The 47,568-nt window shown below is 68.6% G+C and carries 42 protein-coding genes; 18 read left to right on the forward strand and 24 right to left on the reverse strand.

Annotated elements, in window-relative coordinates:
• Positions 1-476: 476 nt before the first annotated feature.
• The 4 genes from JWQ81_RS38545 (at position 477) to JWQ81_RS38560 (ending at position 4,806) form a co-directional block, all read left to right on the forward strand.
• Positions 477-1,685 (forward strand): low temperature requirement protein A, encoded by a 1,209-nt coding sequence (locus tag JWQ81_RS38545; protein WP_297549650.1) that lies wholly within the window; start codon positions 477-479, stop codon positions 1,683-1,685.
• A gap of 118 nt (positions 1,686-1,803) precedes the next feature.
• Positions 1,804-3,099, forward strand: coding sequence for an acyl-CoA dehydrogenase family protein (locus tag JWQ81_RS38550; protein ID WP_297549726.1), 1,296 nt, complete (start codon positions 1,804-1,806; stop codon positions 3,097-3,099).
• Positions 3,100-3,123: 24 nt separating this feature from the next.
• Entirely contained in the window at positions 3,124-4,338 is a 1,215-nt protein-coding gene (locus JWQ81_RS38555) for an acyl-CoA dehydrogenase family protein (protein WP_297549651.1), read from the forward strand.
• 75 nt (positions 4,339-4,413) lie between these two features.
• Positions 4,414-4,806 carry a hypothetical protein gene (locus JWQ81_RS38560; RefSeq protein ID WP_297549653.1) on the forward strand — a complete coding sequence of 131 codons (393 nt, stop codon included), beginning with the start codon at positions 4,414-4,416 and terminating at the stop codon, positions 4,804-4,806.
• Positions 4,807-4,815: 9 nt separating this feature from the next.
• On the opposite strand, the gene JWQ81_RS38565 is transcribed toward JWQ81_RS38560, so the two are convergent.
• The 7 genes from JWQ81_RS38565 to JWQ81_RS38595 form a co-directional block, all read right to left on the reverse strand.
• Positions 4,816-5,883, reverse strand: a complete 1,068-nt coding sequence (locus JWQ81_RS38565; RefSeq protein WP_297549655.1) for an alpha/beta fold hydrolase — start codon at positions 5,881-5,883, stop codon at positions 4,816-4,818.
• 126 nt (positions 5,884-6,009) lie between these two features.
• Positions 6,010-6,867 (reverse strand): SDR family oxidoreductase, encoded by an 858-nt coding sequence (locus tag JWQ81_RS38570; RefSeq protein ID WP_297549657.1) that lies wholly within the window; start codon positions 6,865-6,867, stop codon positions 6,010-6,012.
• An 81-nt stretch (positions 6,868-6,948) separates the two neighbouring features.
• Positions 6,949-7,473, reverse strand: coding sequence for a GNAT family N-acetyltransferase (locus JWQ81_RS38575; protein ID WP_297549659.1), 525 nt, complete (start codon positions 7,471-7,473; stop codon positions 6,949-6,951).
• Between the two features lie 532 nt (positions 7,474-8,005).
• Positions 8,006-9,442: a carboxylesterase family protein gene (locus JWQ81_RS38580; protein WP_297549661.1), complete on the reverse strand. Its 1,437-nt coding sequence runs from the start codon at positions 9,440-9,442 to the stop codon at positions 8,006-8,008.
• Positions 9,439-10,836 (reverse strand): FAD-linked oxidase C-terminal domain-containing protein, encoded by a 1,398-nt coding sequence (locus JWQ81_RS38585; RefSeq protein ID WP_297549663.1) that lies wholly within the window; start codon positions 10,834-10,836, stop codon positions 9,439-9,441. The genes JWQ81_RS38580 and JWQ81_RS38585 overlap by 4 nt, the downstream gene beginning before the upstream one ends.
• Before the next feature lie 193 nt (positions 10,837-11,029).
• Complete coding sequence (locus tag JWQ81_RS38590; protein WP_297549665.1) at positions 11,030-11,878, reverse strand: LLM class F420-dependent oxidoreductase; 849 nt, start codon at positions 11,876-11,878, stop codon at positions 11,030-11,032.
• A 299-nt stretch (positions 11,879-12,177) separates the two neighbouring features.
• The gene (locus JWQ81_RS38595; protein ID WP_297549667.1) at positions 12,178-15,459 is read right to left on the reverse strand and encodes a GH92 family glycosyl hydrolase; all 3,282 of its coding nucleotides are present in this window, start codon (positions 15,457-15,459) and stop codon (positions 12,178-12,180) included.
• Positions 15,460-15,833: 374 nt separating this feature from the next.
• Here JWQ81_RS38595 and JWQ81_RS38600 point away from each other — a divergent pair, with 374 nt between their 5' ends.
• Positions 15,834-16,253: a cold shock domain-containing protein gene (locus tag JWQ81_RS38600; protein ID WP_366942374.1), complete on the forward strand. Its 420-nt coding sequence runs from the start codon at positions 15,834-15,836 to the stop codon at positions 16,251-16,253.
• Between the two features lie 51 nt (positions 16,254-16,304).
• The gene (locus JWQ81_RS38605; protein WP_297549669.1) at positions 16,305-17,159 is read left to right on the forward strand and encodes a fumarylacetoacetate hydrolase family protein; all 855 of its coding nucleotides are present in this window, start codon (positions 16,305-16,307) and stop codon (positions 17,157-17,159) included.
• Between the two features lie 10 nt (positions 17,160-17,169).
• On the opposite strand, the gene JWQ81_RS38610 is transcribed toward JWQ81_RS38605, so the two are convergent.
• Positions 17,170-17,454, reverse strand: coding sequence for an Lrp/AsnC ligand binding domain-containing protein (locus tag JWQ81_RS38610; protein ID WP_297549671.1), 285 nt, complete (start codon positions 17,452-17,454; stop codon positions 17,170-17,172).
• Between JWQ81_RS38610 and JWQ81_RS38615 the strand changes: the two genes are divergently transcribed.
• The 3 genes from JWQ81_RS38615 (at position 17,411) to JWQ81_RS38625 (ending at position 18,817) form a co-directional block, all read left to right on the forward strand.
• The gene (locus JWQ81_RS38615; RefSeq protein WP_297549673.1) at positions 17,411-17,932 is read left to right on the forward strand and encodes a hypothetical protein; all 522 of its coding nucleotides are present in this window, start codon (positions 17,411-17,413) and stop codon (positions 17,930-17,932) included. The two genes, JWQ81_RS38610 and JWQ81_RS38615, sit on opposite strands and share 44 nt — an antisense overlap.
• Positions 17,933-18,194: 262 nt before the next feature.
• On the forward strand, positions 18,195-18,398 hold the full coding sequence (locus tag JWQ81_RS38620) for a cold-shock protein (RefSeq protein WP_297549675.1): 204 nt from the start codon (positions 18,195-18,197) through the stop codon (positions 18,396-18,398).
• Positions 18,399-18,529: 131 nt separating this feature from the next.
• Positions 18,530-18,817, forward strand: a complete 288-nt coding sequence (locus JWQ81_RS38625; protein ID WP_297549677.1) for a PASTA domain-containing protein — start codon at positions 18,530-18,532, stop codon at positions 18,815-18,817.
• Here JWQ81_RS38625 and JWQ81_RS38630 read toward each other — a convergent pair.
• Positions 18,807-19,154 carry a metalloregulator ArsR/SmtB family transcription factor gene (locus tag JWQ81_RS38630; protein ID WP_297549679.1) on the reverse strand — a complete coding sequence of 116 codons (348 nt, stop codon included), beginning with the start codon at positions 19,152-19,154 and terminating at the stop codon, positions 18,807-18,809. The genes JWQ81_RS38625 and JWQ81_RS38630 overlap by 11 nt on opposite strands.
• A 142-nt stretch (positions 19,155-19,296) precedes the next feature.
• Positions 19,297-19,995 (reverse strand): DJ-1/PfpI family protein, encoded by a 699-nt coding sequence (locus tag JWQ81_RS38635; protein WP_297549681.1) that lies wholly within the window; start codon positions 19,993-19,995, stop codon positions 19,297-19,299.
• 98 nt (positions 19,996-20,093) lie between these two features.
• Here JWQ81_RS38635 and JWQ81_RS38640 point away from each other — a divergent pair, with 98 nt between their 5' ends.
• The 3 genes from JWQ81_RS38640 to JWQ81_RS38650 all read left to right on the forward strand — a co-directional run bounded on the left by JWQ81_RS38640 (position 20,094) and on the right by JWQ81_RS38650 (position 23,142).
• Entirely contained in the window at positions 20,094-21,071 is a 978-nt protein-coding gene (locus JWQ81_RS38640) for a DJ-1/PfpI family protein (RefSeq protein ID WP_297549683.1), read from the forward strand.
• A gap of 75 nt (positions 21,072-21,146) precedes the next feature.
• Complete coding sequence (locus JWQ81_RS38645) at positions 21,147-22,694, forward strand: YibE/F family protein (protein WP_297549685.1); 1,548 nt, start codon at positions 21,147-21,149, stop codon at positions 22,692-22,694.
• Between the two features lie 109 nt (positions 22,695-22,803).
• Positions 22,804-23,142, forward strand: a complete 339-nt coding sequence (locus tag JWQ81_RS38650; RefSeq protein ID WP_297549687.1) for a hypothetical protein — start codon at positions 22,804-22,806, stop codon at positions 23,140-23,142.
• Here JWQ81_RS38650 and JWQ81_RS38655 read toward each other — a convergent pair.
• Positions 23,114-23,785, reverse strand: a complete 672-nt coding sequence (locus tag JWQ81_RS38655) for a hypothetical protein (RefSeq protein ID WP_297549689.1) — start codon at positions 23,783-23,785, stop codon at positions 23,114-23,116. The two genes, JWQ81_RS38650 and JWQ81_RS38655, sit on opposite strands and share 29 nt — an antisense overlap.
• 79 nt (positions 23,786-23,864) lie before the next feature.
• Positions 23,865-24,464, reverse strand: a complete 600-nt coding sequence (locus JWQ81_RS38660) for an MBL fold metallo-hydrolase (protein ID WP_297549691.1) — start codon at positions 24,462-24,464, stop codon at positions 23,865-23,867.
• 182 nt (positions 24,465-24,646) lie between these two features.
• On the opposite strand from JWQ81_RS38660, the gene JWQ81_RS38665 reads away from it, so the two are divergent.
• Both JWQ81_RS38665 and JWQ81_RS38670 read left to right on the forward strand, forming a co-directional pair.
• Entirely contained in the window at positions 24,647-25,519 is an 873-nt protein-coding gene (locus tag JWQ81_RS38665; protein WP_297549693.1) for a peptidylprolyl isomerase, read from the forward strand.
• Between the two features lie 12 nt (positions 25,520-25,531).
• Entirely contained in the window at positions 25,532-26,323 is a 792-nt protein-coding gene (locus JWQ81_RS38670; protein ID WP_297549695.1) for an aminotransferase class IV, read from the forward strand.
• Positions 26,324-26,695: 372 nt separating this feature from the next.
• Here the strand turns inward: JWQ81_RS38670 and JWQ81_RS38675 are convergent, their stop codons facing one another.
• The 9 genes from JWQ81_RS38675 to ruvC all read right to left on the reverse strand — a co-directional run bounded on the left by JWQ81_RS38675 (position 26,696) and on the right by ruvC (position 36,634).
• Complete coding sequence (locus JWQ81_RS38675; protein WP_297549697.1) at positions 26,696-27,475, reverse strand: enoyl-CoA hydratase-related protein; 780 nt, start codon at positions 27,473-27,475, stop codon at positions 26,696-26,698.
• A gap of 30 nt (positions 27,476-27,505) precedes the next feature.
• Entirely contained in the window at positions 27,506-29,866 is a 2,361-nt protein-coding gene (locus JWQ81_RS38680) for a bifunctional (p)ppGpp synthetase/guanosine-3',5'-bis(diphosphate) 3'-pyrophosphohydrolase (RefSeq protein ID WP_297549698.1), read from the reverse strand.
• Positions 29,867-29,960: 94 nt separating this feature from the next.
• On the reverse strand, positions 29,961-30,479 hold the full coding sequence (locus JWQ81_RS38685; RefSeq protein ID WP_297549700.1) for an adenine phosphoribosyltransferase: 519 nt from the start codon (positions 30,477-30,479) through the stop codon (positions 29,961-29,963).
• Positions 30,480-30,482: 3 nt separating this feature from the next.
• Positions 30,483-31,736, reverse strand: coding sequence for a protein translocase subunit SecF (gene secF, locus JWQ81_RS38690; RefSeq protein WP_297549702.1), 1,254 nt, complete (start codon positions 31,734-31,736; stop codon positions 30,483-30,485).
• Position 31,737: 1 nt separating this feature from the next.
• On the reverse strand, positions 31,738-33,543 hold the full coding sequence (secD, locus tag JWQ81_RS38695; protein ID WP_297549704.1) for a protein translocase subunit SecD: 1,806 nt from the start codon (positions 33,541-33,543) through the stop codon (positions 31,738-31,740).
• A 244-nt stretch (positions 33,544-33,787) separates the two neighbouring features.
• Positions 33,788-34,207, reverse strand: coding sequence for a preprotein translocase subunit YajC (yajC, locus tag JWQ81_RS38700; protein WP_297549706.1), 420 nt, complete (start codon positions 34,205-34,207; stop codon positions 33,788-33,790).
• 116 nt (positions 34,208-34,323) lie between these two features.
• On the reverse strand, positions 34,324-35,406 hold the full coding sequence (gene ruvB, locus JWQ81_RS38705) for a Holliday junction branch migration DNA helicase RuvB (protein ID WP_297549708.1): 1,083 nt from the start codon (positions 35,404-35,406) through the stop codon (positions 34,324-34,326).
• Positions 35,407-35,414: 8 nt separating this feature from the next.
• On the reverse strand, positions 35,415-36,014 hold the full coding sequence (gene ruvA, locus JWQ81_RS38710; protein ID WP_297549710.1) for a Holliday junction branch migration protein RuvA: 600 nt from the start codon (positions 36,012-36,014) through the stop codon (positions 35,415-35,417).
• A complete protein-coding gene (gene ruvC, locus JWQ81_RS38715; RefSeq protein ID WP_297549712.1) occupies positions 36,011-36,634 on the reverse strand; it encodes a crossover junction endodeoxyribonuclease RuvC in 624 nt (207 codons plus the stop codon). The genes ruvA and ruvC overlap by 4 nt, the downstream gene beginning before the upstream one ends.
• 95 nt (positions 36,635-36,729) lie before the next feature.
• Between ruvC and JWQ81_RS38720 the strand changes: the two genes are divergently transcribed.
• Positions 36,730-37,194 carry a cupin domain-containing protein gene (locus tag JWQ81_RS38720; protein WP_297549714.1) on the forward strand — a complete coding sequence of 155 codons (465 nt, stop codon included), beginning with the start codon at positions 36,730-36,732 and terminating at the stop codon, positions 37,192-37,194.
• Here JWQ81_RS38720 and JWQ81_RS38725 read toward each other — a convergent pair whose 3' ends face one another.
• The 3 genes from JWQ81_RS38725 to pdxT all read right to left on the reverse strand — a co-directional run bounded on the left by JWQ81_RS38725 (position 37,195) and on the right by pdxT (position 39,222).
• Complete coding sequence (locus tag JWQ81_RS38725) at positions 37,195-37,716, reverse strand: DUF4262 domain-containing protein (RefSeq protein ID WP_297549716.1); 522 nt, start codon at positions 37,714-37,716, stop codon at positions 37,195-37,197.
• A gap of 149 nt (positions 37,717-37,865) precedes the next feature.
• Positions 37,866-38,624 carry a YebC/PmpR family DNA-binding transcriptional regulator gene (locus JWQ81_RS38730; protein WP_297549718.1) on the reverse strand — a complete coding sequence of 253 codons (759 nt, stop codon included), beginning with the start codon at positions 38,622-38,624 and terminating at the stop codon, positions 37,866-37,868.
• Positions 38,625-38,667: 43 nt separating this feature from the next.
• Positions 38,668-39,222 (reverse strand): pyridoxal 5'-phosphate synthase glutaminase subunit PdxT, encoded by a 555-nt coding sequence (gene pdxT, locus JWQ81_RS38735; RefSeq protein ID WP_297549730.1) that lies wholly within the window; start codon positions 39,220-39,222, stop codon positions 38,668-38,670.
• Positions 39,223-40,124: 902 nt separating this feature from the next.
• Here pdxT and JWQ81_RS38740 point away from each other — a divergent pair.
• From JWQ81_RS38740 to JWQ81_RS38750, 3 genes are all read left to right on the forward strand, one after another.
• Positions 40,125-45,623, forward strand: a complete 5,499-nt coding sequence (locus JWQ81_RS38740) for a biotin carboxylase N-terminal domain-containing protein (protein ID WP_297549720.1) — start codon at positions 40,125-40,127, stop codon at positions 45,621-45,623.
• Between the two features lie 112 nt (positions 45,624-45,735).
• Entirely contained in the window at positions 45,736-46,767 is a 1,032-nt protein-coding gene (locus JWQ81_RS38745; RefSeq protein WP_297549722.1) for a DNA polymerase IV, read from the forward strand.
• A gap of 27 nt (positions 46,768-46,794) precedes the next feature.
• A complete protein-coding gene (locus JWQ81_RS38750) occupies positions 46,795-47,481 on the forward strand; it encodes a hypothetical protein (protein ID WP_297549724.1) in 687 nt (228 codons plus the stop codon).
• Positions 47,482-47,568: the final 87 nt, after the last annotated feature.

The raw sequence follows: 47,568 nt of genomic DNA on the forward strand, positions 1-47,568 counted from the left end.
ATGGTGCATGGTCACCGGGTTCGGACCGGTGACCATGCAGGCTGGCCGGGCAAGTGTTCACGATGTTCTGAGACATAAACTGTTCACGATGTCCTGGGCTGGGACACCGGCTAGAACCGGCCGGAACGCTCACGAGCCCGAGACGTCAGGGCGGCGGAGGTGGAGAGTTCGGCTCTACCTCAGCAAGGACCGCGGCGAGCTAGTGCTCGTAAAGGGGGCCCGGAGGGCCTGTCGCGTCGTGCGGTGTGACTGGTGGGGCTGAAGTGGCGGCCGTGGGGCTGAAGTGACAGGTGTGACGCTGCGACCTGTTGTGAAGGCTAGTTATCCGCGTAGGACGCACCCAGCTAGGCCTTCACCACGCCTTCAACCTGCCGAAACGACCCCAGGAGCCCCAACAGTCACACTCACCTCCACGTCAAAGCCCTGGCATCCGAATTTTCCTCCCCGCGAGCCCCGCTGACGTGCGAACCTGACGCGTGCCCCAGAACCACGGACTCCATCTGGTAACCGAGGACGAAGCGCACAAGGTCACCTCGATCGAGCTGTTCTTCGACCTTGTCTTCGTCTACGCCATCACCCAGACGACCCAGCTGATGGCCAACCACCTCGACCTGCTCGGCATCGGGCAGGGCCTCGCCATGCTCGCGGCGCTGTGGTGGTGCTGGTGCAGCTACGCCTGGCTCGGCAACACGCTGCACGCCGACCGCGGCGTCGCGCGGCTCGCCATGTTCGCCGCGATGGCGGTGATGTTCCTCCTCGCGCAGACCATCCCCGAGGCGTTCACCGACTTCCCCGGCGGCCTGTACGCGCCGGCGCTGTTCGTCGGCTGCTACTTCGCCGTGCGTCTGCTGCATCTGGTGGCGTACCTCCAAGTCGCCCGCACCGACCCGGCCCTGCGCGGGGTCCTGCTCCGGATTTTGCCCGGGGTCCTGATCTCCGTGGCGATCCTCGCGGTGGCGGCGTTCACGCACGGGCTTGTCCAATTAGGACTCTGGGTGCTCGCGCTGGTGGTCGACTACGGCCGCGTCTACTTCTCCGGCGCCGCCGGCTGGAGCATCCCGTCACCGGCGCATTTCGCGGAACGGTTCGGCGGGATCATGATCATCGCGCTCGGTGAGTCGATCGTCGCGATCGGCATCGGGATCGGCTCGCTGCCGTTGTCCTGGTTGGTCGTGCTCGCCGCACTGTGCGGACTGGCGCTCGTGGCCGCCATGTGGTGGATGTACTTCGACGTCGTCGCCCGCGTCTCGGAGGCCAAGCTCACCCGGACGACCGGCATCGAACGGGCCAAGATCGCCACCGATTCGTATACGTTCCTGCATCTCCCCCTGATCGCCGGAATCGTGCTGGTCGCGCTCGGGCTCAAGAAGGCGCTGCTCTACGTCGCGGACACCGAGCACTACCGGCAGACCGACCCGCTGCACGGCGCCGGGCTGTGGGCGTTGACCTCCGGACTGGCTGTCTACCTTGTCACGTTGAGCGCGCTGCGCCGCCGCAACCTGGGGAGCTGGAACACCCAACGGCTGGTGGTCGCGGTCGTCCTGCTCGCGGTGACACCAGCGCTGGGTCACGTGCCCGCGGCGGCTCTGCTGTCGATAATCGCGGCCGCCGGCCTCGCGCTTGTCACATTCGAACGATTTCGCTTCGCGGGTTGGCGCCGGCAGGTGCATAACGACCACCCGTAAGGGGGTCACCCTGGCGCTCGCCGCCAACTCGGGTTAACCTACTCACGAGTAGGTACACGAGGCCGGTTCCCGGCTGAGGGGAGAGGCGACGGTGGCTGCGCCAAGGAAACGAGACGCGATGGGCTTCGGCCTGGCAGCGCTCACCCGGCTGGCCGGGAGCAAGGCGGTCGAGCGGACCGGCCTTCGCGGGCCGATCCAGAACCTGGTGACCGCGGGCACGAGGAACGGCTTCCGCGCGGCGGGCGCCGCCGGGCGCGCGTTCAAGTCGACGCAGACGCTCGGCAAGCCGGTCCGGCTCGCTCCGGCCGAGGACACCGGGCTGTTCGACCTGAACCCCAGCGAGGACCAGCAGCTGATCGTCGAGACGGTCACCGAGTTCGCCGCGGAGCAGCTGCGGCCCGCTGCGGCGGACGCCGACGCGAAGCTGCTCGCCCCGGAAGGCCTGCTCAGCAGGTCCGCCGAGCTCGGCATCACGCTGATCGGCATCCCCGAGGAGCTGGGCGGTGTCGGCGAAGGCCGTTCCGTCGTGACCAACGCGCTCGTCGCGGAAGCGCTCGCGCACGGCGACCTCGGGCTCGCTGTCGCCGTGCTGGCGCCGTCCGCGGTCAGCACGTCGCTGGTGCTGTGGGGCGACGAGCAGCAGCAGGCCGACTATCTGCCCGCGTTCGTCGGCGAAAACGTCCCGGCCGCGGCCTTCGCGCTGCAGGAGCGGGTGCCGCTGTTCGACCCGTTCAAGCCGGCCACGCGTGCCCGCCGGACGCCGAAGGGCTACCAGCTCGACGGCGTCAAGTCGCTGGTCCCCCGCGCCGCGCAGGCGGAACTGTTTGTCGTGTCGGCCCTTCTGGAAGGCCACGGCCCGGCTCTGTTCATCGTCGAGTCCTCGAACGCGGGCGTGACGGTCGAAGCGGAACCCGCGATGGGACTTCGCGGCGCCGCGACCGGGAAACTGCACATGGACAAGGTGTCGCTGTCCGCCGGCGCACTGCTCGGCGGCGCCAAAAGCGAGGTGTTCGCCGAGGCCGTGCGTTTGTCGCGGCTCGGCTGGGCCGCGCTGGCGGCCGGAACGGCCAGGGCCGTGCTCGACTACGTCGTCCCGTATGTCAACGAACGCACGGCGTTCGGCGAGCCGGTGAGCCACCGCCAGGCCGTCGCGTTCTCCGTGGCCGACATCGCGATCGAGCTCGAAGGGCTGCGCCTGGTGACCCTGCGCGCCGCCTCGCGCGCCGAGCAGGGCAAGTCGTACGCCCGCGAGGTCGCGCTGGCGCGAAAACTGGCTGTGGACAAGGGAATGCAGATCGGCAACGCCGGGGTGCAGCTGCTCGGCGGACACGGGTTCGTCAAGGAGCATCCGGTCGAACGCTGGTACCGCGACCTCCGTGCCATCGGCGTGATGGAAGGCGCCGTCCTCCTCTGAGGCTTTTTCCCGGAAGGCAGAACCATGATCAATCTTGAGGCTCCGAAGAAGGCCGGCGCGCTGATCAACCAGGCGTACCAGGCCGCGGCCGAGGTTTTCCGGCCCATTTCACGGAAGTACGACAGCGCCGAGCACACCTACCCCGCCGAGTTGGACATGTTCGCGGCGTTGCTCGACGGGCTGAACTCGTCCGGCGAGGGCGGCGCAGGCGCGGCCGGTGTGCGTCGCAGCAACGACAAGGAAGACAAGAAGCCGAGCAACCGCAACGGTGCCAACCTCAACGTCGTGCTCGGCACCATCGAGATGTGCTGGGGCGATGTCGGTCTGCTGCTGTCGATGCCACGGCAGGGGCTCGGCAACGCGGCGATCGGTTCGGTCGCCACGGACGAGCAGATCAAGCGGTTCGGCAAGACGTGGGCCGCGATGGCGATCACCGAACCCGGCTGCGGCTCGGACTCGGCCGCGATCACGACGACCGCGAAGCTCGACGGCGACCACTACGTGATCAACGGCGAGAAGATCTTCGTGACCTCGGGCCAGCGCGCCGACTCGGTCGTGGTGTGGGCGACGCTCGCCAAGTCCATGGGCAAGGCGGCGATCAAGTCGTTCTTCGTCGAGAAGGGCACGCCGGGCTTCGAGGTCGTCCGGGTCGAGCACAAGCTCGGCATCCGCGCGTCGGACACCGCCGTGCTGCGCTTCGAGAACTGCCGCGTGCCGAAGGAAAACCTGCTCGGCACCCCGGACGTCGACGTCAACAAGAGCTTCGCCGGGGTCATGCAGACCTTCGACAACACACGCCCGCTCGTCGCCGCCATGGGCGTCGGCGTCGCGCGCGCCGCCCTGGAGGAGACGAAGCGGATCCTCACCGAAGCCGGTGTCACGATCGACTACGACAAGCCGCCGAACACCCAGCACGCGGCCGCGGCGGCGTTCATCCAGCTCGAAGCCGACTACGAGTCCGCCTACCTGCTGACGCTGGAATCGGCGTGGATGGCCGACAACCGCAAGCCGAACTCACTGCAGGCGTCCATGGCCAAGGCGAAGGCCGGTCGCTCGGTCGTCGACATCACCCTGCGCTGCGTCGAACTCGCCGGTGTCGTCGGCTACACCGAGGAGACCCTCCTCGAAAAGTGGGCCCGCGACGCGAAGATCCTGGACATCTTCGAAGGCACCCAACAAATCCAACAACTCATCGTCGCCCGCCGCATCCTCGGGAAGACGTCCGCCGAGCTCAAGTAACCGAGATCGGGAGGGGTCCCGACGGCGAAGACCTAGGGTCGGCCGCTGAAAAGTGGTCGACCCTAGGAGTTCAGCATGAGTGTTCCGGCACCCCGTGTCGCCATGCCCGGCAGGTTCAAGGGCGCCATGGTGATCATGGTCGTCCAGATCGTGGTCAACGCCTTCGGCGGGTTGATGTTGATCTCCGACATCAACGATCGGAACCAGTACGGGCAGCAAATCCCAGGAGTGGCTTACGTCGCGACGGCAGTCGACCTGTTCTTCGCGGTCGCCCTGCTCACGTGCGTACTGCGGCTCCGCTCCGGCGGGTCGTGGGTCCGCCCACTGGCCAAGGTCCTCGAAAGCGCCGTGATGCTGAGTGCCATCATCAACCTGGCCGCCGGGCAGTACCTGAGTATCGGCGGGCTCGCGCTGGCCATCGTCGTGGTCGTGCTCCTCTCCGGTCCGGAAAACCGGTACCGCGGCTGAAGCCTGACGTCACCCGGCGGCGAACTGCTCCGCCTGGAACTCGTCGATGAACCGCCAGGTCGTCCCGCGGGCCCGACGGCCGGTGAGGACGCCGAGGTGCCCGCCCGGCGCGGTTTCGAAGCGCACGGACGCGGCGTTCTCCAGCAGCTCCACCACGCGTTCGACCGACGCCCGGGGCGCGATGGTGTCGTTCTCGCCCGCGACGACGAGCATCGGGACCTTGACGTCGGACAGCGAGATGACCCGCCCGTTGAGGTCGACCGTGCCCTCGGCGAGGTCGTTGGTGCGGAACAGGCGGTGGTACAGCTGCCCGAAGGTGCGACCTGGGTACGCGATCATGTTGTCCATGAAGTGGTCGACGGCCTCGATCTGCGCGAGATAGTCCCGGTCATCAAGATTCTTCAGGATCGCGAGCGGCTTGGTGATCTCCTTGCTGATCCCGGTCGCCCGGAACACGCGGCTGACCAAATAGGACGGTGCCCCGCCGAGCGCGCGGTAGACCGGGGTCAGCAGGTGGCCGCCGGTCAGGTCCACCAGCGGGCGGAACGGCGCGATGATCGGGATCGCGGTGAAGTCCACCGGCGAACCGATCGCGACGATCGACTCGATCGGCAGCGTCGGCTGGTCCGCCTGGACCAGCATCGAGAAGATCCCGCCGAGCGACCACGACACCAGGTGCACGCCCTGACCGCCGGCGTCCTCACTGACCTTCCGAATCGCCCTGGGCAGCACCTCGTCGATCCAGTGCTCGATACCGAGCCGCCGGTCGGAGAACGCCACGTTGCCGTAGTCGACGAGGTAGGTGTTCCGGCCGTCCTCGACCAGGTGCTCGATCAGGCTGCAGCCGCGACGCAGGTCGAAGCAGATCGCGGGCGCGGCGAGCGGCGGCACCAGCAGCACCGGCGGGCCCGAGCCGACGCCGGTCCCGGTGCTCGTCGTCATCCGGTAGACCGACCGGTTGGGGCCCTGGTCGATCAACACTCGCGGCATCGGCCGCAGGTCGGCGACGCCGCCGTGCAGCACCTTGCCCGCCACGTTCGAAGCGGCGGCGGCGAGCCTTGCGGCCGGTGAAACCATCAGATTGCCTCCAGAAGGTGAACTTCAGTGAGCAATCTTGCCGTGCCCGCGCTCACCACTCAACAGGCGACCGGTGCAAGCGCCCAGCAAGCAGTCCACATCGGACTGTGCGTTAGGCCGTCCGAGTCAACTGCCGTCGACCGCGGGGGCACTTCCGGCGGCTCGTGCTTCGTAGTCGGCGCGAGCGCTGGAATGGGCAGCTGAAGCCAAAAGCTGGTCCCCGCCGAGTGATCGGGCGACCCATTCGCCGGTCCGGCGCGGCAGCAGCCGGGTGATCCTGCCCATGAGATCGAGCGATTTGGGCACGAAGACGTCGAAACGCGGCTTTCGCAGGGCATCGACGATGGCCGCCGCGACGTCCTCCGGCTGCACTGACTTGATCATCTTGGCCTCGGCGAGTCCGCTGGCGAGCTCGGTACGCACGATCGCGGGCATGACGCACGAGACGTCGACGCCGGTGCCGCGCAGCTCGAGATGCACCGCTTCGGACAGCCCGACGACCGCGTGTTTGGTGGCGCAATACGTCGCCGCGCCGGGAAACCCGGCCTTGCCCGCCATCGACGCGACGTTGACGATGTGCCCGGTCCCGCGCGGCCGCATCCGCTTGATCGCCTCGCGGGTGCCGTGGATGACGGCGTGGACGTTGATCTCGAGCTGACGCCGTGTCGACGCGTCGTCCTCCTCGTCTAGCGGCGAAAGCGGCATGATCCCCGCGTTGTTGATCAGCACATCGATCGGCCCGAGCCGTGCTTCGACGTCGTCGAGGAACGCGGTGAAGGCCGTAGTGTCGGTGACGTCGAGAGGCAGGGCAAGCGTGTCGCCACCCAGCTCACCAGCGGTTTTCTCGGCGCGGACATGGTCGAGGTCGCCGATCGCGACACGTGCGCCCAGCCGCGTCAGCGCCGCGGCGGTCACTGCCCCGATCCCCTGCGCCCCGCCGGTGACCACGATGACCTTGCCTCGCAGCGAACGCGGCTGTGCCATGGCTGGTTCCTCTCCGTCGACGCTGACCTCGAGTCTTGTTGACACATGGCCAACTAACTCATGGTGCAACGAAACGGCCGGTTAGTCCAGCCGGAGCTCGAAGACCTGTCCGATCCAGGGCGCGTTCCTGACCTCGACTTCGAACTGGACCGTGCGAGTGAACCCCTGGCTCTCGTAGTAGCGCACGAGGTTGCCGTCACCGCCCGCCCAGCAGTCGACCCGCACCAGCCCGACACCGCTCTGCCGAGCCTCGTCGAACACGTTCGCGATCAGCCGGCCGCCGACGCCGAGCCCGCCGAACCTGCGCGAAATGAGCAGCAGACCGAGGTAGATCTCCGGCTCCCCCGACGACGGCACGTGTCGCGGGCACGTCCCCTGGGTGATGGACACGCCGGCCGGTACGCCGTCGACCTCGGCCACCTGCAGGCGATTGCTGCCTGCCATCTCGCGGACCCGCTCGACCTGCAGCGGGATGCCGGACCACGGTTCGGTGCCCCACTGACCGGCACTGCCGCGCGCGGTCAGCCAAGCGACGGCGTCGTCGAACATCTGCAACAGGGCAGGGAAGTCGTCGGGAGTACCCGGACGAAGCGCAATCTCGTTCACGGGAGAGTGACGATAGCGGGTCCATCCACCCCAGGACTCCCACTTTTGCGCTTGTGCGGGGTCCTTGCGCACGCCGATAACCCGCGCCTGCACTTTTGTGGCTCTTCGGTATGTGTGGGTGCTGGTTGCTGTGAACTGGCTGCGTTTTACCGCAGCAACGGCCTGGTCGTGTCGGTGTACGGCGAATGCCGGTGTCCGGAGCTGGGTGTGGGACTCGCCGCTCTGACTGTGGAACTCACCCTCGCTGAACGTGGGACTCGCACAGAGCGTCGGTGAGTCCCACACTCCAGCCCGGCGAGTCCCACGTTCACGCCGACGAGTCCCACAGTCACCACCAGCCGACCACACCCGCTGACCTCAAAAACCTCACCAGCCACACCGACACCACCCAGCCACCCCAACCGACCTTCAGAATCCCTTCCCCACACCACCCGCCCCGCCGCGGTAAAACGGAGCCAGTCCACAGCACCCAGCACCCACCGAGGCGTCGCGGACCCACACATACGACACAAGAGCCACAAAAGTGCCCGTCCTAGTCGGGACGGACCTCCGAGGCGGAGTTGACGTGCAGGACGGCACGCCCACTGTCGTACTCCGGCCAGCCGGGGTCACCGGTCGCCGCGAAGCGGACCCACGATTGGTTCAGCAGCTCCGCGACGCCCTTCGGCGCGGATTCCCCGACGAGCCCGCTGGCGACGTCGAGGTTGTTGAACACGAACGGCAGGTCGAGACCGTGACACGCACCGAGCCGCCCGTCGAACAGCGGTCCGCGCCAGTCGAATTCGTAGCAATACGTCCGGCCTTGATGCGCTTCGGCGAGCCGACGTGCTGGGGCCCGGAACACCAACTCGGTCAGGGCTGGGACGGCGACTTCGCCCGCCGAACGGCCGTTCTGCCCGAGGCCATGGCGTTCGAGGGTCGGCACCGGGTCCGGATGGGACTTGGACATCATCGCGACGAGCTGCTCGTCGGTGAGGACGTCGATCGCCCCGGTCGGAACCAGGTACAGCGCCATCTCGTCGCGACAGGACCCGACAACCAGATCGACTCCTTCGCCCGCACCACTCTCGATCGCTCGCCCGGGGTGTTCGGGCAGCATATCGTCACCGAAGAGTGGCATGAACGTGGAAAGGCCGAAGCCCGGGTCGAATCCGTCCGCGTCGCGCAGGTCCGGGCTGCCACCGGGAACAGTGAGCGCCTCCTGCGCGGCGAGCAGGTCCTCGGCCGGGATCGAACGAAACGCTTCGGCCGTCGCGGGAACGTCGAGCGCCTTCGCCAGGTGGTCAGCAAGCTTTCGGGCCTGTTCGAGGGGACGCACCATCTCGGCGTGGCCGCTTTGCACGATCCCGCGCCGGAACAAACCCTCGGCCAGCGGCGACGCCAGCAGACATGCGACGCTCATGGCGCCGGCGGACTGCCCGAAAACGGTGACGTTGCCCGGGTCGCCACCGAACGCCGCGACGTTGTCACGCACCCACCCCAGCGCCGCGATCTGGTCACGCAGCCCGAGGTTCGTCGCACCGCCCTCCAGCGGCAGGAAGCCCTCGATCCCCACGCGGTAGTTGAGGGTCACCAAGACCGCGCCTTCTCGGGTGAACGCGGAACCGTCGTAAACCGCGGCCGACCCCGTTCCGGCGAGGAACCCGCCACCGTGGATGAACACCAGGACGGGCAGCCCGGCCGCGGCGGTGTCCGGCGTGTAGACGTCGACCGTGAGATAGTCCGGACCCTTGCGCCACCCGGGACCGACGAGCGGCCCGAGGTCGAAGCCCGCCACGTTCCGGTTGGTCTGCGGCGCGTTCGGACCGGGTTCCGTGCCGTCACGGACGCCGTCCCAGGCCGGTGCTGGAACAGGCGGGGCGAACCGGAGTTCCCCGACAGGCGCTGCGGCGTAAGGGATCGACAGGAACCGAGTGACACCCTCGACGACTTCGCCGCGGACCTCCCCGGACGTGGTGGAGACGATCACGCGATGGTCCTTTCGGCGGTAATTCGGTGAGGGATGACCTTGCCGGGGTTGAAGATCCCGTGCGGATCGAGCGCGTTCTTGACGGCGTGATGCAGGCCGAGGACAGCCGGCCCCAGTTCGCGGCGCAGGCCTTCCTGCTTGAGCAGCCCGACGCCGTGCTCGCCGGTGACCGTGCCGCCGAGGTCCAGCGCGTCGGACACGATCTGCTCGAACGCCGCCTGCGCGCGTGTCCTGGCGGCCTCGTCGCCGGCCGGCGTGATCAGCATCGGATGCAGGTTGCCGTCGCCGATATGGGCGACGTTCGCGATCAGGATGTCGTTCCGGGCCGCCGTCCGGCCGATTCGCGCGAGCATTTCGGGGACCTGGTGGGTCGGCACGCACACGTCCTCGGTCAGCACCGGACCCAGCCGTTCGAGCGCCGGGTACGCGAGCCTCCTCGCGGCAAAAAGCGCGTCCGCTTCCTCCTGGTCCGTCGACACCGCGGCCCAGGTGGCCCCCGCTTTTTCGAAACAGGCGAGCATCGCGGCCGCCTCTTCGTCACCGGCGGCCCCCGGCGAGTCGCAGCGTCCGAGCAGCACGACCTCGGCCTCGGCCGAGAGGCCCATGTTCTTCCAGTCGTCGACCGCGGCGAGGCAGTGCCGGTCGACGAGCTCGAGCGCGGACGGCACGATCCCGGCCGCGGCGATCTCCGCGGCGGCGACACCGGCGTCGACGATCGAGGAGAAGTAGCCCGCAACTGTGCGCTCCGGGGCCCGCCGCGCCTTCAGCCGCACGGTCACTTCGGTGATGACGCCCAGCGTGCCCTCGGAACCGACCATGAGCCCGGCGAGGTCGTACCCCGCCACGCCTTTCGCCGTCCGGCGGCCGAGCCGCACGAGGTCGCCGAGCCCGGTGACGATCTGCATGCCCAGTACGTAGTCGCGGGTGACACCATACTTTACGCAGCACACCCCGCCCGCGTTCGTCGCGACGTTCCCGCCGATCGTCGACCAGGGGGAACTGGCCGGGTCCGGCGGGTACCACAGGCCCCGCTCGGCACAGGCCGCCCGGAGGTCGTCGTTCACCACCCCGGGTTCGACCACGGCCAGCCGTTCCACCGGGTCGATCTCGCGGATCTTCGCGAAGTGGTCCATGGCGAGCACGACACAGCCTTCGACGGCGTTGGCACCACCGGACAGCCCTGTCCCCGCTCCCCTGGTGACCACCGGGACGCCGTGGGCCAGGCAGTACCGGACGACGACCTGGACCTCTTCGGCCGTCCGCGGCCGCACGACCACCTCCGGGACCGCGTACGGCGCCCATTCCGCCTCGTCGTGGGCGAAGCTCCGAAGGATGTCGGGATCGTGGACCACCCGGTCCGGTGGCAGCAGCCCCGCGAGATCGTCGACCAGCATGCCTCCAGGTTAGTGCCGAATGCAGCGGTGATGCCGGAAAGTAAACCCTGGCCAGTAGTGTTCCGGCGACGAAAGATGCCCCTTCGGTCGTGCGTGGGTCCCTGCCGCCGCGACTTTTGTCTGCCCTTGTGGGGTGTCTTAGTTCTCAGAGATCGCAACTCGCCGTCGAGTTGCGATCACCCGCCGACGAGGCCTAGAACAGCGCTTTCGCTAGGTCCCGGTAACCCGGCATCGGGTCGACGCCCTCGGGGACGAGTACCTGGATCCCGACGTGGTCGCCACCGGCGTCGAGGTGCTCGCTGAGCCCACGCACGATGACTTCGGGTTCGCCGTGCAGCGCGAGCGCGTCGATCAGCTTGTCGCTGCCGCCATTCTCGATGTCTTCGTCGCCGAAGCCGAGCCGCCGCAGATTGCTGACGTAGTTGGCCAAACCGAGGTACGGCGTTGCGATCGGCGGCCGGCCGATTTCCCTGGCCCGCACCGGATCGGGCTCGACGACGACCATGTGCTCCACGGCCAGCACGCTGTCCGCGCCGAGGATCTCCCTGGCCTGCCTGGTGTGTTCGGGCACCGTCAGATACGGGTGGGCACCGGCCGAGCGGTCGCGGGACAGCGCCAGCATGCGCTTGCCGAGCGCGCCCACCAGCAGCCGTTCCGCCGGTACGCCCGCCGCATCCAGCTCGTCGAGGTACCGCGACAGTTTGTCGTACGGCTTCTCGAAGGCCTTGATGGACTCGGGGTGGCCGATCCCGACCCCGAGCACGAAACGGTCAGCGTACTTGTCCGCGATCCGGTGGTACGACCGCGCAATCTTGGCGGGGTCGTTGGTCCACACGTTGACGATCGACGTCGCCACGGTGACCGCGCTCGTCGCGTCGAGGATCTCCTCCACCAGACGCAGCTCCGCGATCGACGTCACGCCGCCGCCGAGCCAGACCGTGCCGTACCCGAGCGCCTCGGCCTCGACGCCGAAGTCCTTCCTGTCCTTGTCGCCGTGAACCGGGTTCAACCAGGCTCCGAACCGCCCCAACTCCATGCCCATCGGTCACTCCATCCGCCGTCGACGACCTCGCTACATAACCGTAGCATCGATGTATAGCAAATGTAGCGAGGCTGGGTGGCGAAACCCCCTCAGGGCCACCCCCGTGGCGTTCAACGCCAATGCCTGGAACTTTGGAGGGCTGGCTGGTGCGGCAAGGTCCTGTTTACGGCAGCAAGGACCGGGGCGAAGGGGTGCTGGCAGCGGAGGCACCTCAACCGACCAACCACCCGACACCCCTCAGTTCCAGGCATTGGTGGCGTTCAGCGCCACAAGGGGTCCCCGAGCCAGATCGCGAAGCGTCAGGCGAGGGTCATCGCGTAGACCTGCACGCGCGGGTCGTTGGGCAGGGTTACCGAGTAGACGGTCTTCCCCGCGTCGAGTGGGACGGACTGGCCGAACAGCCGGACGGGCGGGCCGTCGACGCCGGAGCCCGCCTTGATGCGGTGCGGCATATCCAGCACGACAGTGCTACCAGCGGGTGTGGACCCTGCCCAGTCCCCGACGGTCACCGGAACGTTCGCCGTGCTGCCGTCGGCGTACCGCACGGTGACCACCGTGCTGACGGGTCCGTTGTGGGCGGCGCCGACGAGCCGGATCGAGGCGTACTTTCCGCCTGGCAGCAGCATTTGCTGCCCGCGCGCCTCGACGAAGTTCGCCGCGGTCCCGGTCGGATCGGGGGCGGCGTACGAGACGCCGCCCCAGGTGACCGGGCCGGCCGGCGGCAGCAGGTCGGCGTCGTAGCTCCAACCCGAACCGTCGAAGTTGCCCTGATCCGGCTGCGCGACCGTGGCGGCCCCGTCATGGTTCACTTCGCTCGCGAGGTCCACCGCGCACTGCCCGTTCGCGGTCGTCGCGCACGTCGGCGCGGTGCGGACCTCGACTGTCGCCGACTGCGTGACGGTGTTCGCCCCGGCGCCGGAAACCGTGACCTGCAAGGGATATTTTCCGATCGGCGTGTTCGGCGGGACGGTGGCCTCCACGCTCACGGCCTGCTGTTTCGGCAGCCGCCCTGACCAAGTCACCAGCGGCCACTGCGGTTTCGTCCGCACCGACCACCCCGCGGGCACCTTCGCCGACACGACGGCCACCGACAGATCGGGCGACTGTCCCAGCACGTCCAGCGTCAAATCCGCCTTCTGTGCCGACGCGCTCGTCGGCAACACCGCCGACGAAGTCTCGAACGACGCGTCGACGTGACGGCGCGAGTCACCGGCGGCCTGGTCGACCGACGGCGGCGCCGCGGCGCGCCCGGTACCCCACGAAGACGGCTTGTCCCCGACCTTCTGTGCCAACGTTCCGCCGTGCGCAACCGCGCTCCAGTCCAGCGACGTCCCGCGGACGTCACGACCGTTCAGCGAAACGCTTTGCACGTAACGGTTGGTGTCACTCGCACCCGGCGCCGTGATGGCCAGCGTGCCGCCCTGCTTCGCGCCGAACTGTCCGATTCGGACGGTCGCCGACGGGAACTGCGGGCTGGACACCGCGAGAAAGTTGCTCCCGCTCATCGTCGGGTACAGCCCAAGTGAGGAGAACACGTACCAGGCGGACATCGTGCCGAGGTCGTCGTTGCCGGTCATCCCGTCCGGCCCGGTGGTGAACAGCGTCATCGCCGCACGCACCACCGTCGCGGTCTTCGCCGGCGCGCCCGCCCACAGGTACATGTACGGCGCGAGCAGGTCGGGCTCGTTGTTCGGGTTGTACGTCGGCTTCGCGTAGTAGTCGTACGGCTGGACGATCCAGTCGGTCCGCGCCGTGCCCGCCGGGTCTGTGAGCAGTTTGCCGTAGGCGAAAAACGAGTCGAGCCGCTTCTCCGCGGCGGCCTTGCCGCCCATGAGGCCGACGAGTCCGGCCGGGTCCTGCGGCACGAGCCACTGGTACTGGTACGCCCCGCCTTCGTGGAACTGCTCCCCCGCCGCGACCGGGTCGTACGCGGTCACGAACGTGCCATCGGTGGTGCGCGGCCGGAACTGGCCGATCGAGGAGTCCCACAGGTTCTTGTACCACTGGCCGCGGTCACCGAACATCTTCGCGTCGGCGGCGTGCCCGAGTCCCTGGGCCATCAGGGAAAGCGCGGCGTCGGCGGCGGAGTACTCGAGGGTGGCCGACGCCGGATGCACGCAGTCGTTGTCGCCGCCCTTGTCCGCGCAGTCCTTGCCGAGGGTGAGCCCGGCCGGGATGTACCCGCTCGCCTGGTATTGGTCGACACCCGTACGTCCGTTGTACGGCGAATCCGGCGGCGGGGTACTCGTCGCATCCTTCTTCATCAGTCCGTACGCCTCTTCCTCATGCCCGGCCAGCATTCCCTTCGACCAGGCTTCGACGAGAAAGGGCACGACCGGGTCCCCGGTCATGATGTTGGTTTCGCTGTTCGCGAGCGCCCAGCGCGGCAGCCACCCGCCATCGCGGCCGATGGACAGGACCGACAGCGCGACATCGCGTGCCACCTGTGGTTCCAGCATCTCGAGCAACTGGTTCTGCGGCCGGTAGGTGTCCCACAGCGACAGGTTCTGGTACGGCGTGTATCCGTCCGCCGCGTGCGCTTTCTTGTCGAACCCGGTGTACTGGCCGTCGACGTCGCCGGCGAGGTTCGGGTGCAGCTGCGCGTGGTAGAGCGCCGAATAGAACGCGGTCTGCCGGTCAGCCGTCCCACCGCCGACCCCGATCGCGGACAACTTGTCCACCCACGAGTCGTGCAGCTGCGTACGTGTCTTGTCGAAGTCGTACGAGGTTCCGGTTTCCTGCGCCAGGTTCTTCCGCGCGCCGTCGAGGCCGGTGTACGACAGGCCGACCTTGACCACGGCCTGGTGGTCGGTGGTCGCGTCGAAAGTCACCCAGGCGCCGTTGCCGCCGGTCCCGGCGGCGTCACTGCCGCCAGGGGTCGTCGTCGAGCCACGCCACGTGCCGTGCGCGGTGAACGGCCGGTCGAACGTGGCCGAAAAATACACCGTGTGCTGGTCCTTCCCCGCGCAGAACCCGCCGGCGGTGACACGGCCTTCGATGGTCCGGTCGCCGACCACGTGGATCTCGGAGCCCTGCACCGACTGGTTGGCCTTGCCGGTGTTGAACAGGACATTCGCCTGGGTCGTCGACGGGAAGGTGTAGCGCTGCCAGCCGGTACGCGGGGTCGCGGTCAGCTCCGCGTTGATGCCGTACCGCGAGAGCCCCACCTGGTAGTAGCCGGGCTTGGCTTGTTCGTCGCTGTGGGAGTACGCGGACTTGTAGCTATTGGTGTCGACGGAGTCGACGGCCCCGGTCGTCGGCATCATCGGCAGCTCGCCCTCGACGCCGCAGCCGACGCCGGACAGGTGGGTCTGGCTGAAGCCGTAGATCGAGCCCTGTTGGTAGTCGTAACCGCCCTGACCGCCGGTGTCCGGGCTGACCTGGACCATGCCGAACGGCGCGCTCGCCCCGGGGAAGGTGTTGCCCGAGTTCTGCGTTCCGATGAACGGGTTGACCAGACTTGTCGGATCGGCCGGTGCCGCGGCAGTCGCCGCCGTTGCGGGCAGCACGGCGGTGACCAGGCCGGCGAGCAGCAGTCCGGCGGTCACCCCCGCGGGGAGACGTCTCAGAGTCGACCGCATGGAATGCCTACCTCCAGCTTGTGACAACGTTGTCATCGCCCAGCGAAGCCGCCCCCAGTGATCCGGCGGGAAGCGTCGGGCAAGGCCCTCTCACCGGGGATCAGATCAAGCCGTCGCCCCGGGTGTCAATGGGCACCGCGCGCTCGGGCTGGCCGATACCGGCGTTTACCGTCAGTGCCATGCTGAGGACGTCAGTGACATGCCGAGGACTCTGGCCGTGGAGAACTATCGGTCCCTGCGTCACGTTACGGCCACCCCGCCGGCCAGTAGCGTCGGTAGCGCGACCCCTGTTGTCCCGATCAGCGGCGGCCGGTAACGTCGCGCCGATGCCCGCGGTGGGCAAGGTGTCTGGGTAGGTTGAGGATGGGATTCACGTGGTGACTACAGGTCGGGTTATCCGGTTCGACGAATTTCGCGGTTATGGTTTCGTTTCCCAGGACGAGGGCGGCGACGACGTTTTCCTGCACGTGAACGACCTCGATTTCGACAAGAGGCTCGTCACGCCCGGAACCGCGCTGGAATTCGTCGTGGAAGAAGGCGATCGCGGACTCAAGGCGACCGAGGTGCGCATTATCGGGTCCGCGGAGAAAGCGGTTTTGCCCGCACCGGCCGCCCGGCAGGACTTCCACCGCGAAGAGGACGGGGTCGGCGATGTCCTCACGACCAGGGAACTGCTGAGCGAATTCACCGAAACACTGCTTCCCGCGGCACCGACCTTGACCGCGGAACAGATTCTCAGTGTGCGGCGATGTGTGGTGACCGTCGCCCGCAGCCATGGTTGGATCGAGGACTGATTTTCCCGGCTTGGCTGAGATTCGCGAGCATGACGAGGGCAGGAGTTCGGCATGAGGTTGGCCACTGTGGACGGGCGCGCGGCGCTGGTCGTGGGCGCCGGTTACGTCGTCGATCTGGCGAGGGCCAGCCGGGGGCGGTTCGGGCACGAAACCCAGGCCGCGTACGAACGCTGGGACGAACTGACCGAGTTCGCAGCCACCGTCAACCCCGCGGGCGAGTGGGTGCGCAGCGCCGAACCCGGGGACTTCGGCAACCCCGTCCCGGCGCCCCGCCAGGTCTTCGCCATCGGCCTGAACTATGCCGACCATGCCGCCGAATCCTCGTTCGCCCTTCCTGAGCAGCCCGTGGTCTTCACGAAGTTCCCGACGTGCCTCACCGGCCCCACCGGGGACGTCGAGCTGCCGCCCGGCAAGGTCGACTGGGAGGTCGAGCTGGTCGTCGTGATCGGGCGGCGGGCCCACCACGTCGCCGAAGACCACGGCTGGAACTACGTAGCCGGGCTTTCCGTCGGGCAGGACCTTTCCGAGCGGGTGCTGCAACAGACCGGGCCTGCCCCGCAGTTCAGCCTCGCGAAGTCGTACCCGGGCTTCGGCCCGATCGGCCCGGTCGTGGTCAGCCCGGACGAGCTGCCCGGTCGCGACGACCTCGAGCTCGGCTGCTCGGTCAACGGCGAGCAGATGCAGCAGGGTCGTACCGCCCAGATGATTTTCCCGGTGCCCGAGCTCATCGCGCGGCTTTCCGCGGTGACCCCGCTGCTGCCCGGAGACGTGATCTTCACCGGGACACCGTCCGGCGTCGGGCTCGGCCGCACCCCGCAGCGGTACCTCGTCCCCGGCGACGAACTGGTCAGCCACGTCGAAGGCATCGGGAGCATGCGGCACCACCTCGTCGCCCCAGCGTCCTGAAAACCGGCGATCAGCGCGACCCGTTGCCGGGGCGTTTGACGGCGTGGCCGACGAGCATGGTGTCGGTGCCGAGGATCGACAGTCCGGCGAGGTCCTCGGTGAGAAACCGGTAGAGATGCTCGGCGTCGCGCAGCCAGACCGCGAGCTGCAGGTTCGACGTTCCGGTAGTGGCGAACGCGCCGTGGACGGCGGGATGGGCGGCGAGCTGCCGCCCGGCCTCGTCGAGCCGGTCGGGCGGCAGCTGGAGCGAGATGTTGGCGTCGACGACGAGACCGAGCCGCTGCGGCAAGAGCATCGATGATCCGCTCGTCGACGTCGTCGAGCGGCCGCTGCGCCGCCACCGGCTCGACGGGAGGCGTGAGTTCGGCGCGTTCGACGTCGGTGAGCGCGTCGAGCCGCCAGTCCGACGCGGTGGAAAAGACGTGCAGCACGGTCTGCGCATTGACCGCGGTGACCGCCGAGGTGGCAGGCAGCTGGTGGAAAACCAGGCGGTTGCGGGGACCACTGCCCAGCAGGATCGCCGAGATCTCGTCCCCACCGGCCGAAACGTCGACGAACGCGATGTCGTCCCGCGCCGCGAGTGCCGCGACGATCGCGTCGAGTTTCCCGCGCAGCACCCGGATGCGCAGCTGCATGACGCCGACCAGGTCGGCCTGCGGCCGCGTCGCGAGGACCAGGAGATCGGACGTCACAGGTGCACTCACAGCTATCAGTTTCGCTCATCACCCGGAGCCGGACAGACCCACCACAGCGTGACCATCCCGGAAGCGTGAGATGAACGTCACTCAGCGTGCCGAACGGCTTCCGCGACCGACCGGACGGTAAAGAATGAAAACGGCTCGCAGCGAGGAAATACTCCACTCCGGCGCACGGTCGACCGACATTTTTCCGCCCGTCCCGCGGGCGCTTCGAACCGTCTCATCGGGCCCGGATCCCGACCCATTCGGACACGCGGGCACCCAGGTGGCAGGATGGGGCCCAGAGGTTGGGGTTTCTCGGTGTGAGGACCCGGCTCGGCTACAAGGAGTTAGTAGTATGGCGCAGGGCAGTGTTAAGTGGTTCAACGGTGAAAAAGGCTTCGGCTTCATCGCTCAGGACGGCGGCGGTCCCGACGTTTTCGTGCACTACTCGGAAATCGAGGGCAACGGTTTCAAGTCGCTCGACGAGGGTCAGCGCGTGGAATTCGAGATCGGCCAGGGCCAGAAGGGCCCCCAGGCCCAGGGCGTTCGCGCCATCTGAGTAACCACTGAATAAAGGAGAACCCGCGTCCCTCGAGGGCGCGGGTTCTCTTCTTTTCCGACTACTGTGACGCAAAGCACATTCTTGTGATGAGGGGGCGGCTCCTGGGGCGAGGCCAAGCAAAAGCAAGAGTGCGGAAAGTTCCCGACCTGTTGGGGCTGACCGTCGACGAAGCGCGGCCGGCCTGCCAAGCCTCCGGATTCCTGCTCACCGAGCCCGAAACAGAGTACGGACCGACGAACGGGTTCGACGCGCCCATCGTCCGCCAGCGGCCGCCCGCCGACACCGTCGGCGGACGCGGCGACTACGTCATGGTGTGGACATCGGGCTCGGGCGGCGTGGGCGGCGTCCGCGAGCCTGGGATCCCACCTCGACCCACAGTGGTGAACAGCGAAGAGGCAGAGCGTCCTAGTTCGTAGCCATCAGGCCGACCTGACGACCGACGTCTTCCTTCGCCGCGGCTGACAGGACAGCGTCCAGCAAGTGCGGGAAGCGGCTCTCGACGTCGTCACGACGAAGCTTGACGAAGCAGCGGGTGCCCTCTTCGCGGGTTCGGGTCAATCCGGCGGCCCGCAGCACCTTCAGGTGATGGCTCAGGGTCGATTTCGCTACCGGCGCCCGCAACTCCCCCCAGCCGCGCTCCACCCCGTCGGACAGCAGCCGGACGAGCCCCACGCGGATGGGGTCGCTCAGCGCGGCCATCACGTCGGTGAGTTTCAGCTGGTCGACGCCGGGATGCACCTGTGGATGCTTCATCGACCCAGCATACTACGTTCGATGTTCAGCGAACATCGAACATCGAACGACTAGTCGCGAAACGGCCTGGCCCAGCCGGCCCGCCCCAGCCATGCCACCCAGTCACGCAGAGGCACGGCCATGACACCCAGTATGGCCGAATTCAGGCGTAGGGCAGCAACCGTGCCAGCATGTCCGGGTTGTCGGCGAGTCCGTATTTCAGGCCTTCGCCGAGGTGCGAAGCAACCTGGGGCGCGAGGTCCCAGTCCAACCCGCCGAGGGGGGGTTCGGGGTCGTACTCGATGGTGAACTGGATATTCCGCGCCACCTCGTCGCCGGCCAGCCTGCCCACCAGGTAGAGGGCCATATCGATCCCGGCGGCGACCCCTGCCGCGGTGATCACGGGAGTGTCCTCGACCCAGCGTTCGGCCACCGGGACGGCACCGAAGCCACGCAGGATCTCGCGGTACATCCAGTGCGTGGTGGCGCGTTTGCCGTCGAGCAAGCCGGCCGCACCCAGCAGCAGCGAGCCGGTGCAGACCGACGTCGTCCATTCAGCCGTGGCCGACGCCTCGCGGAGGTACGTAAGCAGCCGTTCGTCTCCGAGCGCCCGCAGGGTTGGCGCGGCACCGCCGGGCACCACGATCGCGAACGGGTGCGGAACCTCGGCGAAGGTGTGGCTCGGGGCGATCCCGAGCGGCGTGTCGGTGTCCACGGCCCCGGCTCGCTCGCCCACCACGACAGCCCGGTAGCCGAGACCGCTGTGGGCCAGCACACTGAGCACCTGGAGCGGCCCGGCGAGGTCGAGCAGGGTCAGTCCCGGGTACAGCACGAACGCGATCGTCTTCTCGTCGTCAGCCATGCGTCCCAGCTTGACCTGCGACGACTGCCGATGTGACGTGAGTGTCCGAAATCCTGCGAACCATGTCTGACCGGCCGTGCACCTGCTAGCGTCCCGGCATGCAACGGCCCGCCAGACGCGTGGTGATCATCGGCTACCCCGACGCCGAGCTGCTGGACATCGCCTGCACCGCCGACGTCCTGGACGCGGCGAACCGGCTCGGCGCCAAGCCGTCGTACGAAATCCGGCTCACCACCGTCGACGGGCACCCCGTCCGGTGCGGCTCCGGGCTGACGCTCGCCGCGCACCTCCGGCTCGACCAGGTCGAGGGCGGGCTGGACACCCTGGTCGTCTCGGGCGGGGCGGGGCACGAGACCGCCGCCGCCGACGTCCGGCTGCTCACCCACGTCCGGCGGCTCGCCGACACCAGCCGACGGGTCGCGTCGGTGTGCACCGGCGCCACCGTCCTCGCCGCCGCGGGCCTGCTCAACGGCCGTCGCGCCACGACCCATTGGCGCTACGCCGCCTTGCTTGCCCAGAACTTCCCCGCGGTCACCGTCGACCCGGTGCCGCTGTTCATCAAGCACGGCAACGTCTACACGTCGGCCGGCGTGACGAGCGCCCTCGACCTCACCCTGGCACTGGTCGAGGAGGACCACGGACCCACGCTCGCCCGCGAGGCCGCGCGAGAACTCGTCACCTACCTGCAGCGGCCCGGAAACCAGGCGCAGGTCAGCATGTACCTCGCCGCACCACCGCCGGAGCATCGCGTGGTGCGCGACCTGACGGCGTACGTCAGCGAGCATCTCGACGCCGACCTGACGACGATGACGCTCGCCGAGCACGCCGGCATCAGCGCGCGGCAGCTGAGCCGCCTGTTCGACGCGCACCTCGACACCACGCCGAGCCGCTACGTCCGCGCGACCCGCGCCGCGGCGGCCGCGCAACTGCTGTCCACCACCGAGCTCCCCCTCGCCGCCATCGCCCGCCGGTGCGGGTTCGGCTCCACAGAAACCTTGCGGCAGGCCTTTCTCGACCACTACGACACCCCGCCGTCGGCCTACCGGCGCGTCCACCTGCGACAAGCGTTCGTCTGAGTCGTTTGCCCGGTTCACCGCGGCGGTAAGCCGACCCGAAACTCCGGCGGCCGAAGGCATGTGCACGATTGTCCGGTGGAAACAGACGGCTCCGACGACGACACCGGCCCGATTCGCCGGATATCGGATGATGTTCCGTCCCCACCTCGTGCCCGGCGCGACCCCTCGGCGCCCCGCGCGCCGCGCTCGGCGGCCCCCCGCGCCGACGGGCAGCCACCCCGGCGAGCCGCGGGGACACCACCACGACGGCCCCGGCCGCCCGGGCAGACACCGCCGCCCGCGAACCGCCGCCGCGCCGAGCAGGACACGGACACCTCAGCCCGCAAGGGACCCCGAGACCCCAAAGCCGCCGAAGTGGCGGCGGAGCCCCGGAAACCCCGGCGAGCGGTCAATCCCGCGGGGCACGGTCATGGGCACGGCCACAGCCACGGCCCCGCGGCGCCTGCCTCGAGACGGGTCAAGCTGCTGCTCATCTGGCTGCTGGTCCCGATCGCGCTGCTGACCGTCGCCGGCATGATCGTGCTGTATCCCTGGGGGAAACCGGCCGTCGTGAGCGCGGTCTCCCAGGGCACGCCGGTGCACGGCAAGATCACCACGGCGACCAGCGGGCCGTGCCTGGAACAGGGCCAGGTCCAGGTCGGGACACAGACCGACCCCGGGCAGAAACCGTGCCTGGCCGTCGAGGTCTCGATGACCGACGGCCCCGCGAACGGGCAGGCCGTCCGGTTGACCGTGCCGATCGAACCGAGCACGCCGCGGTTCACTGTCGACGACAAGGTCGTGCTGAGCTACAACGGCGGCAACCTCCACGACCCGTCGTCGTTCCAGCTGCTCGACTTCCAGCGAGGGTTGCCGCTGACACTGCTCGCGGCGCTGTTCGCCATCGCGGTGATCGTGCTCGGCCGCTGGCGGGGCTTGGCGGCACTGGTCGCGCTGGGCCTGAGCTTCGTGGTGATCGCGCTGTTCGTGCTGCCCGCGATCCTGTCCGGGGAAAACCCGCTGCTGGTCGCGATCGCCGGCGCGGGGGTGATCATGTTCATCGCCCTGTACCTCACCCACGGCTTGTCCGCGCGGACGTCCTCGGCGGTGCTCGGCACGATGGTCAGCCTCGCGCTCATCGGCGTCCTGTCCGCTCTGTTCTCCGCCGCGTCCTCGCTGACCGGTCTCGACGACTCGACGTCCACGCTGATCCAGTCGCTCGGCCACGGCATCGACACCCGCGGACTGCTGCTGGCCGGGGTCGTCATCGGCTCGCTCGGGGTACTCGACGACGTCACCATCACCCAGACCAGCGCGGTCTGGGAGCTCCGCCGCGCGAACCCCTCACTGGGCTGGAAGGAGCTGTACAGCGCCGGCCTGCGGATCGGCCGCGACCACGTCGGCTCCGCGGTCAACACCCTCGTGATGGCTTACGCGGGCGCCGCGCTGCCGGTCCTGCTGTATTCGTCGATCTCCGGGGTCGGGCTCGGTGCGATCCTCGGTTCCGAGGACATCGCGCAGGAGCTGGTCCGCACCCTGGCCGGCAGCGTCGGCATCGTCGCGGCCGTCCCGGTGACGACCGTGCTGGCCGCGTTGATCGCCAGCCGCGAGCCGGCCGAACCTGCCGTCGAGGCGACCGTCTGACGCTCCAGTCACACCCGTCACACCAGCAACAACGGCGTGACCCGCCTCAGCGCGCGCCCGTTCGGTGGAGTACGAAGTGGGCACCAGACAGGCGACTTCTGGAGGGGCCATGTTCGACGTCGTGCCGACACTCCCCCGGCGCGTGCTTACCGTGGCGCACCGGGTGCTCAACTCGGCCTTCGACGTGCTCGAGGCCGTTCCCCGCATCGCCGAAGCGGTGGACGAGCTCCGTGCCACGATCAAACTCCTGGAGCGGCTGGCCACCTTCGCCGCCGAAGAACTCCCGGAGGTCGTCTACCAGCTCGAGGCGATCCGCGGCGAGCTGGCCGTCATCGAACGACGGCTCGCGGCGGGCTCGCCCGGTGCGGTGAACGGCACGGCGGTCGGTGCCGTCGGGGCCGTCGGGGCCGTCGGGGCCGTCAGTCCAGAGTCGCCACGAACCGGTTGACCGCTTCCATGGTGAACCGCTGCGCGAGCTTGCCCGCGGGCGCGGCCGACGCCAGCCGGTAGAGCGGCCGGTCGGCGGCGCCGTCCCCCCGCGCTTCCGACTTGAGCTGGGCCACGAGCAGTTCGGCGAAGACGAGCCCGTTGGCGTCGGTGTTGTTGAGCAGGGCGTTGGCGAGCCTGCGCAGCTGGAGCACACCGAGTTCACGGCCACCGGTGCCGGCGTAGACGGCGAGGTCGATCTTCACCGTCTTGCGGCGCTCCCCGGCGTTGATCAGCAGCCCTACCGTCCTGTTCCCGCGGACATCGGTGACCAGCAGGTCGATCCGCTGGGCCGCGGCGAGGTCGATCCGCCGGACGCGCCAGGTGCGCACGAGGAGGACGGTGCCCTCGAGCCACAGCCGACGGCGGACGTTGTAGAGCACCACATACAGCAGCGGCAATCCCACCACGGCCGCGACGAGCAGGCCGACGAGCTGGCCGCCGAAGAAGCCGGCGACCCCGCCGAACCCGGCCGCGAGGATCACCACCCCGAGCAGTCCGGACAGACCGCGGCGGCGCGTCGCCGCCGGGTCGTGGTGGTAGAGGGCGAGGCGCTCCGGCCCGGCCCCGGGTTCGCGTGCGCCCGGGTCGTTCGCTTCGGTCATCTCCGGCACTGGCTCTTTCCGGTCGGGAAGGTCGTCTGGGTCTTCAGTGTCTTCAGTGTCTTCAGCGTTCTCAGCGTCGTCAGGAGAGGGTGGCGAGAAACGGGTTCGCCGCCCGCTCCCGGCCGATCGAGGTGGCCGGACCATGTCCCGGCAGGACCACCGTGTCGTCGGGCAAGGCGAGCACAGTGGACCGCAGGGATCGCTCCAGGCTCCCCGCGTCGCCGCCGTCCCGGTCGGTGCGGCCGACGGAACCGGCGAACAGGGTGTCACCAGTGAGGACCAGCCGACCACCCTCCTGGCTGTCGAGCCGGAAGAGTACCGACCCCGGGGTGTGGCCGGGCACGGCCTCGACGGTGATCTCCAAGCCGGCGAGCTCGAACACCTCGTCGGTCAGCGGCGTCACCCGGGATTGATCTTCGAGCAGTCCGGCGTCACCCGGATGGATCCGGATCCCGACACCGTGGGCCTCGGCCACCATCGTGGCACAGGACACATGATCGAAGTGACCGTGCGTCGCGAGGATCCCGACCGGGTTCAGGTCGTGGGTACGCAGTGCTTGGTCGAGGGCCTCGGTGACGCCCTCACCCGGGTCGATGATCACGCAGTCCTTGCCGGGTCCTTCGGCCAGCAGGTAGCAGTTCGCCCGGTAGGTGCCGGTAGCGAACCCGACAACGAGCAACGAAAGCCACCTCCACGACCGCCGGCGCCCACTGCCGCGAGGCCGGGCCGAACCCCCTGACGACCCGATGCGGCCGCGATTCGGCAAGCCTAGCCGCCCCTGTACACAGTCCTCACAGGCTGTGCCAATACACTGCCGCTACCCCAGGCGTGTGACACCTAGTGGAATCCGGGAGGACGCGGGTGGCGACCAATCAGCAACGCCGTGAGGCTGCGAAGCGCAAGCTGGAAAGCCAGCTCAAGCATCGGGCAGCACGGGCGAAGCGGCGGAAGTTCGTCGGCATCGGAGTAGTGGCCGGCGTAGTCGTCGTCGTTGCCGGGGTCGTCACGGCCCTCGTGTTGTCGAAGGGCAGCTCGAACGTCACGGCAGCGGCCGACCCGTCGGCCTCGCCGTCACCGTCCGCTCCGGCGCCGGTGACAATCCCGACAGCGCGGACACCGCTGCCGAAGCGGGCGACACCGCTGGCGAACCCGATCTCGTGCCAGTTCCCCGCGGACACCAAGACGCCGGCTTCGAAGCCCGTCAAGGCTCCACCGAACGGCGACGAGTCGTCGACGGGCACGCAGGACGTGACGCTGAAGACGACTCAGGGCGACATCAAGGTCACCCTGGACCGCTCTCTCGCGCCGTGCGCGGTGGACAGCTTCCTCAGTCTCGCGAAGCAGGGCTTCTACACCGACACCTCGTGCCACCGGCTCGGCACCGACGCGGGTCTGCAGATCCTGCAGTGCGGTGACCCGACCGGCACCGGAAGCGGTGGCCCCGGCTACACGTACAAGGACGAGATCTTCCCGCAGCTCACCTACGGCCGGGGCATCCTGGCAATGGCGAACGCCGGGGCGAACACCAACGGCAGCCAGTTCTTCATGGTCTACGGCGCCGCGCAGCTTTCCCCGAACTACACGGTGTTCGGCAGCATCTCCGACGACGGCCTGAAGGTGCTCGACAAGGTCGCCAAGGCCGGCGTCGACCAGTCCACGGTCAACCCTCAGGGCGGGGACACCACGGGCAAGCCGAACCTGCCGGTCAAGTTCACCGCCGTCGCCGTCGCCTGACACCCCCGATCGATGGCGAAGCTCGTCGAGATCAACGGCAAACCGGCCACGGTCGCGGACCTGCTCCCCGGGTTGTCCAGCTACGGACATTTCACGGTGATGCAGGTCCGCGACGGCCGGGCACGCGGGCTGCCGCTGCATCTGCGGCGCCTCGAGGAGAGCACGCAGCAGCTTTTCGGCACGACGCTCGACGTCGACGCGGTGCTGGGCTTTCTTCGTCAAGGCGTCGCCGTTAGCACGACGTGCACAGCGGTGGTTTCGATCTTCTCGTCGTCACCGAACCGCGGCTCGACCGAGCCCGCCGCCGCGGACGTCATGGTCACGATCTCCGATGCCACCGAGCCGGAGACAACGCCGCTTCGGGTCCGGTCGGTCTTCCACGACCGGGTGGTACCCGAGGTGAAGCATTTTGGCGGTTTCGGTCTCACCTATCTACCGCGCGAAGCGATGTTCGCCGGTTATGACGACGCGATGTTCGTCGACAAAGACGGGCTGATCACCGAAGCGTCCATTTGGAACGTCGGTTTCCTCGACGGGGACACAGTCGTCTGGCCATCCGGGCGCAAACTCGCGGGCATCACGTTCCAGCTCGTCGAACTCGGTCTGCGGCGCAATGGTGTACACACCGAGACACGCGACGTCCGGCCTGTGGACGTCAGCGCTTTCGACGCCACGTTCTTCATGAACTCGGGCACAGTGTGCCTGCCGGTCGCGTCCGTCGACGACGTCGACCTGAAGTTCGCTCCGCACACCCCGGCGCTCCTTACCGCCGCCTACGAGACGAACCCCTGGGATGTCATCTGACGCGAGCCCGAGCCCTTAGTGTCCGCAAGCAAGGCACTTTTGTGGCTCTTCTGTCGTATGTGTGGGTCCGCGACGCCTCAGCGGGTGGTGAGGTTCCTGAGGTCAGCGGGTGCGGTCGGCTGGTGGTGACTGTGGGACTCGTCGGCGTGAACGTGGAACTCGCCGGGCCGGAGTGTGGGACTCGCCGACGCGCTGTGCGAGTCCCACACTCAGCGAGGGCGAGTCCCACACTCAAACCGACGAGTCCCACACCCAGCTCCGGACACCAGCATTCGCCGTACACCGGACACGACCCAGCCCTTGCCGCGGTAAAACGCAGCCAGTCCACAGCAACCAGCACCCACACAGACGACCGAAGACCCACAGTGCGGCTCAGCGGTGGGTGAAGTTTGGTGGGCGGCGGTTCAGGAAGGCCGAGACGCCTTCGGCGTAGTCCTCGTCGTGCAGCGCGCCGAACCGGATCTCATCGACTTCGGCGTCGGCGTTCTCTTGCCCGGCAAGGATCTTCTCGATGATCCGGTTCATCCCCCTGATCGAGCTCTGCGACCGGGCACAGAGCGTCCTGACGAAGTCCGTTGTGGACTCCTCGAGCTCGTCGGCGGCGAAGACGTCGTTCACCAGGCCGATTTCGCGAGCCCGCGCGGAGTCGATCAGCTGGCCCGAAAGCAGGAAGTACCGCGCGTGCGCGGGCCCAATGAGCGACACCAACTGCTTGGTGGAGGGAAAGTCGTAGACGATGCCGAGCTTGGCCGGGGTGATCCCGAAGCGGGCACCCTCGGCGGCGAACCGGAAGTCGCAGGCGACCGAGATCTGGCAGCCGCCGCCGATGCAGTTGCCGCGGATCATCGCGACCGTCGGCTTGCGCAGCCCGCTCAGTGCCCGGACAGCGCCGTCGACGACCTTGTCATAGCTCGCCGCGCCTTCGGCCGAGGACCGCAGCTCGCCGAACTCGCTGATGTCCGCACCGGCGGAGAAGTCCTCACCGGCGCCGGTCAGCAGCAGCACCTTGACACCAGGGTCGCGCTCGACCTCGGCCACCAGGCCCGGGATCGCCGCCCACATCCCGTGGGTGATCGCGTTCTTCTTGTGCGGCCTGGCGATCCTCAGCCGCGCGACATCACCGTCGCGGGCGAACTCGAGCCCATCAGTCATAGTTCGCAGACTAGAGGCACCCGCGCACGGTTACGACGCGGACGTGACCCGGTACACGTCGTAAACGCCTTCGACGTTGCGCACGATCTTGAGCACGTGTCCGAGGTGCTTCGGGTCGCCCATCTCGAAGGTGAACCGGCTGACCGCCACCCGGTCCCGTGAGGTGGTGACCGACGCGGACAGGATGTTGACCTTTTCGTCGGCCAGTACCTTCGTGATGTCGGACAGCAGGCGGTGCCGATCCAGCGCCTCGACCTGGATCGCGACCAGGAACACCGAGGACGCCGACGGCGCCCACTCGACCTCGACCAGCCGCTCGGGCTGGGCCTGCAGGTCGCCGGCGTTGGTGCAGTCCGTGCGGTGCACGCTGACCCCACCGCCGCGGGTTACGAAACCGAGGATCTCGTCACCGGGCACCGGCGTGCAGCAGCGGGCGAGCTTGGCCCAGATGTCCCCGGCGCCCTTGACCACGACGCCGACGTCGTTGGAACCGCGACGACGCGTCACCGTGGACGGCGTCGCGCGTTCGGCGAGCTCCTCCTCGGCCTCGTCGACCCCGCCGATCAGCGCGACCAGGCGCTGTACGACGTGCTTCGCGCTGGTGTGGCCCTCGCCGACCGCGGCGTAGAGCGAGCCGATGTCGTCGTGGCGCAGCTCGTGGGCGACCGCGCCCATCGACTCGGCGGAGACCAGGCGCTGGATGGGCAGCCCGACCTTGCGCACCTCTTTGGTGATCGCGTCCTTGCCGCCGTCGATGGCCTCGTCGCGGCGTTCCTTGGCGAACCACTGCCGGATCTTCGCGCGCGCCTTCGGGGAGCCGGCGAACGACAGCCAATCCCGGCTGGGGCCGGCGCTTTCGGCCTTCGAGGTGAAGATCTCGATGACCTCGCCGTTTTCGAGCTTGCGCTCGAGCGCGACCAGCCTGCCGTTGACCCTGGCGCCGATGCACCGGTGGCCGACCTCGGTGTGCACGGCGTAGGCGAAGTCGACCGGGGTCGATTCCACCGGCAGCGTGATGACGTCGCCCTTGGGCGTGAAGACGAAGATCTCCCGGGCGGCGAGCTCATAACGCAGCGACTCGAGGAAGTCACCCGGGTCGGCGGCCTCCCGCTGCCAGTCGAGGAGCTGGCGCATCCAGGCCATCTCATCGACGTCGACGGAGTTGTTCGCGCCGCCGTTGTTGTGGGTGCCCTTGGTTTCCTTGTAGCGCCAGTGCGCCGCGATGCCGTACTCGGCCGTGCGGTGCATCTCGTAGGTCCGGATCTGGACTTCGAGCGGCTTGCCGTCCGGCCCGATCACCGTGGTGTGCAGCGACTGGTAGACGCCGTAACGCGGCTGCGCGATGTAGTCCTTGAACCGGCCCGGCACCGGCTGCCAGAGGGCGTGCACGACGCCCATCGCGGCGTAGCAGTCCCGGACGTCCTCGACCATGATCCGGACGCCGACCAGGTCGTGGATATCGTCGAGGTCGCGGCCGCGGACGATCATCTTCTGGTGGATCGAGTAGTAGTGCTTCGGCCGTCCTTCGACCTTCGCGGTGATCCGCGAACCGATCAGGTTGGTCGTCAGGTCGGCGATCACCGAGCGGAGGTAGGTATCGCGCGAGGGCGCGCGGTCGGCCACCAGCCGCACGATCTCGTCGTACTTCTTGGGCTGCAGGATGGCGAAGGCCAGGTCCTCCAGCTCCCACTTGACCGTGGCCATGCCGAGGCGGTGCGCCAGCGGCGCGAGGACTTCCAGGGTCTCCCTGGCCTTGCGTGCCTGCTTCTCCGGCGAGAGGAACCGCATGGTCCGCATGTTGTGCAGCCGGTCGGCCAGCTTGATGACCAGCACCCGCGGGTCGCGTGCCATCGCGATGACCATCTTGCGGATGGTCTCGGCCTCGGCTGCCGTCCCGAGCTTGACCTTGTCGAGCTTGGTGACCCCGTCGACGAGCTCGGAGACCTTCTCACCGAACTCCGACTTGAGGCTCTCCAGCGAGTACGCCGTGTCCTCGACGGTGTCGTGCAGCAGCGCGGCGACCAGCGTGGTGGTGTCCATGCCCAGCTCGGCGAGGATCGTCGCGACGGCGAGCGGGTGCGTGATGTAGGGGTCGCCGGACTTACGCCGCTGGTCGCGGTGCATCTCCTCGGCGACGTCGTACGCACGCTGCAGCAGCGCCAAGTCGGCGTTGGGATGCAGCTCGCGATGGACTACGGCGAGCGGTTCGAGCACCTGCTTGACCGGTGCGGCCCGCTGCGCGGTGATCCGCCGCGCCAGCCTGGCGCGGACCCGCCGGGTGGCGGACGGCGTCGGTGCGGCACCAGTGGGCCTGGGCTGCTGAACCGGCTGGGGGGCGCGCGGCTCGGGCTTGTCCTTGGCGGGCACGACGGAATCGAGTTCCTGGCTCACCCGCACCTCCTGCAGCTCGCGCGGCTCTAGAACGTCAAGAGTAACGCTATGTGCTCCCGGGCCTCGCGTCCCCCGGGTGGGGGAACGCCGGGAGTCAGCAGACCTGCAGCGTGTGGACCTTGCGGCCGGCCAAGACAGCCCGTCCGCCCAGCGCGGCGAGCTCCAGGACGACGAGCACCTCGGAGACCTCCGCACCGGCGGATTCGAGCAGCTTGCAGGCCGCCGCGGCGGTGCCGCCGGTGGCGAGGACGTCGTCGACGACGGCCACGCGCTGACCGGCGCGAACCACGCCGGCAGGCAACTCGAGCGTCGCCGTGCCGTACTCCAGCGCGTAGTCGATCCGCCCGGCGACAGCCGGAAGCTTGCCCGGCTTGCGCACCGGGACCACGCCGAGGCCGTGGGCGTAACCCATGGCCGCGGCGAGCAGGAACCCTCGCGCCTCGACGGCGGCGAGCAGCTCGACTTCGGGGTCGAGACTGCCCGCCAGCGCGTCGACCACCGCGGCGAACCCCGCGGGGTTCGCCAGCAGCGGTGTCAGGTCACGAAAAAGCACTCCGGGTTCGGGGAAGTCCGGAACCTCGGAGATCAAGCCGAGGGCGTCGTCCAGTAGCACCGGTTATCGCTTGCCCTTGCCACTCGGTTTCCCACTCGGCCTGCCCTTGCTGCGCGGGGTCGCCTTGGGGATCCGGCCCGGGATGCTGGAAGCCGCCGCGTACGCCTTCTCCTGACGAAGCTCGGCATCGAGAGCTTCGTCATCATTAGGGTCCAGCTCGCCGCCGGCCTCGCGGTCCGCGGCCTTGCGGGCCTGGCTCGCCCGGCGGTTGCGGACCCGCTCGGCCTGCTGGCGGTACTGCGGCTCACGCATCTTGATGTCGACGAGCAGCGGGGTGGCCAGCCCGAGCGACGAGAACACGCCGACCAGGGTTCCGGTCAGCTGCACCAGCGCCAGGTCCTGCAACGTGCCGGAGCCCAGCAGGATGTAGCCGACGATCAGCAGCCCGAGGATCGGCAGCAGGGCGATGACGGCGGTGTTGATCGACCGCATCAGCGTCTGGTTCAGCGCCAGGTTGGCCGCCTCGCCGTAAGTTCGCCTGCTCAGGCCCAGCAGACCCCGGGTGTTCTCCCTGATCTTGTCGAACACCACCACGGTGTCGTACAGCGAGAACCCGAGGATCGTCAGCAACCCGATCACCGTCGCCGGGGTGACCTCGAAGCCGACCAGCGAATAGATGCCTGCCGTGACCACGACGTCGTGCACCAGCGAGATCAACGCCGCCACGGCCATCCGCAGGTCGAAGTAGATCGCCAGGAAAATGGTCACCGCGGCGAGGAACACCAGGAGCGCGATCAACGCCTTCTGCGAGATCTCCCCACCCCAGGACGCGCTCACCGCGCTATCGCTGATGGCCTGCGGGCCGACCTGGCCGTCACCGCTGGGGTGCAGGTCGTTGCCGAGCGCCTGCTTGACGCTGAAGACGTCCGCCGCGTTCAGCGTCTCCGACCGGATCTGGATGGTCGAGGCGTTGCCGGTACCGACCTTCTGCGCCTGCGAAGCGGGCCTGCCCAGCGCCTTCTGGAACTCGTCCAGCGCCTGCTGCGAGGTGATCTCGGTGCCCTGCGCGGAGTGCGCGGGCATCTGGATCTGGGTTCCGCCCTCGAAGTCGATGCCGAAGTTGAACCACTTGATCGCCATCGAACCGATGCAGACGATCACCAGCGCACCGAAGAACAGGTACCAGCGCTTGCGCTTGCCCACGATGTCGAACGCGCCGGTGCCTACGTAGAGCCGGTGGAAAAAGCTTTCCCGCTTAGTCGGCGTCGCCGACTTCACGTTGCCTTCGGCGTCGGTGCCGAGATCCTCGGTCGCCACGTCAGGCCTCCTTCACGTTCGCGCCACCGACGACGGGCTTCGTCGGCTTTCGATGGGAACCCAGTTCTTGGACCGCGCCGAGCCCGAGGTGCTTGGGGTTGGAGATGAACGTCCACTTGGAGCGGGACACCAGCGCTACGAACGGGTGCGTCACCAGGTAGACCACGACCAGGTCGAGCACGGTCGACATACCGAGGGTGAACGCGAAGCCCTGGACGTCGCCGACGGCGAGCCAGTACAGGATGGCCGCGGCCAGGAAGCTCACACCGTCCGAGGCCAGAATCGTGCGCTTGGCCCTGGCCCAGCCGCGCGGCACGGCGGACCGGAACGTCCTGCCTTCGCGGATTTCATCCTTTAGTCGCTCGAAATAGATCACGAACGAGTCGGCCGTGATCCCGATCGCGATGATCAACCCGGCGATGCCCGCCAGGTCGAGGGTGTACCCGATCCACCGCCCGAGCAGCACGAGTACCGCGTAGACGAGCGAGCCCGACAGGACCAGCGACAGGATGGTGAGAATGCCGAGGAGCCGGTAGTAGAACAGGCAGTAGATGAACACCACGAGCAGCCCGATACCGCCGGCGAGGAGCCCGGCCTTCAGCGAAGCGAGGCCGAGGGTCGCGGACACCGTGGTGGCATCCGAAGCGGTGAACGAAAGCGGCAGCGAGCCGTACTTCAGGCTGTCCGCGAGGGCCTTCGCCGAGGCCGCGGTGAACGAACCGCTGATCTCGGTCTGGCCGTTGAGAATCGCGGTGGTGATGTTCGGCGCGGACACGACCTCGGTGTCGAGCACGAACGCGGCGCGCTTGCCGGTGTTCGCCGAGGTGAAGTCGCCCCAGATCTTGGTGCCCGCGGCGTTGAACGTCAGGTTGACGACGTTGCCGCCGCGCTGGCTGTCGTAGTTCGAGTTCGCGTCGGAGATGTCGGTACCCGGCATGAACTCCGGCGCCAGCAGGAACTTCTCCTGGCCCTGGGTGTCACACGTGACCAGCGGGAGCTTCGGGTCGTCGTTGCCGACCAGCGGATCCTTGTTCGGCTTGTTGCTGTCCTGCGGCGTGCAGCTGATCGACGCCATTGCCTGCGCTTCGAGCTGCTGCGCCTGCGCGGTCGCGGCCTGGTTGGTCGCGTTCGCCGGGATCAACGCCGGGTTCTGGCGGATCGCCTTCGCCGCCTGGATCTCCTGCGCGGTCTTCGCGTCGATCGACCCGTCGGCAGGCGGAGCGGACGGTGCAGGGGTGGCCGCCTTGCTGCTCGAGGGCGCGGACGGAGTCGTCGGCGTGGTGCTCGGGGCCTGCGCGGGCGCGGCCCCGGCCTCGCCACCACCGCCGGCGGGCGGCGTGCTGGGACTCGTCGGCGTGCCGGTGGCCGAGGGCTTGGGTGTACCCGAAGCAGGCGGCGTGACCGGTGGCACGACGGGCGTCGGGGTCACCGGCTGCGCGTCGAGAACGGCGCGGAACCCGAGCTTCGCGGTGCGACCGAGGTTCTTCGCCTCGTCGCCCTGGTTGCCGGGAACGGTGATGACGACGTTGTTGCCGTCGAGGATGACCTCGGTACCGCCGACACCGATCCCGTTGACCCGGGTTTCGATGATCTGGCGGGCCTGGTTCAGCGAATCTCGCGAGGGCTGTCCGCCGTCGGGGGTGCGCGCGGTCAGCGTGACCCTCGTGCCGCCCTGGAGGTCGATCCCCAGCTTCGGGGAGGCCTTGCCGCTGCCGGTGAAGAACACCAGCGCGTACAGCACGACCACGATCAGGGCGAACAAGGCGAGATAGCGTCCCGGGCGGAGATGCCCGGCCGGTGATGCCACGGTGCTTCGGTCTCCTCGAACTGGGTGATCCCCAATGGGCTTCTTTATACGGTGTGCATGGTGCACGGGTGGCACAGTTGCTACAAGTGACTAAAGGTGGGACGCGCGAGAAAAACGGCAGAGACGCACGCAGCACCGAGACACTACTCGGTGCTGCGTGAGGCCAGCGTTGGCCCTGCGTGGACGCGACGCGCGCCGTGGGGCGCGGCGTCGATCGACCAGCCTCGGCGAACCGGAAGAACGGCTACTTGTTGCCGTGCTCCACCGGCGTCGCACTCTGCGAGTTCGCCTTCTCCTTCTCCGCCGCTTCGAGCTCGATGGCCGCGTCGGCGTCGGTGATCGACGACGCGTCGTCCTCGATGACCTCGGTGGAGTCGGTGTCGAGCAGGCCGTCGTCGACCGTCGGCTCGACCTTCTCGCGGACGGCCTGGCGGAGCCAGGTCGTCACCAGGCCCGGCGCGATCTCGACGTCGATCGTGGTCTCGCTGCTGGTGTCGGCGACGGTGCCGTAGAGACCAGAAGTGGTCATCACGCGATCACCTTCGCTCAGGCCGGTCTGCAGCTCCTTCTGCGCCGCCTGAGCTCGCTTCTGCTTGCGCGTGCCCATGATCAAAGGCACCGCCACGACGAGCATGAGGAGCAGGGGCAGCAATAGATTGCTCATAGTTCTCCATTCGGCGGACGTCCCGGGCTTCGCGATACGTCCGGTTTTTGACAGGCATGCTTTATCGAGTGTGCCAGGTACCGGCGAAAACGCCAGCACCAGTGGTGCGAATCGGGCTAATCGGCCAGTCCTGACCCCGTCTGGTCGAGCAGTGCGAACTCGACAGACGAGCCCGCTGGAGCTGGTAGTCCGAGATGCTCCCACGCGGCCGCGGTCGCTACCCGACCCCGTGGGGTGCGGGCGAGCATACCGGCGCGCACCAGGTAGGGCTCACACACCTCCTCGACCGTAGCCGGTTCTTCACCGACAGCGACCGCGAGGGTCGACACCCCGACCGGTCCCCCGCCGAACGACCGGACCAGCGCGGACAGCACGGCCCGGTCGAGCCGGTCGAGGCCCAGCTCGTCGACGTCGTAGACCTTCAGCGCGGCCCTGACCACCGGCAGGCTCGCCATCCCGTCCTCGCGGACCTCGGCGTAGTCCCGCACCCGGCGGAGCAGGCGGTTGGCGATCCGGGGTGTCCCCCGCGACCGCCGGGCGATCTCCGCGCAGCCGTCGTCGGAAATCCGGATGTCGAGGATCGACGCGGCGCGGCGGACGACGAGCTCGAGCTCGGCGTCGGAGTAGAACTCCATCTGGCCGGTGAAGCCGAACCGGTCGCGCAGCGGCCCGGTCAGCGCGCCGGACCGGGTGGTGGCCCCGACCAGGGTGAACGGGGCGATCTCCAGGGGAATGCTGGTCGCGCCGGGGCCCTTCCCGACCACGACGTCGACGCGGAAGTCCTCCATCGCCAGGTAGAGCATCTCCTCGGCGGGCCGCGCGATGCGGTGGATCTCGTCGATGAACAGGACGTCGCCGGGGGCCAGGTTGGACAGCATGGCGGCCAGGTCGCCGGCCCGTTCCAGCGCCGGGCCGGAGGTGATCCGGAGCGCGGCGTCCAGCTCGGCCGCGATGATCATCGCCATGCTCGTCTTGCCGAGCCCGGGCGGCCCGGACAGCAGCACGTGGTCCGGTGGCACACCGCGGCGCCGGGCGCTCTCCAGCACCAGCTCCAGCTGCTCCCGGACGCGCGGCTGCCCGACGAACTCGGCCAGCTTGCGTGGCCGCAGCGTGGTCTCGACGTCGTGCTCGCCGGTTTGCTCCAGGGCCGAGAGTGTTTCCTCGTCGGTCTCGAAGTCGCTCACGGCTTCATAGTCCACGGCGGCGCCTAACGCTTACGGCCGAGGGTGGCCAACGAAGCCCGCAGAACAGTGGCGGTGGTGGCCGAGTCGTCCTCGGCGAGCACCCTGTCCACCACCAGCTCCGCCTGTTTGGCCGGGAACCCGAGCCCGGCCAGCGCCTCGACGACCTCGCCGCGCACGGCCGCGGACGCCGCTACGGTGACCGGCCCGTCGGGGGTACCCGGCAGCGCGGTCATCTTGTCGCGCAGTTCCAGCGTCAGCCGCTCGGCGCCCTTGCGGCCGATCCCCGGGACCTGGGTGAGCACGGTGATGTTGCCCTCGACCAGCGCGGACCGCAGTTTGTTCGGGTCCAGCACAGCGAGGGTCGCGAGCGCGATCCGCGGGCCGATCCCGGACACCGTCTGCAGCAGCCCGAACAGCTCGCGCGCGTCGGCGTCTTCGAACCCGAACAGCGTCAAGGAGTCCTCACGGACCACGAGCGCGGTGTGCAGCCTGGTCTCTTCGCCGCGCCGCAGCGTGGCCAGCGTCGCTGGCGTCGCCTGCACGGCGAGCCCCACTCCGCCCACCTCGACCACCACGTGGTCCAGCGCGATGGCGAGAACCTCACCTCGAACCGAGGAAATCATCGAGCCGTCCCCTTTTTCAGTGCCGTATTTGCTGTCTTGGCCACGGGCTTAGCCGCTTTGGCCTGCTTCGCCGCTTCGGCGAGCCTCGCTCGGTGCTTGCGGACCATCTCGGCGCCCCGCGCTTCGGCCTCGGCCAGCCGCGCCCGCATCGGCTCCCGCCACAGATGGCAGATCGCCAGCGCGAGGGCGTCCGCGGCGTCGGCGGGATGGGGCTTCTCCACCAGCCCCAGCAACCGCATCACCATGGTGGTCACCTGTGCCTTGTCGGCCCGGCCGGAGCCGGTGACCGCGGCCTTGACCTCGCTCGGGGTGTGGAACACGACCGGCAGGCCGCGCCTGGCCGCGGCCAGCGCGACCACCCCGCCCGCCTGCGCGGTGCCCATCGCCGTCCGCACGTTGTGCTGGGCGAACACCCGCTCGACGGCGACCGCTTCGGGCCGGTACCGGTCCATCCAGCGCTCGGCGGCGTCGGAGATGCCCAGCAGGCGGACGGCGAGGTCGGCGTCGGCAGGCGTGCGGATGACGTCCACCGCGACACAGGTGACCGTGCGCCCGGTACCGCCGTCGACCACACCGAGCCCGCATCTGGTCAAACCGGGATCGACCCCGAGTACCCGCACCGTTCAGCCTCCTCGCACACCAGTTCGAGGCGTCAGGTTACCGGGCGTACCCGCCCGAGGTCGGCCCGACGCGCCGTACCCGGCACGATGAGCGGATGGACGGTCCGGACGACATCATCGAACTACTCGGGCTCGAGCCCTTGCCCATCGAGGGCGGGATGTTCGCGCAAAGCTGGCGCGACGAGGCGGCGTCGGCGATCTACTACCTGGTCATCGCGCCCGATTTCTCACGCCTGCATCGGCTTGACCGGATCGAGATCTTCACCTACCACGCGGGCTCGGCGGCACGAATGCTGCTGCTCCACCCCGACGGCACCGCGACGCGACCGGTGCTGGGGGCCGACCTCGCGGCCGGCCAGCGGCCGCAGGTCGTCGTCCCGGCCGGGGTCTGGCAAACCACGTTCACGCTCGGCGAGTGGAGCTTGTTGGGCACGGTCGTGGTGCCGCCCTACACCGACGAGGCCGTCGAATTCGGCAACGCCGACCAGCTCGCGGCTGCTTTCCCCGAATGGGCCGACGAGGTCAGGGCCGCCTGCCATCCGTCCACTAAGGACAGTTGATCAGAGGCCGCCGGCGCCGGGCAGCCAGCTTTCCGGCGCGCCGCTGTCGGTGAGCACGGGCTGCCACTCGGCGAAACCTTCGGGGGCGTCGGCGCCCCATGGCCAATGGCCGTCCGGGGTCGCGACGATCATCTGCACGGCGGGGAAGTCCCCGTCCGGGTAGATCAGGAAGGCGCTGCCGAAATACTCGGCGTAATGACCTTTGGCCACCACCTCGAAGACCACCGGCACGCCCTGGAAGAAGTCTTCGTAGGCCCTGCCGATCTCGAACTGCTCGCCCGCGGCGGCCCGGTCGACGTAGGCGTCGAGCAGCACGGGGCCCATCTGGTCGGGCAGCCCGACGACCACCGCCTCGGGAACCTCGTGCAGCGCCCACGCGCACGCGGTGAAGCAGTAGCCGGAACCCTTGGCATCACTGGGAACCGCGATGACCGCGTTGCCGCGGGACCGGGCCTGCTCCTCGATCCAGTCGATGAGCTGCTGGTCCTGGGAAGTGATGGCTTCGGTCGTCACGGCGGCCATTCTGCCGTACCGGAGCGCGGACGCCCAGTATCCGGCTCGGCTTTTTCGGGAAATATTCCCCAGTTCGGGCGCGGGCCAGCAGAAACGACTGTGCGTGAAGGCCCCCTTCACCGCGAGCTACGCGGCAAAGAGGGCCTCGCGCACAGTTTCTACTCTTCGATCTCGGCGAGAACCTCGTCGGAGACGTCGAAGTTCGCGTAGACGTTCTGGACGTCGTCGCAGTCTTCGAGCGCGTCGATCAGCCGGAACACCTTGCGGGCTCCGTCGGCGTCCAGCGGGACGCTGACCGAGGGCACGAAGCTGGCTTCCGCGGAGTCGTACTCGTAACCGGCCTCCTGCAGCGCCGTGCGCACCGCCACCAGGTCACCGGGCTCGGTGACGATCTCGAAGCTGTCGCCGGCGTCGTTGACGTCTTCCGCGCCGGCGTCGAGCACCGCCATCAGCACATCGTCCTCGGAGATGTCGTTCTTCGGCAGGAGCACGACGCCCTTGCGGTCGAACATGTACGCCACCGAGTTCGGGTCGGCCAGTGAACCGTTGTTCCGGGTGAGTGCGGTGCGCACCTCCATCGCGGCGCGGTTCTTGTTGTCGGTGAGGCACTCGATGAGCACAGCGACACCGCTGGGGCCGTAGCCCTCGTAGGTGATGTTCTGCCAGTCGGCGCCGCCGGCCTCTTCACCACCGCCGCGCTTGCGCGCGCGCTCGATGTTGTCGGCCGGGACCGAGTTCCGCTTCGCCTTCTGGATGGCGTCGTAGAGCGTGGGGTTGCCCTCAGGGTCGCCACCACCGGTGCCGGTCCGGGCTGCCACCTCGATGTTCTTGATCATCCTCGCGAAGAGCTTGCTGCGCTTCGCGTCGATGTTCGCCTTCTTGTGCTTCGTGGTGGCCCACTTGGAGTGGCCGCTCATCTGTCCTCCATCATCTCGGCGCCTGGTTTCCCCACCGCCGGCCTTACCGCTTGTCCCGCACGAGCTCTACGAACAGCCGGTGCACCCGCTCGTCCCCCGTCAATTCCGGATGGAACGCCGTGGCGAGCACCTGCCCCTGCCGGACCGCGACGATCCTACCGGCCGCGGCGCCGGCGGCCGGTGTTTCCGGAACCCTGGCGAGTACCTCGACGTCGTCACCGACCTTTTCCACCCACGGCGCGCGGATGAAGACCGCGTGCAGCGGCCCGTCGATCCCGGAGAACTCGAGATCCTCCTCGAAGGAGTCCACCTGCCTGCCGAAGGCGTTCCGCCGCACGACGATGTCGAGCCCGCCGAGCTGCCGCTGGTCCGGCCTGCCGTCGAGCGCCTGCTTCGCCAGCAGGATCATCCCGGCACAGGACCCGAACGCGGGCATTCCCGCCTCGATCCGCTCGGTGAGCGGCTCCAGCAGGTCGAACGACTCAAGCAGCCGGGACATCGTCGTCGACTCGCCGCCGGGCAGAACCAGACCGTCTACTTCGGACAGTTCACGCGCCCGCCGCACCGGGAGCACCCTGGCACCGGCGCGCTCCAGCATCGCGGCGTGCTCACGCACGTCACCCTGCAGCGCGAGCACACCGACCAACGGCTGTACCACCGACACCCGACCTCCCGAAAGACCTTCCGTACACCTTAGGCCGAGGCCTCCCGGAGCTGGTCACCGGCTGTCAGCGCGCCCCTGCCAGGCGTAGCAGTGGTTGGTCGGTCGAGGTGGCGGGTTCGGCTTTACTGCAGCAAGGACCGAGGCGAGTTGGGCACGCGCAAGGGGGTCCGAGGGCCTGTCGCGTCGTGTCGTTGTGACCGGTGCGGCTGACGTGGCTGGTGTGGCTGGTGTGGCTGGTGTGGCTGGTGTGGCGTTGTGACGTGTCGTGAAGGCCACCATCATGGCGTAAGGCGTACTCAACTAGGCCTTCACGACGTCTCTGCCTTGCCGAAAGTGCCTTCAGGAGCCCCAGCAGTCACATCGCCATCGCCAGCACCGCCTGCTCGACGTGACTGGGCGTCAGTTCCGCAACCAGCGCCCACTTGCCCCGGTCCTTGCTGTCGTAAACAGGACCTGCCGCACCAGCCGGCCCTCCAAAGTTCCAGGCATTCGCGTTCAACGCACTGCGAGGGTCGCCATCAGGATGGCCCCGAGAGGTCCTTGCACGCACCGCCGGCCGGTACTGGTGAAATCCAGCGAAACCCGGGCGCGGCTCAAGGCGGTACTGGCAGGATCACCACAACCCAAAGCGCACCAGGATGCGACGTGGCTCACTAAATCCGCTTGTCGGGAGCGTTTTTTTGACGTTTCCCACAACGACGGACCCTCGGCACACGCCGAGTCCGCCATATCCAATTCCTCGGGTACGCGAGAGAGTATGCGTAAGAGGGCAGGGCGACGATCCGTGGACCCGGAGAGTCGCCCTGAGGTTTGTCCATCTGTGGGAGGCTCAGCCGGTGTTCAGTCGTGTCGCCATCATCAACCGCGGGGAAGCCGCCATGCGGCTCATCCACGCTGTCCGCGAACTCTCCGCAGAGACGGGTGACCGGATCGAGACCGTCGCCCTCTATACAGACGCGGACAGCTCGGCGACGTTCGTGCGCGAGGCCGATCTCGCCTACTCACTCGGACCGGCTTCGGCCCGCCCGTACCTGGACCTCGCCGTCCTTGAGCGCGCGCTCGTCGAGACCAAGGCAGACGCGGCTTGGGTCGGCTGGGGCTTCGTCGCGGAGGACCCGGCGTTCGCGGAACTGTGCGAGAAGGTCGGCGTCACCTTCGTCGGCCCGAGCGCCAAAGCGATGCGGAAGCTCGGCGACAAGATCGGCGCGAAGCTGATCGCCGAAGAGGTCGGTGTGCCGGTGGCCCCGTGGAGCCGCGGGGCGGTCTCCGACCTCGACTCGGCGATCAAGGCCGCCACCGAGATCGGCTACCCCCTGATGCTGAAGGCGACCGCCGGCGGCGGCGGCCGCGGGATCCGGATGGTCGCCTCCGCCGAGGAGCTGACCGACGCCTACGAGCGCACCAGCATGGAGGCCGAGCGCGCCTTCGGCAGCGGTGTCGTGTTCCTCGAACGGCTCGTTACCGGAGCGAGGCATGTCGAGGTCCAGGTGATCGCCGACAGCCACGGCACGGCGTGGGCGCTGGGCGTCCGCGACTGTTCCATCCAGCGGCGCAACCAGAAAGTCATCGAAGAGTCGGCGTCCCCGGTGCTGAGCCCGGAGCAGACCCGCGAGCTGAAGACCTCCGCCGAGCGGCTGGCGCTGGCCGTCGGCTACTGCGGCGCGGCGACCGTCGAATTCCTCTACCACCCCGGCGAGAAGCTGTTCGCCTTCCTCGAGGTCAACACCCGGCTGCAGGTCGAGCACTCGATCACCGAGCTCACCACCGGGATCGACCTGGTCAAGGCCCAGCTGCACGTGGCCGACGGCGGCAAGCTCGAAGGTCTCCAGCCTGCCGAGTTCGGGCACGCGATCGAAGCGCGCCTCAACGCCGAAGACCCCGATCGCGACTTCGCCCCCTCCCCCGGCCGGATCGCGCGGCTCATGCTGCCCGCCGGGCCCGGGATCCGCGTCGACACCGGCGTCAGCGAAGGCGACACCATCCCCGCGGACTTCGACTCGATGATCGCCAAGATCATCGCCTACGGCCGCGACCGCGACGAGGCGCTCGGGCGCCTGCGCCACGCGATGGCCCAGACCACCGTCATCATCGAAGGCGGCGCGACGAACAAGAGCTTCGTGCTCGATCTGCTCGCCCAGCCCGAGGTCATCGACGCCTCCGCCGACACCGGCTGGATCGACCGCGTCCGCGCCGAAGGCAGGCTGGTCACCCACCAACACTCGGCGATCGCGCTGGCCGCGGCCGCCATCGAAGCCTACGAAGGCACCGAAGAGATCGAGCGGCAGCGACTGCTCGAAACCGCGCACGGCGGCCGTCCCCAGGTCCAGCACGAGGGCGGCAGGCCGCTGGAGCTCAAACTGCGCGGCGCGAGCTACAAGGTGGCCGTCGCGCGGACCGGCCACGGCCGCTTCCGGGTCGGTATCAGCAGCGGCGGGGACGTGCACCCGGCCGACGTCGAGATCGACCGCTTCGATCGGCACACCGGCCGGATCACCGTCAACGGCAGCCGCTTCCGCCTGGTCACCGGCACGCCAGGACCGGTGCAGCTGATCGAGGTCGACGGCGTCGCACACCGCGTCAGCCGCGACGAAGGCGGCGTGGTGCGGTCGCCGGCGCCCGCGCTGGTGGTGGCGACCCCGCTGGAAGTCGGCGCCGAGGTCGAAGCCGGCGCTCCGGTGCTGGTCCTCGAAAGCATGAAGATGGAGACCGTCCTCCGCGCGCCTTTCCGCGCGCGGCTGAAGGAGCGTTCGGTCTCGGTGGGCAGCCAGGTCGAGACCGGTGCGCCGCTGCTGCGGCTCGAGCCGCTCGCCGAGGACGACGACTCCGGGCCGGCCGTCGAAGTCAGCGGCGAAATCGACCTGCCGGCGGAGCCGGAAGCGGTGTCGCCCGCCGACCGTGCCGCTCGGGCCCTCGCGGACCTCCGCAGCCTGCTGCTCGGGTTCGACACCGACCCGCACGACGAAAAGCGCGCGCTCAACGCGTACCTGACCGCGCGGGCCGAGCTCGTCGCCGCCGGACGGCGACCGCTCGCCGGGGAGATCGAACTGCTGAGCCTGTTCGCCGACCTGTCCGAGCTCAGCCGCAACCGGCCCGCCGGTGAGCAGTCGATCGGCGATTCCGAGCTCCACAGCCCGCGGGAGTACTTCCACACCTACCTGCAGAGCCTCGATGTCGACCGGGCGCGGCTGTCGGAGACCTTCCAGGCCAGGCTCGCCCGTGTACTCGGCCACTACGGCGTCGACGGCCTGGACCGGACCCCCGAGCTGGAAGAGGCGGTCTTCCGGATCTTCCTCGCCCAGCAGCGCGCGTCGTCGGATGTGGCCGTGGTCGCCGCTGTGCTGAAGCAGTGGCTCGCCGAAGTGGCACCCAGCGACGTCGAACAGTACGAAGCCGCAGGCTTGGCCCTGGAACACCTCGTCGCGGCCACCCAGCTCCGCTTCCCCACTGTCGGAGACCTGGCCCGCAGCGTGGTGTTCCGCTGGTTCGCCCAGCCGCTGCTGCGGCGTACGCGGGCCGAGGTCTACCTCGACATCCGTGAGCACCTGCACTACCTCGACCACCACCGGGACGCCCCCGACCGCGCCGAGCGGATCGCGACGATGGTGGCCAGCACGGAACCCCTGGTGCGGCTGCTCGGCCAGCGGATCGGCCGCGCCGGCATCGACCCGGTGCCGCTGCTGGAGGTCCTCACCCGCCGCTACTACGGCAACAAGCCGCTCAGCGACATGCGCACGAGGACCGCCGGCGGGTGCACGTTCGTCACCGCCGAACACACCGCCGGGGGCCAGCACGCCCGCGTCATCACCACCGGCGTCGGCTTCGGCGAGCTGGGCGGGGCCGTCCGGGCCGTCGGCGAACTGGCCGGCGACCTGCCCGCGACCGGCAACGCCGTCGCCGAGCTGTACGTGAGCTGGCCCGACCAGCCTGCCGACGCCGACGAAATGGCGGCCGCGCTGCTCGAAGTGATCGCCGAGGAAAGCCTCCCGCCGCAGGTCCGGCGGATCACCACGATGGTGGCCGGTCGCGGCGCCGCGGTGATGCACCACCACTTCACCTTCCAGCCGTCACCGACCGGGTTCACCGAGGACCGGCTCATCCGCGGCCTGCACCCGATCATCGCGCGGCGCATGCAGATCGAGCGGCTGCGAGACTTCGACCTCACCCGGCTGCCGTCGGCGGACGAGGAGGTCTACCTCTTCAAGTGCGTCGCGCGGGACAACCCGTCCGACGAACGCCTGGTCGCGATGGCCCAGGTCCGCGACCTGACCCCGTTGCGTGAGCACGACGGCAGGCTCGTGTCCCTGCCCGCGGCCGAAGACACCGTGGCCGCGTGCCTCGACGCGATCCGGACCGTGCAGTCCCGGCGGCCGGCCCGGAAACGCTTCGACACCAACCGGATCGTCATCTACGTCTGGCCGCCGAGCGGGCTGACCGGCGAAGAGTTGACCACCATCGCCGAGCGCGTGGTACCGACCACGGCCGGTGCCGGGCTCGAGGAGGTGCAGTTCCTCGCCCGCCAGCGCGACCGGGAGTCCGGCACGCTGACCCCGGTGGCGATCCGCATCAACTACAGCGTCGATTCCCAGGTCCACCTTTCGGTCGGGAAGCCGTCCACCGAACCGATCAAACCGCTCGACGGCTACCGGCAGAAGGTGCTGAGCGCGGCGCGCCGCGGCACCGTCTACCCGTACGAGCTGACCGGGATGCTCACCGGGTCGGGCGGCTCGTTCGTCGAGCACGACCTCGACGAGCACGGGGTACTGGTCCCGGTCAACCGCCCGAAGGGCAAGAACTCCGCGGCGCTGGTCGCGGGTGTGATCACCACGCCGACGCTGCGCCACCCCGAAGGCGTCACCCGGGTCATGCTGCTCGGCGACCCGACAAAGGCACTCGGCGCGCTGTCCGAGCCGGAGTGCTCCCGGGTCATCGCGGCGCTGGACCTGGCCGAGCGGATGCGCGTCCCGCTCGAGTGGTTCGCGCTGTCCGCCGGCGCGAAGATCTCGATGGACTCCGGTACCGAGAACATGGACTGGGTCGCCGCGGCGCTGAAGCGGATCGTGAACTTCACCCAGGACGGCGGCGAGATCAACATCGTCGTCGCCGGCATCAACGTCGGCGCCCAGCCGTATTGGAACGCCGAAGCCACGATGCTGATGCACACCAAGGGAATCCTGGTGATGACCCCGGATTCGACGATGGTGCTCACCGGCAAGCACGCGCTCGACTTCTCCGGTGGCGTCTCGGCCGAGGACAACTTCGGCATCGGCGGGTACGACCGGGTGATGGGTCCGAACGGGCAGGCGCAGTACTGGGCGCCGAACCTGGCCGGTGCCCGCGACGTGCTGATGGCGCACTACGACCACACCTACGTCGTACCGAACGAGTCCGCGCCGCGTCGCGCGGAGACCACCGACCCGCACGACCGCGACATCTCCGCTTTCCCGCACGCGGTGGCGGGCAGCGACTTCACCACGGTCGGCGAGATCTTCTCCAAGGAGCACAACCCGGACCGCAAGAAGCCCTTCGACATCCGGACGGTGATGAATGCCGTCGCCGACCAGGACCACCCGGTGCTGGAACGCTGGGCGGGCATGGCCGACGCGGAAACCGCCGCGGTGCAGGACGTCCACCTCGGCGGCTGGCCGGTATGCCTGGTCGGCATCGAGTCGCGGTCCATCCCCCGCCGGGGTTTCCCGCCCGCCGACGGTCCCGACACCTACACCGCGGGCACCCTGTTCCCCCGGTCGGCGAAGAAGGTCGCGCGGACGATCAACGCGGCGAGCGGCAACCGGCCGCTGGTGGTGCTGGCGAACCTGTCCGGGTTCGACGGCTCCCCGGAGTCGATGCGCAAGCTGCAGCTGGAGTACGGCGCCGAGATCGGCCGGGCCATCGTCAACTTCGACGGCCCGATCGTGTTCTGCGTGATCTCGCGGTACCACGGCGGCGCGTTCGTCGTGTTCTCCAAGGCGCTCAACCCGAACATGACGGTGCTCGCGCTCGAAGGCTCGTTCGCGTCGGTCCTCGGCGGGGCTCCGGCCGCGGCCGTGGTGTTCGCCGGCGACGTCAACCAGCGCACGGCGAACGACCCCCGGGTACTCACCCTCGCCGACACCGCCGCTAAGGCGACCGGGGCCCAGCGGGGCGCGCTCACCGCGGAACTGGCCGAACTGCGGTCCTCGGTGCGCGCGGAAAAGCTCAGTGAGGTGGCCGCGGAGTTCGACGCCGTCCACAGCATCGAGCGCGCCGTCCAGGTCGGCTCCGTCGACGCGATCGTCCGCGCGGCCGAACTCCGGCCCCGCATCATCGACGCCATCGCCAAGGGCATTCACTCCTAGCCGGCGCGACCAGCCGTGACGGCCGGGCCGCTCCCCTGACGGGAGCGACCCGGCCGTCACCGCTTCCTGAGTACCCAGCGCGAAGTACCCAGCGCGGGGTGATACTGGGCGAGTGTCCGAAACGGACTGGATCCTGCACGTCGACCTCGACCAGTTCATCGCGGCGGTCGAGGTGGCCCGCCGCCCTGAGCTGCGCGGTCTCCCCGTGGTGGTCGGCGGCACGGGCGATCCGACGAAGCGCGAGGTCGTCGCGACGGCGTCCTACGAGGCGCGTGAGTTCGGCATCCAGTCCGGTATGCCGCTCAAGCTGGCCGCGAAGCGCTGCCCGAACGCGGTGTTCCTGCCGAGCGATCCCCCAGCCTATGACGAAGTCTCCGCGCGGGTGATGGACATCCTTCGCGGGTTGCCGGTGATCGTGGAGGTGCTCGGCTGGGACGAGGCGTTCCTCGGCGCGCGGACCGCGGATCCCGAGGCACTCGCCGCCGAGATCCGCCAGGCGGTGCTCGCCGGGACCGGTCTGTCGTGTTCGGTGGGGATCGGCGACAACAAGCTGCGCGCGAAACTCGCCACCGGCTTCGCGAAACCGGCCGGGATCTACCGGCTCACCAGCGGCAACTGGGAGACGGTCATGGCAAGGCTCCCGACCGACGCACTGTGGGGCATCGGCCGCAAGACCGCGAAGAAGCTGACGGAAATCGGGCTGGACACCGTCGAGAAGCTCGCCGCCGCCGATCCCGGCGAGCTGGCGAAGCGCTTCGGTCCGACGATGGGTCCGTGGTACCGCGCCCTCGCGCACGGAGCCGGGGACACCACGGTGACCGACACGCCGTACGTGCCGCGGTCACATAGCCGCGAGACCACCTTCGAGCACGACCTCGTCGAGCGGGCCGACCTCGACGCCCAGGTCACCGCACTCGCGCGACGGGTGGCGGCCGACGTGCTCGCCGACGGCCGCCCGGTGGTTCGGGTCGCGGTGAAGGTCCGCTTCGCACCATTCCTCACCCAGACCCGTAGTCTCACGCTGCCCGCGCCGACCAGCGACAGCGGAGAATTGGAACGCGCCGCGCTGGCGGTGCTCGACCGCTTCGAACACACCCGACCGGTGCGCCTGCTCGGCGTCCGAGCCGAGTTCGATCGAAGCTGACCGGTCAAGGTTTGCGAACGCCGGCTGGTGACCGCGGACGCGCTCCACGCCCAGCGTGAACACGCGACCTACCTGGTTGCCGAACGCGGTGCCGACTACACGCTCATCGTGAAAGCCAACCAGCCGAACCTGTTCACCGCGCCGGACGCCCTCAACTGGGACACGCCACCGTTACACACCAAGGAAGAAACCGGGCATGGACGTATCGAGCGTCGCATGATACGAGTACAACCAGCACCCGACGGCATCACGTTTCCCTATGTCGCGCAAGTGTTTCTCATCGAACGCTACGTCACCGACACCGACACCGGCAGCGGAACGAACACCGCCATCGCGGTCCTGGGCACCACCAGACGCGACGCCACCGCGCAAACGCCCAGCAGATCGCCACCTGGGCACGCGAACACTGGAGCATCGAGAACGCCCTGCACTACGTCCGAGACGTCACCTACGGCGAAGACACCTCCCAAACCGCGCCGACAACGGACCCGAGTCATGGCCAGCATCCGCAACCTCGCCATCGGAATCCTCCGCCTGGCAGGGAAAACCACCATCGCCGCCGGACTCCGCCACACCGCACGTGGCTTCATCCGTCCCCTTCAACTCCTCCGACTTCACCCCCGATTCAGAACTGCAGTGGCGCGTTCGCAACTCGACGGCGAGTTGCGAAAGCCGGGAATGCAGTCAGGGCTCGTCAGTGTCGCGGCCGGGTGATCCGGTCGCGGCACTCACGAGCCCTGGTACGGGATATTCTGTTACAGGTGGCAGGTGTTGCGCCTGGGTCTTCGAAGCGGATCGAGA

Source organism: Amycolatopsis sp., from assembly GCF_025464955.1.
Classification (GTDB): Bacteria; Actinomycetota; Actinomycetes; order Mycobacteriales; family Pseudonocardiaceae; genus Amycolatopsis.

What these genes read in the sequence shown, in the direction of transcription:
- JWQ81_RS38550 (WP_297549726.1), top strand. Translation starts at nt 1,804, where the DNA reads ATGGGCTTCGGCCTGGCAGCGCTCACCCGGCTGGCCGGGAGCAAGGCG.
- JWQ81_RS38555 (WP_297549651.1), top strand. Translation starts at nt 3,124, where the DNA reads ATGATCAATCTTGAGGCTCCGAAGAAGGCCGGCGCGCTGATCAACCAG.
- JWQ81_RS38560 (WP_297549653.1), top strand. Translation starts at nt 4,414, where the DNA reads ATGAGTGTTCCGGCACCCCGTGTCGCCATGCCCGGCAGGTTCAAGGGC.
- JWQ81_RS38565 (WP_297549655.1), bottom strand. Translation starts at nt 5,883, where the DNA reads ATGGTTTCACCGGCCGCAAGGCTCGCCGCCGCCGCTTCGAACGTGGCG.
- JWQ81_RS38570 (WP_297549657.1), bottom strand. Translation starts at nt 6,867, where the DNA reads ATGGCACAGCCGCGTTCGCTGCGAGGCAAGGTCATCGTGGTCACCGGC.
- JWQ81_RS38585 (WP_297549663.1), bottom strand. Translation starts at nt 10,836, where the DNA reads ATGCTGGTCGACGATCTCGCGGGGCTGCTGCCACCGGACCGGGTGGTC.
- JWQ81_RS38590 (WP_297549665.1), bottom strand. Translation starts at nt 11,878, where the DNA reads ATGGGCATGGAGTTGGGGCGGTTCGGAGCCTGGTTGAACCCGGTTCAC.
- JWQ81_RS38595 (WP_297549667.1), bottom strand. Translation starts at nt 15,459, where the DNA reads ATGCGGTCGACTCTGAGACGTCTCCCCGCGGGGGTGACCGCCGGACTG.
- JWQ81_RS38605 (WP_297549669.1), top strand. Translation starts at nt 16,305, where the DNA reads ATGAGGTTGGCCACTGTGGACGGGCGCGCGGCGCTGGTCGTGGGCGCC.
- JWQ81_RS38615 (WP_297549673.1), top strand. Translation starts at nt 17,411, where the DNA reads ATGTTGGCGTCGACGACGAGACCGAGCCGCTGCGGCAAGAGCATCGAT.
- JWQ81_RS38610 (WP_297549671.1), bottom strand. Translation starts at nt 17,454, where the DNA reads ATGCTCTTGCCGCAGCGGCTCGGTCTCGTCGTCGACGCCAACATCTCG.
- JWQ81_RS38620 (WP_297549675.1), top strand. Translation starts at nt 18,195, where the DNA reads ATGGCGCAGGGCAGTGTTAAGTGGTTCAACGGTGAAAAAGGCTTCGGC.
- JWQ81_RS38630 (WP_297549679.1), bottom strand. Translation starts at nt 19,154, where the DNA reads ATGAAGCATCCACAGGTGCATCCCGGCGTCGACCAGCTGAAACTCACC.
- JWQ81_RS38635 (WP_297549681.1), bottom strand. Translation starts at nt 19,995, where the DNA reads ATGGCTGACGACGAGAAGACGATCGCGTTCGTGCTGTACCCGGGACTG.
- JWQ81_RS38640 (WP_297549683.1), top strand. Translation starts at nt 20,094, where the DNA reads ATGCAACGGCCCGCCAGACGCGTGGTGATCATCGGCTACCCCGACGCC.
- JWQ81_RS38650 (WP_297549687.1), top strand. Translation starts at nt 22,804, where the DNA reads ATGTTCGACGTCGTGCCGACACTCCCCCGGCGCGTGCTTACCGTGGCG.
- JWQ81_RS38655 (WP_297549689.1), bottom strand. Translation starts at nt 23,785, where the DNA reads ATGACCGAAGCGAACGACCCGGGCGCACGCGAACCCGGGGCCGGGCCG.
- JWQ81_RS38670 (WP_297549695.1), top strand. Translation starts at nt 25,532, where the DNA reads ATGGCGAAGCTCGTCGAGATCAACGGCAAACCGGCCACGGTCGCGGAC.
- JWQ81_RS38675 (WP_297549697.1), bottom strand. Translation starts at nt 27,475, where the DNA reads ATGACTGATGGGCTCGAGTTCGCCCGCGACGGTGATGTCGCGCGGCTG.
- yajC (WP_297549706.1), bottom strand. Translation starts at nt 34,207, where the DNA reads ATGAGCAATCTATTGCTGCCCCTGCTCCTCATGCTCGTCGTGGCGGTG.
- ruvA (WP_297549710.1), bottom strand. Translation starts at nt 36,014, where the DNA reads ATGATTTCCTCGGTTCGAGGTGAGGTTCTCGCCATCGCGCTGGACCAC.
- JWQ81_RS38720 (WP_297549714.1), top strand. Translation starts at nt 36,730, where the DNA reads ATGGACGGTCCGGACGACATCATCGAACTACTCGGGCTCGAGCCCTTG.
- JWQ81_RS38725 (WP_297549716.1), bottom strand. Translation starts at nt 37,716, where the DNA reads ATGGCCGCCGTGACGACCGAAGCCATCACTTCCCAGGACCAGCAGCTC.
- JWQ81_RS38730 (WP_297549718.1), bottom strand. Translation starts at nt 38,624, where the DNA reads ATGAGCGGCCACTCCAAGTGGGCCACCACGAAGCACAAGAAGGCGAAC.
- pdxT (WP_297549730.1), bottom strand. Translation starts at nt 39,222, where the DNA reads ATGCTGGAGCGCGCCGGTGCCAGGGTGCTCCCGGTGCGGCGGGCGCGT.